Origin of the sequence: Paraburkholderia xenovorans LB400, from assembly GCF_000013645.1 — a bacterium.
Taxonomy (GTDB): Bacteria; Pseudomonadota; Gammaproteobacteria; order Burkholderiales; family Burkholderiaceae; genus Paraburkholderia; species Paraburkholderia xenovorans.
The window spans coordinates 2,298,090-2,355,430 of sequence record NC_007952.1 but is presented as its reverse complement, the minus strand read 5'-3'; the positions used below and the strand labels follow the sequence as shown (position 1 = coordinate 2,355,430).

General features: G+C 62.4%; 51 protein-coding genes (2 of these 51 cut by a window edge). 18 read left to right on the top strand and 33 right to left on the bottom strand.

All coding sequences use genetic code 11. The features are described from left to right. The 3 genes in view from benC to benA are tightly spaced (at most 24 nt apart) and all read right to left on the bottom strand, a layout consistent with a single transcriptional unit that may run on beyond the window. Positions 1–374 carry the 5' portion of a benzoate 1,2-dioxygenase electron transfer component BenC gene (gene benC, locus BXE_RS32395; protein ID WP_011492344.1) on the bottom strand. Its footprint begins 646 nt before the window's first position, so the window shows 374 of its 1,020 coding nt (coding positions 1–374); its start codon is at positions 372–374; its stop codon lies off the left edge, out of view. A gap of 24 nt (positions 375–398) precedes the next feature. Next, on the bottom strand, positions 399–890 hold the full coding sequence (benB, locus tag BXE_RS32390) for a benzoate 1,2-dioxygenase small subunit (RefSeq protein WP_011492343.1): 492 nt from the start codon (positions 888–890) through the stop codon (positions 399–401). Further along, a complete protein-coding gene (gene benA, locus BXE_RS32385) occupies positions 887–2,278 on the bottom strand; it encodes a benzoate 1,2-dioxygenase large subunit (protein WP_011492342.1) in 1,392 nt (463 codons plus the stop codon). The genes benB and benA overlap by 4 nt, the downstream gene beginning before the upstream one ends. Before the next feature lie 179 nt (positions 2,279–2,457). On the opposite strand from benA, the gene BXE_RS32380 reads away from it, so the two are divergent. Further along, positions 2,458–3,375, top strand: coding sequence for a LysR family transcriptional regulator (locus tag BXE_RS32380; protein WP_011492341.1), 918 nt, complete (start codon positions 2,458–2,460; stop codon positions 3,373–3,375). Between the two features lie 21 nt (positions 3,376–3,396). Here the strand turns inward: BXE_RS32380 and BXE_RS32375 are convergent, their stop codons facing one another. Then, positions 3,397–3,999 carry a molybdopterin-dependent oxidoreductase gene (locus BXE_RS32375; RefSeq protein WP_011492340.1) on the bottom strand — a complete coding sequence of 201 codons (603 nt, stop codon included), beginning with the start codon at positions 3,997–3,999 and terminating at the stop codon, positions 3,397–3,399. A 232-nt stretch (positions 4,000–4,231) separates the two neighbouring features. Between BXE_RS32375 and BXE_RS32370 the strand changes: the two genes are divergently transcribed. The 3 genes from BXE_RS32370 to BXE_RS32360 all read left to right on the top strand — a co-directional run bounded on the left by BXE_RS32370 (position 4,232) and on the right by BXE_RS32360 (position 7,589). After that, entirely contained in the window at positions 4,232–4,780 is a 549-nt protein-coding gene (locus BXE_RS32370) for a carboxymuconolactone decarboxylase family protein (protein ID WP_011492339.1), read from the top strand. A 108-nt stretch (positions 4,781–4,888) separates the two neighbouring features. Continuing rightward, positions 4,889–5,749, top strand: a complete 861-nt coding sequence (locus BXE_RS32365) for a helix-turn-helix domain-containing protein (RefSeq protein ID WP_040124543.1) — start codon at positions 4,889–4,891, stop codon at positions 5,747–5,749. A 376-nt stretch (positions 5,750–6,125) separates the two neighbouring features. Continuing rightward, the gene (locus tag BXE_RS32360; protein ID WP_011492337.1) at positions 6,126–7,589 is read left to right on the top strand and encodes an MFS transporter; all 1,464 of its coding nucleotides are present in this window, start codon (positions 6,126–6,128) and stop codon (positions 7,587–7,589) included. A gap of 91 nt (positions 7,590–7,680) precedes the next feature. Here the strand turns inward: BXE_RS32360 and BXE_RS32355 are convergent, their stop codons facing one another. Next, the gene (locus tag BXE_RS32355; RefSeq protein WP_011492336.1) at positions 7,681–8,079 is read right to left on the bottom strand and encodes a DUF934 domain-containing protein; all 399 of its coding nucleotides are present in this window, start codon (positions 8,077–8,079) and stop codon (positions 7,681–7,683) included. Beyond that, positions 8,076–9,863 carry a nitrite/sulfite reductase gene (locus BXE_RS32350; protein WP_011492335.1) on the bottom strand — a complete coding sequence of 596 codons (1,788 nt, stop codon included), beginning with the start codon at positions 9,861–9,863 and terminating at the stop codon, positions 8,076–8,078. Before BXE_RS32350 ends, BXE_RS32355 begins: the two co-directional genes overlap by 4 nt. A 418-nt stretch (positions 9,864–10,281) precedes the next feature. Between BXE_RS32350 and BXE_RS32345 the strand changes: the two genes are divergently transcribed. Further along, a complete protein-coding gene (locus tag BXE_RS32345; RefSeq protein ID WP_011492334.1) occupies positions 10,282–10,470 on the top strand; it encodes a DUF2970 domain-containing protein in 189 nt (62 codons plus the stop codon). Positions 10,471–10,492: 22 nt separating this feature from the next. On the opposite strand, the gene BXE_RS32340 is transcribed toward BXE_RS32345, so the two are convergent. After that, a complete protein-coding gene (locus tag BXE_RS32340; protein ID WP_011492333.1) occupies positions 10,493–11,908 on the bottom strand; it encodes a PLP-dependent aminotransferase family protein in 1,416 nt (471 codons plus the stop codon). A gap of 323 nt (positions 11,909–12,231) precedes the next feature. On the opposite strand from BXE_RS32340, the gene BXE_RS32335 reads away from it, so the two are divergent. The 3 genes from BXE_RS32335 (at position 12,232) to BXE_RS32325 (ending at position 16,068) form a co-directional block, all read left to right on the top strand. Further along, positions 12,232–12,843 carry a glutathione S-transferase family protein gene (locus BXE_RS32335; protein WP_011492332.1) on the top strand — a complete coding sequence of 204 codons (612 nt, stop codon included), beginning with the start codon at positions 12,232–12,234 and terminating at the stop codon, positions 12,841–12,843. A 125-nt stretch (positions 12,844–12,968) separates the two neighbouring features. Then, positions 12,969–15,044: a pyridoxamine 5'-phosphate oxidase family protein gene (locus BXE_RS32330; protein WP_011492331.1), complete on the top strand. Its 2,076-nt coding sequence runs from the start codon at positions 12,969–12,971 to the stop codon at positions 15,042–15,044. A 127-nt stretch (positions 15,045–15,171) separates the two neighbouring features. Continuing rightward, positions 15,172–16,068 carry a LysR family transcriptional regulator gene (locus BXE_RS32325; RefSeq protein ID WP_011492330.1) on the top strand — a complete coding sequence of 299 codons (897 nt, stop codon included), beginning with the start codon at positions 15,172–15,174 and terminating at the stop codon, positions 16,066–16,068. Positions 16,069–16,197: 129 nt separating this feature from the next. Here the strand turns inward: BXE_RS32325 and BXE_RS32320 are convergent, their stop codons facing one another. Together BXE_RS32320 and BXE_RS32315 are read right to left on the bottom strand one after the other, a co-directional pair. Continuing rightward, a complete protein-coding gene (locus tag BXE_RS32320) occupies positions 16,198–17,175 on the bottom strand; it encodes an LLM class oxidoreductase (RefSeq protein WP_011492329.1) in 978 nt (325 codons plus the stop codon). A 46-nt stretch (positions 17,176–17,221) separates the two neighbouring features. Beyond that, positions 17,222–19,597: a DNA polymerase II gene (locus BXE_RS32315; protein WP_040124546.1), complete on the bottom strand. Its 2,376-nt coding sequence runs from the start codon at positions 19,595–19,597 to the stop codon at positions 17,222–17,224. 229 nt (positions 19,598–19,826) lie between these two features. Between BXE_RS32315 and BXE_RS32310 the strand changes: the two genes are divergently transcribed. Then, positions 19,827–20,252 carry a PRC-barrel domain-containing protein gene (locus BXE_RS32310; RefSeq protein WP_011492327.1) on the top strand — a complete coding sequence of 142 codons (426 nt, stop codon included), beginning with the start codon at positions 19,827–19,829 and terminating at the stop codon, positions 20,250–20,252. Positions 20,253–20,449: 197 nt separating this feature from the next. Here the strand turns inward: BXE_RS32310 and BXE_RS32305 are convergent, their stop codons facing one another. The 14 genes from BXE_RS32305 to BXE_RS48280 form a co-directional block, all read right to left on the bottom strand. Further along, complete coding sequence (locus tag BXE_RS32305) at positions 20,450–21,460, bottom strand: DUF2891 domain-containing protein (protein WP_011492326.1); 1,011 nt, start codon at positions 21,458–21,460, stop codon at positions 20,450–20,452. 10 nt (positions 21,461–21,470) lie between these two features. Further along, positions 21,471–22,421, bottom strand: a complete 951-nt coding sequence (locus BXE_RS32300) for a DUF979 domain-containing protein (protein ID WP_040124549.1) — start codon at positions 22,419–22,421, stop codon at positions 21,471–21,473. Beyond that, complete coding sequence (locus BXE_RS32295) at positions 22,421–23,110, bottom strand: DUF969 domain-containing protein (RefSeq protein ID WP_011492324.1); 690 nt, start codon at positions 23,108–23,110, stop codon at positions 22,421–22,423. The genes BXE_RS32300 and BXE_RS32295 overlap by 1 nt, the downstream gene beginning before the upstream one ends. 346 nt (positions 23,111–23,456) lie before the next feature. Beyond that, positions 23,457–24,779: an NAD(P)/FAD-dependent oxidoreductase gene (locus BXE_RS32290; RefSeq protein ID WP_011492323.1), complete on the bottom strand. Its 1,323-nt coding sequence runs from the start codon at positions 24,777–24,779 to the stop codon at positions 23,457–23,459. Next, complete coding sequence (locus tag BXE_RS32285; protein WP_011492322.1) at positions 24,779–26,071, bottom strand: NAD(P)/FAD-dependent oxidoreductase; 1,293 nt, start codon at positions 26,069–26,071, stop codon at positions 24,779–24,781. The genes BXE_RS32290 and BXE_RS32285 overlap by 1 nt, the downstream gene beginning before the upstream one ends. Before the next feature lie 71 nt (positions 26,072–26,142). Beyond that, positions 26,143–27,711 (bottom strand): DUF3138 family protein, encoded by a 1,569-nt coding sequence (locus BXE_RS32280; RefSeq protein ID WP_011492321.1) that lies wholly within the window; start codon positions 27,709–27,711, stop codon positions 26,143–26,145. 38 nt (positions 27,712–27,749) lie between these two features. Continuing rightward, positions 27,750–28,661, bottom strand: coding sequence for an ABC transporter permease subunit (locus BXE_RS32275; RefSeq protein ID WP_011492320.1), 912 nt, complete (start codon positions 28,659–28,661; stop codon positions 27,750–27,752). Further along, complete coding sequence (locus tag BXE_RS32270) at positions 28,658–29,632, bottom strand: ABC transporter permease subunit (RefSeq protein ID WP_011492319.1); 975 nt, start codon at positions 29,630–29,632, stop codon at positions 28,658–28,660. Before BXE_RS32270 ends, BXE_RS32275 begins: the two co-directional genes overlap by 4 nt. Then, the gene (locus BXE_RS32265; RefSeq protein WP_011492318.1) at positions 29,629–30,792 is read right to left on the bottom strand and encodes an ABC transporter ATP-binding protein; all 1,164 of its coding nucleotides are present in this window, start codon (positions 30,790–30,792) and stop codon (positions 29,629–29,631) included. Before BXE_RS32265 ends, BXE_RS32270 begins: the two co-directional genes overlap by 4 nt. Before the next feature lie 215 nt (positions 30,793–31,007). Further along, positions 31,008–32,129, bottom strand: a complete 1,122-nt coding sequence (locus tag BXE_RS32260) for a polyamine ABC transporter substrate-binding protein (protein ID WP_011492317.1) — start codon at positions 32,127–32,129, stop codon at positions 31,008–31,010. A gap of 73 nt (positions 32,130–32,202) precedes the next feature. Beyond that, entirely contained in the window at positions 32,203–33,648 is a 1,446-nt protein-coding gene (locus tag BXE_RS32255) for an aspartate aminotransferase family protein (RefSeq protein ID WP_011492316.1), read from the bottom strand. Positions 33,649–33,675: 27 nt separating this feature from the next. After that, positions 33,676–35,010 (bottom strand): glutamine synthetase family protein, encoded by a 1,335-nt coding sequence (locus tag BXE_RS32250; RefSeq protein WP_007177776.1) that lies wholly within the window; start codon positions 35,008–35,010, stop codon positions 33,676–33,678. 32 nt (positions 35,011–35,042) lie between these two features. Then, complete coding sequence (locus tag BXE_RS32245) at positions 35,043–35,837, bottom strand: gamma-glutamyl-gamma-aminobutyrate hydrolase family protein (protein WP_011492315.1); 795 nt, start codon at positions 35,835–35,837, stop codon at positions 35,043–35,045. A 304-nt stretch (positions 35,838–36,141) separates the two neighbouring features. Further along, a complete protein-coding gene (locus tag BXE_RS48280) occupies positions 36,142–36,363 on the bottom strand; it encodes a hypothetical protein (protein WP_171983793.1) in 222 nt (73 codons plus the stop codon). 431 nt (positions 36,364–36,794) lie between these two features. On the opposite strand from BXE_RS48280, the gene BXE_RS32240 reads away from it, so the two are divergent. The 3 genes from BXE_RS32240 (at position 36,795) to speB (ending at position 40,053) form a co-directional block, all read left to right on the top strand. Next, positions 36,795–37,346: a cupin domain-containing protein gene (locus tag BXE_RS32240; RefSeq protein ID WP_007177774.1), complete on the top strand. Its 552-nt coding sequence runs from the start codon at positions 36,795–36,797 to the stop codon at positions 37,344–37,346. 109 nt (positions 37,347–37,455) lie between these two features. Beyond that, positions 37,456–38,949: an aldehyde dehydrogenase gene (locus BXE_RS32235; RefSeq protein ID WP_011492313.1), complete on the top strand. Its 1,494-nt coding sequence runs from the start codon at positions 37,456–37,458 to the stop codon at positions 38,947–38,949. A 135-nt stretch (positions 38,950–39,084) separates the two neighbouring features. Next, complete coding sequence (gene speB / locus BXE_RS32230) at positions 39,085–40,053, top strand: agmatinase (protein WP_011492312.1); 969 nt, start codon at positions 39,085–39,087, stop codon at positions 40,051–40,053. A gap of 35 nt (positions 40,054–40,088) precedes the next feature. On the opposite strand, the gene BXE_RS32225 is transcribed toward speB, so the two are convergent. The 3 genes from BXE_RS32225 to BXE_RS32215 form a co-directional block, all read right to left on the bottom strand. Next, complete coding sequence (locus BXE_RS32225; protein WP_040124552.1) at positions 40,089–41,285, bottom strand: MFS transporter; 1,197 nt, start codon at positions 41,283–41,285, stop codon at positions 40,089–40,091. Continuing rightward, entirely contained in the window at positions 41,282–41,815 is a 534-nt protein-coding gene (locus BXE_RS32220) for a MarR family winged helix-turn-helix transcriptional regulator (protein WP_011492310.1), read from the bottom strand. Before BXE_RS32220 ends, BXE_RS32225 begins: the two co-directional genes overlap by 4 nt. Before the next feature lie 110 nt (positions 41,816–41,925). Continuing rightward, on the bottom strand, positions 41,926–42,945 hold the full coding sequence (locus BXE_RS32215) for a VTT domain-containing protein (RefSeq protein WP_040124554.1): 1,020 nt from the start codon (positions 42,943–42,945) through the stop codon (positions 41,926–41,928). A 313-nt stretch (positions 42,946–43,258) separates the two neighbouring features. Here BXE_RS32215 and BXE_RS32210 point away from each other — a divergent pair, with 313 nt between their 5' ends. Continuing rightward, on the top strand, positions 43,259–43,867 hold the full coding sequence (locus BXE_RS32210; RefSeq protein WP_011492308.1) for a peroxidase-related enzyme: 609 nt from the start codon (positions 43,259–43,261) through the stop codon (positions 43,865–43,867). Between the two features lie 80 nt (positions 43,868–43,947). Here the strand turns inward: BXE_RS32210 and BXE_RS32205 are convergent, their stop codons facing one another. Continuing rightward, positions 43,948–45,198: an MFS transporter gene (locus tag BXE_RS32205; RefSeq protein ID WP_011492307.1), complete on the bottom strand. Its 1,251-nt coding sequence runs from the start codon at positions 45,196–45,198 to the stop codon at positions 43,948–43,950. A 107-nt stretch (positions 45,199–45,305) separates the two neighbouring features. Beyond that, a complete protein-coding gene (locus tag BXE_RS32200; RefSeq protein WP_011492306.1) occupies positions 45,306–46,244 on the bottom strand; it encodes a LysR substrate-binding domain-containing protein in 939 nt (312 codons plus the stop codon). Positions 46,245–46,482: 238 nt separating this feature from the next. On the opposite strand from BXE_RS32200, the gene BXE_RS32195 reads away from it, so the two are divergent. Next, positions 46,483–47,211 (top strand): DUF899 domain-containing protein, encoded by a 729-nt coding sequence (locus BXE_RS32195; RefSeq protein WP_011492305.1) that lies wholly within the window; start codon positions 46,483–46,485, stop codon positions 47,209–47,211. 121 nt (positions 47,212–47,332) lie between these two features. Here the strand turns inward: BXE_RS32195 and BXE_RS32190 are convergent, their stop codons facing one another. Further along, positions 47,333–49,306 (bottom strand): putative bifunctional diguanylate cyclase/phosphodiesterase, encoded by a 1,974-nt coding sequence (locus tag BXE_RS32190; RefSeq protein WP_011492304.1) that lies wholly within the window; start codon positions 49,304–49,306, stop codon positions 47,333–47,335. A 182-nt stretch (positions 49,307–49,488) separates the two neighbouring features. Then, positions 49,489–49,872, bottom strand: a complete 384-nt coding sequence (locus tag BXE_RS32185) for a hypothetical protein (RefSeq protein WP_171914114.1) — start codon at positions 49,870–49,872, stop codon at positions 49,489–49,491. 350 nt (positions 49,873–50,222) lie between these two features. On the opposite strand from BXE_RS32185, the gene BXE_RS32180 reads away from it, so the two are divergent. Then, positions 50,223–50,501, top strand: a complete 279-nt coding sequence (locus tag BXE_RS32180) for an HU family DNA-binding protein (RefSeq protein ID WP_006049832.1) — start codon at positions 50,223–50,225, stop codon at positions 50,499–50,501. Between the two features lie 209 nt (positions 50,502–50,710). Here the strand turns inward: BXE_RS32180 and BXE_RS32175 are convergent, their stop codons facing one another. The 3 genes from BXE_RS32175 to BXE_RS32165 all read right to left on the bottom strand — a co-directional run bounded on the left by BXE_RS32175 (position 50,711) and on the right by BXE_RS32165 (position 53,643). Then, entirely contained in the window at positions 50,711–51,829 is a 1,119-nt protein-coding gene (locus tag BXE_RS32175; RefSeq protein WP_011492302.1) for a 3-deoxy-7-phosphoheptulonate synthase, read from the bottom strand. A 128-nt stretch (positions 51,830–51,957) separates the two neighbouring features. Beyond that, positions 51,958–52,797, bottom strand: a complete 840-nt coding sequence (locus BXE_RS32170; RefSeq protein WP_011492301.1) for a DUF72 domain-containing protein — start codon at positions 52,795–52,797, stop codon at positions 51,958–51,960. A gap of 99 nt (positions 52,798–52,896) precedes the next feature. Next, entirely contained in the window at positions 52,897–53,643 is a 747-nt protein-coding gene (locus tag BXE_RS32165) for a TetR/AcrR family transcriptional regulator (protein ID WP_011492300.1), read from the bottom strand. A 297-nt stretch (positions 53,644–53,940) separates the two neighbouring features. Here BXE_RS32165 and BXE_RS32160 point away from each other — a divergent pair, with 297 nt between their 5' ends. The 3 genes in view from BXE_RS32160 to BXE_RS32150 are tightly spaced (at most 49 nt apart) and all read left to right on the top strand, a layout consistent with a single transcriptional unit that may run on beyond the window. Then, positions 53,941–55,122, top strand: coding sequence for an isovaleryl-CoA dehydrogenase (locus BXE_RS32160; protein WP_011492299.1), 1,182 nt, complete (start codon positions 53,941–53,943; stop codon positions 55,120–55,122). A gap of 49 nt (positions 55,123–55,171) precedes the next feature. Continuing rightward, complete coding sequence (locus tag BXE_RS32155) at positions 55,172–56,779, top strand: carboxyl transferase domain-containing protein (RefSeq protein WP_011492298.1); 1,608 nt, start codon at positions 55,172–55,174, stop codon at positions 56,777–56,779. A gap of 31 nt (positions 56,780–56,810) precedes the next feature. Further along, positions 56,811–57,341, top strand: the 5' portion of a protein-coding gene (locus tag BXE_RS32150; RefSeq protein WP_011492297.1) for an enoyl-CoA hydratase/isomerase family protein. The gene runs 255 nt beyond the window's last position; the window shows 531 of its 786 coding nt (coding positions 1–531); the start codon lies at positions 56,811–56,813; its stop codon lies beyond the right edge, outside the window.

Sequence of the window (57,341 nt, the reverse complement as noted above, 5' to 3'; positions counted from 1 at the left end):
AAATGGATTGTCGAGTCGGTGAGTCTGTCGATCGCCGCCAGCTTGCCCGCATGCTTCGATACGCCGGTCTTGCACGCCGCCGAAGAAGCCGGCACGCGGATCACGCAGTCCGAGCGCGGCCGCGTCTGACACGCGAGCACGTAGCCTTGGGCGGCTTCGTCCGCGGTGAGCGCGTCTTCGATATAGCTCGACGCGGGCAGATCGTACTGGCCGGATTCGCAGAAACCGCGACACGTGCCGCACGCGCCGTCGCGGCAGTCGAGCGGAATGTTGACCTTCTGGCGATATGCCGCGTCCGACAGCGTTTCGTTGTCGCGGCAGGTGATGAAGCGGGTCACGCCGTCTTCGAATTGAAGTGCAATGCTATGTTCCATGGGCTGCTCCCGAACCACGTCTACTCAGATGTGGTAAATGTCGATGACCTGATTGATGTAGTCGTTCTTCAGCACGACGTACTTGTTCAGAATCCGCGGCTCATCGCCCGACAGGTCGATCACGTAGCGCGACATGCCGAAGTAGCTGTAATTCGTCTTGTACCGGTGGCTCAGCGTGTGCCAGTTGAAGCGCACGGTGCACACGCCGTCCTGTTCGCTCTCCAGTTCCACGTTGCTGATGTTGTGACTGGTCCGTGTGTCCGGCATCGTCGCGCTCGAGCGCTCGGTCTTGATGCGGAACACGCGGTCTTCGAGCCCCTGGCGATTCGGGTAATAGATCAGCGAGATTTCCGTCTGCGGATCGGTGACGAGCTTGTCCTCGTCGTCCCACGATGGCATCCAGAGCACCGCGTCGGGGTGATAGCACTGGAGCCAGTCGTCCCACTGCTCGTCGTCGAGCAGGCGTGCTTCGCGATAGAGAAACGCTTCGAGAGCGGTGATGGTGGGCGGCTTCATGCATCGACTCCTGCGGCGGATTCGGCGCGCGCCGCTGGCGGCTGCAAAGCCTGTTTCATTGTCTGGACCCAATAGCGATGCTGCACGGTGTAAAGGCCTTCGTCCTCGGTTTTGACGCCGCTCATCAACGGCTTCAGGCCGATCCGGCTCGCTGCCTCGTCCGGACCTTCGATCCAGTGGCGCGCGCCACGGCACATGTCGTTCCATTCGAGCGCACGGCCGGCATAGCCTTGCTGACATGCGCGAAACTCTTCGAGATCGTCGGGCGTGGCCATGCCGCTCACGTTGAAGAAGTCTTCGTATTGGCGAATTCGGCGGGCACGCGCCTCGGCCGATTCGCCCTTGGGCGCGATGCAATAGATCGTCACTTCCGTTCTGTCGACGGAGAGGGGACGCAGCAGGCGGATCTGCGAGCCGAACTGGTCCATCAGATACACGTTTGGATAGAGGCACAGGTTGCGCGAGTTCTGGATCATCCAGTCGGCGGTTTCGCTGCCGCAACGCGCGGCGAACGCGTCACGCTGGCTGTAATTCGGACGGTCTTCCGGATTGGCCCAGCGCGACCACAGCAGCATGTGGCCATGTTCGAACGCGTAGAAGCCGCCGCCTTGCCGGCCCCAGTTGCCCGCGTCCATTGCGCGGACCTGATCGACCCGTGCGTTTTCTTCCTTGCGGTGGCTGGTCGTCGCGGCATAGTTCCAGTGAACCGCGGAGACGTGATAGCCGTCCGCGCCGTTTTCGGTTTGCAGCTTCCAGTTGCCTTCATACGTATACGTCGACGCGCCGCGCAGCACTTCGAGTCCGTCTTCCGACTGGTCGACGATCATGTCGATGATGCGCGCGGCCTCGCCGAGAAATGCTTCCAGCGGCAACACGTCGGCATTCAGGCTGCCGAACAGAAAGCCGCGATAGCTCTGGAAGCGCGCGATCTTCTTCAGGTCGTGCGAGCCTTCCTTGTTGAAGCAGTCGGGATAGCCTGCATCTTCCGGATCTTTCACCTTCAGCAGCTTGCCGCTATTGTTGAAAGTCCAGCCGTGAAACGGGCAGGTGTAGGTGGCTTTGTTGCCGCGCTTGTGGCGGCACAGCATCGCGCCGCGATGCGTGCACGCATTGATGAATGCGTTCAGCTCACCTTGCCGGTTGCGCGCGATCACGACCGGCTGGCGTCCCATGTGAGTGGTGTAGTAGTCGTTGTTGTTCGGAATCTGGCTTTCGTGCGCCAGATAGATCCAGTTGCCCTCGAAGATGTGGCGCATTTCGAGTTCGAACAGAGCAGGGTCGGTGAACGCGCTGCGATGCAGGCGATAGTCGCCGCGTCCGGCGTCTTCGACCAGAAAGTCGTCGATACGGGTGACGCCCGGCGGATGATCGGGGTAAATCGGAATCATGGTTGTCTCCTGACAATAGTGCGCTTTTCGAACGGCGCCGCGAAACGCTGTCGCTGTCGCCATGCAATGCCTGAAAGGTATAATTTGCGGGGCTTCAGGTGTAGGTGCAGGATAGTTGGCGGCCGTTTGGCGCGTCCAACACCGTTTTAGTATCAGGTTCATATCCAAAAGGTATGGTCATGGAATTGCGCCATTTACGCTATTTCGTCGCGGTTGCCGAGGAACGCAATTTCACGCGCGCCGCCGAACGTCTGCACATTGCACAGCCGCCGCTCAGCCGCCAGATCCAGCAACTGGAAGAGTCGCTCGGCGTACTGCTGTTCGAGCGCGGCTCCCGCCCGCTCAATCTCAGCGACACGGGGCGCTTCTTTTATTCGCATGCGGTGCAGTTGCTGGCGCAAACTGCCGAACTGGAATCGATGACAAGGCGCGTGGGCAAGATCGAGCGCAGCCTGTCGGTCGGTTTCGTCGGCTCGACGCTGTACGGCATGCTGCCGAAAATCATCCGGCGCTTTCGCGACGAAAACAGCGCGGTGGAGTTGAGCCTCCACGAGCTGTCGACCATGGATCAGATCAAGGCGTTGAAAGAAGGGCGTATCGATGTCGGCTTCGGCCGCATCCGTCACGAAGATCCGAGCGTGCGCCGGGTCGTGCTGCGCGAGGAGCGCATGATCGTGGCGCTGCCGTTGGGGCATCCGCTCACTGTGTCGAAGGCGGAACTGTCGCTGCACGATCTGCTCGGCGAGACGCTGATCATTTTTCCCAAGGCGCCGCGCCCGAGTTTTGCGGACCAGGTGCTCGCGGCGTTCCACGACCGCTCGCTCAAACCGCATCGGCTGTACGAAACGCGTGAGCTACAGATCGCACTCGGCCTCGTGGCCGCCGGCGAAGGCGTCGCGATCGTGCCGAGCAGCGTGTACGGGCTGAAGCGCGATGACGTGAGCTACATGAATCTGGACGACCCGAACCTCGTTTCGCCCATCATCATGAGTATGCGCATGCTCGACGAATCGGAAGACATCAACGCGATGCTGAAGCTGATCTACGCGTTGTATGTCGAAGAGCAGATGGAGTTTTTGCCGCCGGGCAAGCGTTGAACTGGAGCCGGCGGCGCGCCGTCACGCTTCGCTAACCCGCAGGTGATAGAGCCCCCAGGGCGACAGCTCGAAGCGGTCTTTGAGCGGTTTGCCCGACAACTCGGGGATAGTGTCCGCGTCGTAGGTTGCCCATAATGGGCCGACGCCGCCGAGCGGTAGCGGCTTGCCGTCCATGTGTGTCGCCACGATGAATTGATAGGCGCGCACTTTATCGAGTGTCGTCGCGACGGCATAACCGTCTACGGCGTGCATGACGATTTGCGTGCTGCCCGCGGTCGGCGCGCCGACATGTTCCAGCACGTTGATGAGCAGGGGGCCGCTCAAGCTGTGCGGGCGGGCATCGTATTCCGTGGTGGGCTTGATCGTTACGGCCGGCATGCCGGCGATCAATGGGAAGTCGAGGCCGTATGCTTCGGAAAACTTCACCTGGTGCCTGGCGAGCAACTGGTCGAAGGCGGGATCGAGCGCGCCGCGATTGTGACGCCTGATCGCGCCGCTGATCGTAAGAACGACGGGAGATGCCGCGCAGGCCTGCCTGTGGACGGGCTGGCCGCCGAATGCAGGCGCAGCCGCCGCGCTTGCGCCGAGTAGAGCCGCGCTGCTCAAGAATTTTCGTTTGTTCATTGGCGTGGTCTCTGGGGAGTTAAAGGGGCAACGTGTTCCGGGCGGATCGTCGCGGTCTCCATTGTCGGGCAATTGGCGGCGACTGTGTCGCGTGGCCGACTCATTGGCGGACTCGCAGTCCCGTTCGGCCCTTTCTATTACATGCGAGGTAATTGGCGAGCCTCCGGTCCGCGCCTAATCTTCGGTTCTCGCGCAGTTCACTTCGAACCGCGTCCACTATCGAGGACATATCATGTCGACGTTTCGGCTTTACACCATCGACTCCGCACCGGAGCAATCCCGGCCGGTCTTGCAGCAACTCCAGCAGACGTTCGGCTTCGTCCCCAACATTGCGGGAATCATGGCCGAATCGCCTGTGCTGATCGGCGCTTTTGTGAACCTGTTCCAGAAGGTCCACGCGGGCACGTTCACGGAAGCGCAGATCCAGACGCTGTTGTTGACGAATGCCGTGACCAACGCCTGTACGTGGGCGGTCGCGTTTCACACGGCATTGGCGCTGAACGAGGGGCTTACCTCCGCAGATGTCGAAGCGATTCGCGAAGGCCGGCAGCCTGCGGACCGCCGGCATGCCGCGTTGTCGGCGTTGACGAAGACCGCGATCGAGAAGCGCGGACATCTCGACGAACACGATGTGAGCGCGTTCATCGCAGCCGGTTTCCGTCGCGATCAGGTGCTTGAAGTGCTCGCCGTGGCGGCAGCGTCGACGATTACGAACTACGTGGGCAGCATCGCGCAGCCGCCGCTGGAAGCGCAGTTCCAGGTTCACGCCTGGAAGGCTTAAGCTTCGTGAGGGAAAAGGCGGTTGAGCGATGACGCAACTGCGGGCGCCGGCGCATAGCGAATGCCGGCGCCTGCGAACCCGCCATCAAGACTTGCGGACGAGAGAGCGATGAACCCTGAGAATCCAGCCAGAAATACAACCTCGAACGATCTCGGCGTGCTGTTGCGTCACTGGCGAGACCTGCGCGCCGTCAGCCAGCTCGACCTGTCGTTCAGGGCCGGCGTCTCGCAGCGTCATATCAGCTTTATCGAAAGCGGGCGCAGCGTGCCGAGCCGTCAGATGCTGCTGGACATCGCGCAGACCCTCGACATACCGCTGCGCGAACGCAACACGCTACTACTGGCTGCCGGCTACGCGCCGATCTATGCCGACACTGCGTGGAATGCGCAGGAGATGCAAAGCGTCACGAATGCGCTCGGACGCATGCTGCGGCAGCATGAACCGTTTCCGGCGCTGGTCATGGACCGATACTGGAATGTGTTGATGACCAACGACGCCGCGCCGCGTTTTTTCAATTGCTTCACCGATATGGCGGCGCGTGCCGGGCCGCGCAATATGCTGCATCTGATCTTCGATCCGCAAGGCTTGCGCCCGTTCGTGGTCGACTGGCAGACCGTCGCGGATAGCCTGATCCAGCGGGTTCGCCGCGAGGCGGTGGGGCGCGTAATCGACGATCGGACCCGGCAACTGCTTGACGAACTGCTTGCCTATCCGGCCGAAGCCGCGCAAGCGGGCGTGGAGCGACGCGCTCCGTCGATCGCGGATGCCTCTGCGGCCATGCCGGTGATACCCATTGGTTTCGTCAAGAACGGCCACGTCATGAAGTATTTCTCGATGGTCGCGAGCGTGGGCACGCCGCAAACCGTCGCGGCGCAGGAACTGCGGCTCGAGTGCATGTTCCCCGCGGACGAAGAAACAGAAGCGCGTCATCTGGAGATGCTCGCCGCTGCACCGCAGCCGGAGCGTTAGTCGACTCGCGGTTGGCCGGCGCAGCCGCGTCGAGCACGGAAGGCGTTTGCCTCATAGGCAATCGATGTGTGTCATGCGAGTCGGTGTACGGTGGCGGTTAGCGAGCTGGCCGGGAAAATCGCGACCCTCGAACAATTGAAGCGCGCACGCGGCTAGAATGCTGGCCACGGGCCGGGATAGGCGCTAAAGCGTCGACTCTGGCGGACCGCAGTGGCTTGCATGGAGTCGGAGTAGGCGCTAAAGCACCAACTCCGACCGACCGCACTTGCATGGGGTCGGAGTAAGCGCTAAAGCGCCAACTCCGACCGACCGCACTTGCATGGGGTCGGAGTAAGCGCTAAAGCACCAACTCCGACCGACACAGGAGACAGACAGGATGGCATCCCCAGATCATGCCGGCTCCGTCGCGAACAGTAGCGGCGCGGTATATTCGGATACGGCGGCGACTAGTGCGCGCGCGGCCACGCCGCTCGACGCCGGCAGCATCTCCGCCCGCCTCGACCGGCTGCCCGCCACGCGCTCCATCTGGAAACTGGTGGTACTGCTGAGCCTCGGCTTCTTCTTCGAACTCTACGATCTGCTGTACTCGGGCTATGTCGCGCCCGGCCTCGTCAAAAGCGGTTTGCTGACCGCGACCACGCATGGCCTGTTCGGCTCGACCGGCGTCGCGAGTTTCATTGCCGCGCTGTTCAGCGGCCTCTTTATCGGCACGATCGCGTGCGGCTTTCTGGCGGATCGCTTCGGACGCCGTGCGGTGTTCACCTACTCGCTGCTCTGGTACACCGCGGCCAACATCGTGATGGCGTTTCAGGAAACGGCTACCGGGCTGAACTTCTGGCGCTTCCTGGCCGGGATCGGCATTGGCGTCGAACTGGTGACGATCGGCACGTACATTTCGGAGCTGGTGCCCAAGCAGATTCGCGGCCGCGCATTCGCGTGCGAACAGGCAGTCGGTTTTACGGCGGTGCCGGTGGTGGCATTTCTCTCGTATCTATTGGTGCCGCGTACGCTGCTCGGCCTCGACGGCTGGCGCTGGGTCGTGCTGATCGGCGCACACGGTGCGCTGTTCGTGTGGTGGATTCGCCGCGCATTGCCGGAAAGCCCGCGTTGGCTCGCACAACAAGGACGTCTTGCCGAAGCCGATCGGGTGATGACCGAACTCGAAGCAAAGGTGCGCCGCGAGTACGGCCGCGAACTGCCGCCGCCCGCGCCGCCGGTGCCGGTCGCGCCGCGCGGCAGCTTCCGCGATATGTGGGTGCCGCCATACCGCAGCCGCACGCTGATGATGACGATCTTCAATATCTTCCAGACGGTGGGCTTCTACGGCTTTGCGAATTGGGTGCCCACGCTTCTGATCAAGCAGGGCATTACGATCACCACGAGCCTGATGTATTCGAGCGTGATCGCGCTGGCTGCACCGCTCGGTCCGGTGATCGGGCTTTTTATCGGCGACCGCTTCGAGCGCAAGACGGTGATCGTGGTGATGGCGGGTGTGAATATCGTCTGCGGGCTGTGGTTCAGTCAGGCGGCGGGTGCTGTGTTGCTGGTGAGTCTCGGCGTGGGTCTGACGCTCGCGGGCAACATCATTTCGTACAGCTTTCACGCGTATCAGGCCGAGCTTTTTCCGACCAGCATTCGTGCACGCGCAGTGGGCTTCGTTTATTCGTGGAGCCGGTTTTCCGCGATTTTTACCGCTTTTCTGATCGCCGCCGTGTTGAAGCACTTTGGCACTGGCGGCGTGTTCGTGTTCATCGCCGGTGCGATGTTGATCGTGATGCTCGCGATTGGTTTGATGGGGCCACGCACCAACGGAATCGAACTGGAGAAGATTTCGAAGTAGCCAGTTCGTGCCTGGGACGATTGGGCCGGCGCTATTTCAAACGTTCGATGCGTGCGTCAACGACGGCTGGTTATCCGCACCGGGTTTGATATCACGTCGGCTCGGGCTTTTCGTTGGTTTTTTCAGCGTCGGCCTGATAGTAACCGGGGAATCGCTCGAACTGGCGTTTCGCGTCGGCCGGATCGACACCGTCCTTGAGTACCGCGCTGGAAAATCCCGTTCTCTGCATCTGGACGAGCTGATCTATCAAAACGTCTCCGGTGGCGCGTAAGTCACCTTTGAATCCGAGCCTGCGGCGTAGGAGATAGGCCTGGCTGTATGCGCGTCCATCCGTGAAGTCCGGGAAGTGAAGATCGATGCGTGCGATCGTTTCAATCCGGTCTGCAAGCGTAGTCGGGTCTGCGTCATTGGGAAGCAGAGTCGCGTTCTCGACTTCGTCCGCCAGATGTTCGGACGTCGACAGGATTTTCAGCCGAGTGCCATTTGTCACAGTGAAACCTCTGTTTTGCAGCGGGCGCCGTTGGCGGCAAGCTTGAACGGTTCGAGACCGACGCGCCTGACCGTCTGGATAAACGTCTCCCGCGTCCCATCTGCGCTTCGTACATCGCGGTAAGTGGAGAGTATCGCTTCTACGACGTCCGGTATTTCATGTGCGGAGAAAGACGGCCCGATGACTTTTCCCGGCTGCGCGACACCGCTCGAATTCTCCCCATCCGCTCCGCCCAGCGTAACCTGATACCACTCCTGTCCGTCCTTGTCGACGCCGAGAATACCGATGTGGCCGCTATGGTGATGACCGCATGAGTTGATGCAGCCGCTGATATGCAAATCGATCTCGCCGATATCGTCGAGTTCGTCGAGATCCTGATAACGCTCGGCAATCGCCTGTGCAACCGGAATGGAACGCGCATTGGCAAGGGCGCAAAAATCGCCGCCCGGGCACGCGATCATGTCTGTGAGAAGGTGCACGTTCGCACTGGCCAGGTCCGCATCGGAGGCGGCTTGCCAGAGCGGGAAAAGGTCGTCCACATGAACCCACGGCAGCACCACATTCTGCGTATGGGTGACGCGTGCTTCACCGGCCGAATATCGCGCGGCCAGTTCGGCGACGGTATCGAGCTGATCGGCCGATGCGTCACCGGGCGCCTGAAGCAGGCGTTTGAATGACAAGGTCACGACACGCATTTGCGGGTCCTTGTGCAGCGCCACGTTGCGCTCCAACCATTTCCCGAAGCGCGGATGGATTTCCGCCTGGGCGTGCAGATCCGGGCGGACACCGCCGACGTTCGCAGGTGTTCGCTTATGCAAGGCTGGCGGCACGAACGAAGCGCTGACGCGGTCGAGTTCGGCCTGTGCAATGGTATGCGGTCCGCCATCGAATTCGACGATCTGGCGAAATTCCTCGTTCACGTCGTCGACATAGCGCTGCCCCTCGGCCTTGACCAGGATTTTTATGCGCGCCTTGTACTTGTTATCGCGCCGACCGTAGCGGTTATAGACGCGTACAACCGCCTCGATATAGTTCATGATCTGCTGCCACGGCAAAAACTCACGCAGCACTGCGCCGATCATGGGTGTGCGACCCATTCCGCCGCCGACTGTCACCCGAAAGCCAAGTTCGCCGGCTTCGTTCCTGATGAGCCGCAAACCCACATCGTGCCACTCCGTCGCGGCCCGATCTTCGGCCGCGCCGGTGATTGCAATCTTGAACTTGCGCGGAAGAAAGGCAAACTCGGGATGCAACGTCGTCCATTGCCGCATGATTTCAGCGAACGGCCTCGGGTCGGCGATCTCGTCCGGAGCGACGCCGGCACGTTCGTCGCAGGAAATGTTGCGGATGCAGTTGCCGCTGGTCTGAATCCCATGCATGTCGACGCTGGCGAGCAGGTCCATCACGTCCGCCGCTTTCGAGAGCGGAATCCAGTTGAACTGGACATTGGTGCGCGTTGTGAAGTGCGCATAGTGGGTGGGCAGGCGGAGTGTGCCGAGTTTGCGCTGTGCTTCGCAAGCAAGCCGATAGACCTCGGCCTCCGGCTCGTCATACTCGCGCGCAATCCGGGCGAGCACACGCAACTGCGAGCTCGACAACTCTCCATACGGCACGGCGACGCGCAGCATTGGAGCATGCCGCTGCACATACCATCCGTTTTGAAGACGTAGCGGACGAAAGTCGTTCTCGCTGAGCTTACCGGATTGCCATCGCTCGACCTGGTCGCGAAACTGTGCCGCGCGGCTGCGTACGAAGGATTTATCAAACTCAGTGTATTGGTACATGGTTCGGTGTGTCTGCGGCTGCACGTGGCGCGGCTCGTCCAGGCGTTGGGTCGGGAAGGAGACGGGTCGCGGCCGTGGTGATGCTTGCCGTACCTCGTCGGCCTGGCGGTGCCTGGCAAAGAGTCTTGCCCAAAGACTTTTTTGCCACTTTTCGCCCTGTGCCTCGAAAATTGCTGGAGCGGTAAACGCGGGTTCCGTTACCCGCAAACGATAGTGGGAAGGGCAAGCGCTGAAAAGTAGCAGATGCAGCACAAATCGCGGTAGCAGATCCGGACGCAGGTCTCAGACAGGCCGCTGTACGGTCGCACGAAGGAAGACTGCTACGTTCGAATAGTTCACAACTGCTACTTCTTTGGCAGATCTGTCCGGCCCATAGTGTCACGGGAGATCAAACAATGCTGCATGGAGAGGTGAGGTCATGAACCTGTTGAAGATGACGCGAATCGTGCTGTGGAGTTTTCTGGGCGTTCGTCGCGGCGCCTCGCATCAAGCGGATATCACGGGAGTCAAGCTGCCGCTGTTGCCTTTCGTTGCCGTGCTTCTTGCCACCGGGTTCGGCGCGATTCTCTTTGCCTTGGCGAAGCTCGCAATCACCGTCGCGCACTGACAGGCGAGAAGGTGTCCGTTGTTTACTGGCTGGACAGTTTGATCAGCGAGCACAGGGTTTTAACAGCCAGCTCGGTTCTCTCGTCCCACGGATGACCGAAATTCAAACGGATGTGGTCGCGGAATGCGTGCTGCGCGGAAAAAATGGGGCCCGGCGCAATGCTGATTCCATTTTCTATCGCAAGGCGATGCAATTGCATCGCGTCGACATGGTGGGGCAGCCGGACCCAGACGAAATAGCCACCGGACGGTCGCGTCCAGTGCGAATCAGCAGGCATCCAGCGGTGCAGTGCGGCATCCATCGTATCCAGCTGATTGCGCAACGCGCCACGTAGTTTCCGGAGATGCCTGTCGTAGCCGCCGTGCTGCAGATAGTCGGCTATGCCGGCCTGCGCGGGAATGCTGGCCGATAAGGTGGTCATCAACTTCAGACGTTGGACCTTCCCGGCGAAACGGCCCGCCGCTACCCAGCCAATGCGATAGCCCGGTGCAAGTGTCTTTGAGAATGAACTGCAGTGCATGACGAGTCCCTTCTGGTCAAAGACCCTCGCCGGTAGCGGGTTGGCGGCTCCGTGATGTAGCTCACCATACACATCGTCTTCAATGAGCGGCACGTCGTGCCGGGCCAGAAGCTCGACCAGCGCTTTCTTCTTCTCCTGCGACATCGTAGTGCCTGTCGGGTTCTGAAAGTTCGTCATGAACCAGCATGCCCGAATGGGCTGCGTCTCGAACGCATGGGCCAGAGCCTCCAGATCAAGACCCGAAACGGGATCGACCGGGATTTCCACCGCCCGCAAGTCGAGGCGTTCGAGTGCCTGCAGCGCCGCATAGAATCCGGGCGACTCGATCGCCACCACGTCTCCCGGCCGCGTCACCGCCATCAGACAAAGATTGAGCGCCTCCAGTGCGCCATTCGTGACAACAAGCTCTTCCATGGGTTGCGCGATGCCCATCGCCATATACCGCAGCGAAATCTCGCGACGCAGTTGCTCATTGCCTGGCGGAAGGTCGACGACAGTGCTCCACGGACTGATCAAACGGGTCGAGTGCGCGAGCGATCTGGCAAGGCGCTGAAGGGGAAAAAGCTTGGGAGACGGAAATGCGGAGCCGAACGGAACCACGTTGGGATGCTTCGCTGCCTCGAGCACCGAGAAGACGAGGTCGCTGATCTCGACCCTGGCGGATGCCAAAGCGGGAGGAGGGTTCGAAGCCAGCGGCTGCTTAAGCGCGGCACCCGGCGCTACATAGTATCCGGAGCGTTCGCGTGCTCGAATCAGCCCCCATTCTTCGAGAAGATAGTACGCGCGGAATACCGTTGACTGACTCACGCCGTGTTGCGTTGTGATCTGACGCAGGGAAGGCATCCGGGAGCCAACGAGGCGCCGGCCGGAGCGAATCTCGTCGGCCATTGTGTTGGCCAGCAATTCGAAGCGTTTCATTTAATGGCCGTGGTTCGCCTGAGTTTTTCCGGTAAGCGTCTGTAGCCGGTCGGTTTGGGAAATCCGGTTCATCGAGCAAGCGATGTTGCCTCGAATGCGCTGACAGGGCAAGTCGGCGCATGCCATTGATAGAGCCCTTGACCCGTGCAGCGTTACCGGGTCGAGACGAACGGGGGCTCAACTCAATCAGGGTGCCGGCACTGTTCTCGTTACGAGAACATTGATTTGACCGTGCGACGTATTCTGGAAAACGGACGACGTCCCTAGACTTGGCTCCAGTGGTTCGGATTTACCAGCCACACCGCCAACCAGGGAAGATCGTCATGAAACTCTATTACCACCCGCTCTCCGGCCACTCGCACCGCGCCCACCTGTTCCTGTCGCTGCTCGGTGTCGAGCATGAACTCGTTGAAGTCGACCTGATGAAGGCCGAGCACAAGTCAGCGGAATTCCTCGCGCTGAACCGCTTCGGCCAGGTGCCCGTGCTGGTCGACGGCGACACGGTGGTGGCGGATTCGAACGCGATCCTCGTGTACCTCGCCCGCAAGCTGAACCGGACGGACTGGCTGCCGCAGACGCCGGCCGGCGAAGCGGCGGTCCAGCGCTGGCTTTCGGTCGCCGCGGGGGAAATCGCTTGCGGGCCGGCGGCGGCGCGGCTAATCACAGTGTTTGGTGCGGCACGCAATGCGGAAGAAGTGATCGGCCGCGCTCACGCGACGCTCAGGGTCATCGATCAGGAACTGGCCGGTCGCGAGTTTATCGTCGGAGCCCATCCGAGCATTGCGGACGTCGCGCTGTACAGCTACATCGCGCGTGCGCCGGAAGGCAATGTCGATCTCTCCGGCTACCCGAACGTCAATGACTGGCTGCGGCGCATCGAAGCGCTACCTGGCTTCGTCGAGTTCAGGAAGACACCTGTTGGCCTCGCGGCGTAGTGATGACCTCAGGGCTGCGCCCGGGCGATCCCGGAGCGATCCTGAGGCTGATTCGGGCGCCGCCTGACGCGCGCCAGCCATTTCCCGATTCCCCGCTTATGCCTCATCCGGACAGGAGTGCCGTCGTGAGCGCAAATTCGACAGACAACGCGGTTTCGCCCTGGCATGCGGGCGAATTGAAGCTTCAACGCGCAGTGGGCGTGGCCGAGCGGATGCAGGAAGTCGGGCGGCGGGTCATTCGCCGCCTCATGCCCGACCAGCATCGCGCGTTCTTCCCCCAACTGCCGTTTGTCGCGCTTGGCGCGGTGGATCACGAGGGCGACGTGTGGGCCACGCTGGTTGCCGGTAAGCCGGGATTTCTGCACGCGCCTACCGCGCGCACGCTGCGAGTCGACCTGGTGCGCGACCCGCACGACCCGGCCTCCGCTGGTCTGGACGATGGCGAGGCAGTGGGTTTGCTGGGCATCGAACTGCATACCCGCCGGCGCAATCGCCTGAATGGTACGGTGAGCCATAGTGCCGGCGCGGGTTTCAATGTCGACGTGACGCAGAGTTTCGGCAACTGTCCGCAATACATCCAGATGCGCGATGCCGAATTCGTTCGTGACCCGGCGAGCCCGCCGCCCGTCGAGGCCGTGCAACTCGAACACCTGTCCGAACGGGCGCGCACGATGATCGATACGGCCGATACGTTCTTCGTCGCGTCTTATGTCGATGACCCCGCCGGCCGCCAGGTCGACGTCTCGCATCGCGGCGGCAAGGCGGGGTTCGTGCGCCTGAGCGAGGACGGCGTGCTGACGATTCCCGACTTTGCAGGCAACCTGTTTTTCGCCACGCTCGGCAACTTCGTCATCAATCCCCGTGCGGGGCTAGTCTTCGCCGATTTCGAAAGCGGCGATCTGTTGCAGCTCACGGGAGAGGCGCAAGTCGATCTCGACTCCCCGGAAATTGCAGCATTTCAGGGCGCAGAGCGTCTGTGGCGTTTCAAGCCGCGCCGCATCGTTTATCGCGCAGGCGCGTTGCCGCTGCGCTGGAAATTACAGGCGAACGGCTGGTCGCCGAACTCGCTGATGACGGGCAGCTGGGACGAGGTGGCGAGCCGCGTGAAAGCGCAGGCGCTGGCTGACGCGTGGCGTCCCTTCAAGGTCACTCAGGTCGTCGACGAAAGCTCGGTGATCCGTTCGTTCTACCTTGAACCGCTCGATGGCGCCGGCCTCATTCCGCACGCGGCGGCCCAGCATCTGCCGATCCGCGTCACGCTGCCCGGTTGCACCAAACCGGTAATCCGGACCTATACGCTGTCCACAGCGCCAGCGGACGGTTCGTACCGGATCAGCGTCAAGCGGCAAGGACTCGTTTCCGCACATCTGCACGATACGTTGCGGGTGGGCAGTGTCATCGAGGCGCGCGCGCCGGCCGGCCAGTTCACCATCGACGCCGCCGCACGCCGGTCTGCCGTGCTGCTCGCAGCGGGTGTCGGCGTGACGCCCATGCTCGCGATGTTGCGGCACATCGTATATGAAGGTTTGCGTACACGCCGCGTGCGGCCAACGTGGTTTTTTCATTCGGCACGCACGTTGGCCGAGCGCGCCTTCACGAAGGAAATCGATCAACTGGCGGCGAGTGCCGGTGGTGCGGTGCGCGTGGTGCGTACGCTGACCGATACCGAGGGCGCGCAGATGGGCAAGGACTTCGATGCTTCAGGCCGGCTCGATGTCGAACTCCTGCGCGCGACACTCCCATTCAACGACTACGATTTTTACCTGTGCGGACCGGCGGGGTTCATGCAGTCGCTGTACGACGGGCTGCGCGAGCTGAATGTCGCCGATAACCGGATTCACGCCGAGGCGTTCGGGCCGGCGGGGTTGCATCGTCGGGCAGACGCCGGCGCAGACGCGGGCCTCGCGCATTTGCCGGCGGATAAACCGGTGCCGGTCGCGTTCGTCAAATCCGGCAAGGAAGCACGCTGGAACCCGGACAGTGGTTCGTTGCTGGATCTCGCCGAGTCGCGGGGCTTGTCGCCGGAATTCGGCTGCCGCGGCGGCAGTTGCGGGACTTGCCGCACGCGGGTCCTCGAAGGAGCGGTTGCGTATCCTGTCGCGCCCGAGTTCAAGGTGGCGAGCGACGAGGCCCTGATCTGCTGCGCTGTGCCGGCGCAAGCCGGGACCAGTGGCGCCGAACGCCTGCTACTGGACCTTTGACGTGACCTCGTTGATGTCTGAAGCCGCGCGGCGCGCCTGCTATGCTTGGCGAATCCGCGCCGCTGATCGAAGTCTGCTGCTGATCGGCGAGCGTGCATCGATCGCTCACTCGCACATCCAGACAGATATGGACCGACTTCAGGCAATGACGACGTTTGTGACGGTCGTCGAAACGGAGGGTTTTGCTTCGGCGGCGCGCAAGCTGAACGTGTCGCCCTCAGTGGTGAGCCGGATGGTGACCGAGCTCGAAGAGCGGCTCGGCGTCAGGCTGCTGACGCGTACCACGCGCATCGTCAGGCTGACGGATGCCGGCGCCACGTATTTCGAAGACTGCCGCCGCATACTCGGCGAAATCGACGCAGCGGAAGTCACGGCGACCGGCATGCACGCGGCGCCGCGAGGCCAGTTGACCGTGACCGCGCCGATGCTGTTCGGGAAGATGCATCTCATGCCGGTCGTGCTCGACTATCTGACGCGCTATCCGGAGGTCAACGTCAATTGCTGGTTTCTCGACCGCGTGGTGAATATGGTCGACGAAGGTGCGGACGTCGCGGTGCGTATCGGCGAGTTGCCGAGTTCTTCGCTGCAGGCGATCGCGGTGGGCGGGGTTCGGCGCGTCCTGTGCGCGGCGCCCGCTTATCTCGATCGATACGGTGTACCAGAGCGCCCCGAGGATCTGGCAGGCCACACTACCATTCAGGCAAGCGGTGTCTCGCCTGCGCCCGAATGGCGCTTCACTGCCGACCAGCAGTCGCTCGTTGTCCCGATTCAACCACGCATGATCACAACCACCAACGACTCCGCTATCGCGGCGGCCGTCGCAGGACTGGGGGTGACGCGGCTGCTGTCGTATCAGGTGGCGCGCGAACTCGAAGCGGGCGCGCTGAAGATCGTGCTGGCCGACTATGAGCCGGCCGCGTTGCCTGTGCACGTCGTCCACCGTGAAGGGCGGCACGCAAACCAGAAGGTCCGGTCATTTCTGGATCTTGCCATTGAAACGTTGCGGACAAAGCGCTGGATGTGACGGGCTTTCATGGTGCAGCGTTTAGCAGGTTTCCTGCTGCAGCGTGGCGTGCATCTGGCGCGAGGCGGCAGCTTCTCACGCGATCTGTGCGTTCGCACCGCTTGGGAAAGTCCGCTTCGCCAGGGAAAATCACTCCCGGTGAAACTGCGGCAATACTTCGTCAGCCAGTTCATTGACGACCTCGGCGACCGGCCGCGCCGACGAAAGATTGAACGTCACATGATGCGTGCCGCCCGCGCGCATTGCCTTCAGTATGTCGATCAACGCATGCCGGCCGGTCCGGTAGCCAAGTGAAACGGCCTCGGCCGGCTCGTGCGGATCACTGCTGAGTTCCAGCCGCATGGCGACACCGAATGCGCGAAACGCTTCAGGTGCCGCGCGGTCCACGGCAGCGCGCCACATGCTGTAGCGGGCCCGCTGCGCGTCGGGTTCGCGGTGGTAGGTCATCCACCCCAGCGAATGGCGTGCAATCCAGTCGACGCTCTGGCCGCCCGAACCCACCGCGAGCAGCGGCACTTCATGAGAACTCTCGGGCAGCAGACGGAAAGTCGGTGCGCCTTCAGGCGTGCGATCGGGAATGACGCGCGACGGCTCGCCGAGCGCGGCAGCAACCGTTTCCCAGTGACGGCGATACAGCTCGCGGCGCTCATCGGAATCCCGGCCGAACGCGGCATATTCCGGCGGACGGTCGCCCGATCCCAGACCTAAAATGAAGCGCCCGTGGCTGAGTGAGCCGACCGATACCGCCGCCTTGGCGATATGCAGCGGATGGCGCAGCGTGAGCACGATGGCGCCGCTCGCCAGCGCGATTCGCCGCGTATTCACGGCGAGCGCGCCGAGCAGCACCCACGGGTCGAGATGGCCGACCGGGTCCGGGTAATCCGCGCTGTTCAGCGGAACGTCGCGTATCCACAGTGCGCGAAAGCCGCGTTCGTCGGCAACGCGTGCGAGTGCCAGTTGCTCGTCGAAATCAGCGACGACGGTGCCGGCGCGCAGCATCGGCAAGGTGAGTCCGATACTGAGCGCCCCGTTTGAAAACACGCGATCCGCAGCGGTTTGCGCGTCGTCTTTCAACTCGCCTGCCGTGTTCAGGTTCGACTCCTGCATGCGTGACCTTTGCTTTGGGTTTGATCCGACCGATGCTAGCACTGCTTCAGAACAACGGTTTCTGACCCGACATCAAGGCGGTGAAATCATCGCGCAGCAGCGGCAGGATCGCGTCGGCGACGGGCTGCAATTGCCGCGTCAGATAGTGTTCGTAATCGATTGCCGAGCGCAGCGTTTCCAGCGGCTCGGGTCCGGCAACCGTCATCACATAGCTGATCCAGCCACCGTTCTGATATTGCAGCGGGCGCCCTTGCCGCCGATTGAACTCGTCCGCCACCCGCGCCGCGCGCACGTGAGGCGGCACGTTGCGCTCGTATTCGCCGAGTGGCCGGCGCACGCGCTTGCGATACACGAGCTGATCGTCGAGCTTGCCTTCGAGCGTATCGCGTACATAGTCGCGTACGTAATCCTGGTACGGTTGCCGCGTGAAAATGCGCCGGTACAGTTCCTGCTGAAACTGCTGCGCGAGCGGTGTCCAGTCCGTTCGTACCGTTTCGAGTCCTTTGTAAACAATGTCCTCGCGGCCGTCCGGCAGAACCGTGAGGCCTGCGTAGCGTTTCTTGCTGCCTTCTTCGGCGCCGCGAACGGTCGGCATGAAGAAGCGCCGATAGTGCCGCTCGAATTGCAGTTCGAGCGCGCTGTCGAGCCCGAATCTCTCGCGCAGATTCTGCCGCCACCATGCGTTGATATGTTCGACCAGCGCGTGGCCGATGCGGCTCGCGTCTTCCTCGCCATGTGCATGCCTGAGCCACACGAAGGTGGAATCCGTGTCGCCGTAAATGACCTCGTAGCCTTCGCCCTGAATCAGTTCGCGCGTGGCATGCATGATTTCGTGGCCACGCATGGTGATCGACGAGGCGAGACGCGGGTCGAAGAACCGGCAGCCGGTCGATCCCAGCACGCCGTAAAAGGCGTTCATGATGATCTTCAATGCCTGCGAAAGTGGCTTGTTGTTCTCGCGTTTGGCCGTTTCGCGCCCTTGCCAGACCTGCCCGACGATCGACGGCAAACAATGGCGGGTGCGCGAGAAACGCGCGCCGAGAAAACCCGGCACGGATTGATCGTCGGCGGGATTCAGCATGCCTTCCACCAGGCCGGCAGGGTCGATCAGAAAGGTGCGGATTATGGACGGATAGAGGCTCTTGTAGTCCAGCACCAGCACGGAATCGTAGAGGCCGGGACGCGAATCCATCACGAAGCCGCCGGGGCTCGCGGCGCCGGCCACGTCGCCGAGATTGGGCGCGACATAGCCTTGCCGATGCATGCGCGGCATGTACAGATGCGTGAACGCGGCCACTGATCCGCCGCTGCGATCGGCCGGCAGCCCGGTGACGCTCGCGCGTTCCAGCAGGAACGGCAGCAAGTCCGTTTTTGCAAAAATGCGCGTGACCAGCTCGCAGTCCTTGAGGTTATATTGCGCGAGCGCGGGCTTGTCCTCGTCGAAGCGGCGCTGGATTTCGTCCATGCGCTGATATGGATTGTCGATCGACTTGCCTTCGCCCAGCACGGAACGCGCGACGTGTTCGAGACTGAACGAAGGGAAACTCCACGTTGCGGAGCGCAGTGCCTCGATGCCGTCGATAATCAGCCGCCCCGCGGCGCCCGCGAAGAAGTGATTCTGTTTGAGCCCGTGCTCGCGCCATTCCATCACCGCGCCACCGCGGCCGAGCCGCAGCGGTATGCGATATTGTTCGGCGTGCTGCTGCAGCACACGCAGATCGAACTGCACCAGATTCCAGCCGATGATCGCATCGGGATCATGCCGCTCCAGCCACGCGTTCAGTTTTTCCAGCAACTGTGCGCGGGTTTCGCAGTATTCGAGGTCGAAGTCGAGCGCGCCCGCATTGCCATTGGGTGGGCCCAGCATATACACCTGGCGCTGTCCGCAACCTTCCAGCGCGATCGAATACAACTCGGCGTGGGCACTCGTTTCGATATCGAGCGAAACCAGCTTCAAAGGCGGGCGATAGCCGGTGGCCGGTTTGAGTTCGCCGTTCAGGAGCGGACCGTTGTGGCCGTTGCTCTGCGCGTCCGCGCTGAACCACACCGGCGCCGTGATGAAACGCTCCATCATGTAGCGCTCCGGCGGGAAGATGTCGGCTTCGTAGACATCGACGCCGCCTTGCTTCAGGCGTTTCTCGAACCCCGTCAATTGCCGGTACTGAGGGCAATAAAGTCCCATGACCGGACGATGCTGAAAATCGCGGAGATCGAGCGGGCGCAGATCGAGCGGTGTTTCGCGGCGCAGGATCGTTTCGGCCCGCTCACGGTGCTCGACGGGAATGAACGCCACCGAAGGCTGAGGGCGCAGACGGATGTGACGGGGCCCGCTGTCCGTTGCCAGCCAGAAATCGACTTCCGTGCCGGCGGGTGTGTCCCGCCAATGCCGGGTCAGGATGAAACCCTGTTCAAGCTCAGTCAAACTTCCACCTCTAATGCAGGCGTGGTCGCCTTGCGCGATTTTACCGCCACGAGCTTCGAGCCGTGATGCCGGCATCGGGCATTGTCGCGATTACCCTTTGCGTGGTTCGCATGCGGCTTCCCGCCACGCCGGATGCAGTCGCGCGGCGCAATCTGTATGATCGTGCTGCAGCGATTCCTTTCGGCGCGTGCCATGCGCCGGCCAAGTCTTTAAACACGGAGTGAACGATATGACTTTGAGCAAACTTGTTGTCGTCGTCGCAGTAGCTGCAACCAGCCTGGGTGCGCAGGCGCAAGTCGCCGGCACGCAGCCGCTGAGCATCACCGTCGAGCAGTCGAATGCGCTGTTGAGCGGCTGGAGTGTCAAGAAGAGCATTCTTGGCAAGGGGGTGTACAACGACCAGAACGAGAAGATCGGTACGGTCCGCGATCTGGTGGTTGCGCCCGATGGCTCGCTGTCCGCCGCAATCGTCTCCGCCGGTGGTTTCCTCGGCGTGGCCTCGCACGACGTTGCGGTGCCCATCGCCGCGCTGGATATCCGCCAGGGGAATTTCTATCTGGCCGGCGCCACCAAAGACGCCTTGAAGGCGACACCCGCGTTCCAGTACAACAAGGTTCAGGCGCCGCCGAAGCCCAAGAAGCTGACGGGGCAGTAATGCATGAAGCCGGCATGGTCGCCGGCTGAGCCGCGAGAAGCGGCTCCAGATTGAGACCAGGGTGGAAAAGCGGCGCTCGCGGTGCGAACCGGTTGGGGGAAACCGGTTGGCCGGCAGCGCCGCTTTCACGTTTCTAGCGCATTGACGGACCAGCCCGTCATTGAAAATTCGGATCGGTGCCTTGAATCAAGGCTTATTCAGGCTTCCAGTGCAAGCGTAGCAAACGTGCCCAGCCAGTGCTCGCCCATATAGTCGCCGGCCACGTGCGGTAGTGCGCTTTGCAGATGCCGCTCGGCGGCATCGAACAGGACGGTCCGGCGAATGTCGCCTGCGGGCAATGCGCGCGCCAGCGAACGTTGGCACCACGCACGGCTCAGATTCAAACCGTCGAGGTGAGCGATCTTGCCGTCGGTACGATCCGTCACGGTGACGGGCTCGAACAGCGTGGCGGGCTTTTTCGCGCCGAGGTTCGGCAGAAAGCGGCCGAACCAGTCGACGAACTGCGCGGGCGGCAACACGCGGCGCATGAGCTCCGCTTCCATGAGTGAAGGCGAGAGGAATTCGTCGCCGGCAGGCTCCCACGCCTGACACGCCACGTCGTCCACGAACCAGCGTTCCGCGGTATTGACGATCAGTGCCTCCAGCGATTCACGCGACGTTTGCCGCGCGAAATCCAGCGTCAGCGCCAATGCGAAGGCCATGTTGAAATGCGTGCCCACACGCAGCGGGTAAGTCGCTTTCGGCAGAAATGCCTCGAACTGTTCGACAAAAAACCGGGTGAGCGGTGCAAAGGTTTTCGACCAGCGCGCGGCCTCCGAGAGCTTCAGCGAATCGAGTTGCGCGCTGAGCGCAAGCAGCCAGGCCCAACCATACGGCCGCTCGAAACCGCGGTTGTGCGGCAGATCGAGATACGCAAGCTCGCCGGCCACGTTCGCCGCGGTGAAATGCTCGTCGACCACCGCGACAATGCGCGCCGCTTCGGGCAGATCGGGAAAGCGCTCCAATAGATGCAGAATCAACCAGTAGCCGTGCACGCACGAATGCCAGTCGTAGCTGCCGTAAAAAATCGGATGCAGTGCGCGCGGGCCCTGTACGTCTTGCGGTCCGGCGAGCGAGTGCGTCAGCTTGTTCGGGTATTCGCGCGTGAGATGGGCGAGTGCGAGATTGGCGAATTTCGATGCGAATTCGCGAGTGAGTTGGGTAGTCATTGGCGCCTCCTCAAAAGCGGAATACGAACAGATATAACAGTATGGTGTTGACGATCAACAATAGCAAAGCGGTCGGCCATTGCGCCTTGATCACGCCATTCTGATCTTTCAGCTCCAGCAGCGCGGCCGGCACGATATTGAAGTTGGCCGCCATTGGGGTCATCAAAGTGCCGCAAAAGCCGCACAGCATGCCGATCGCGCCCAGAATGGCGGGGTTGCCGTGGAATTGATGCACGATCAACGGCAAGCCGATACCCGCTGTCATGACGGGAAACGCGGCGAATGCGTTGCCCATGATCATCGTGAAAATGGCCATGCCGAACGTATAGGCCGCGACCACCGCGAAGGCGGAGTCGAGTGGAATCCACGTTTTCACCAGATCCGACACCACGTGGCCCACGCCCGCCACGGCGAACAGCGCACCGAGCGCGGCCAGCATCTGCGGAAGAATGGCGGCCCAGCCTACGGTGTCCATAGTGTGCCGCGCGTCTTTCAGTGCGTGCACCGGCGAGTCGCGCAGCATGAAAAGCGCCGCGCCGAACGCGACCAGCGTGCCTAATACGAGGGAAATCAGTGTGACGCTCTTCGCTTCGACGAAGGGTGCGTATTTCAGCGTCAAGGTGCCGAGCAACGTGATGAACGGAATCAGCAGCGCCGGGATGAACAGCCTGTTGCCGAAGCGTTGCGCATTCGCTTCGCGGCGCGCGGCGGCCGCTTCGGTGCTGCTGTCCGCTCTGCCTTTGCCGAGCTTGCCGGAACCGGCGATCACGGCGAGTGCAATGGCGAGGCAGCCTGTTACGAAGTGCGGCAGTTCTCCGCCGAACATGAAGGTGACCGCATAGACACCCCAGAAGAGAAAGTTGGCGACGCGGCGCGGATTCGAACGGTCCCGCAGACTGAAGAGGGCGAAGGCGGCAAACATCAAACCGGCCAGCACGTAGAGCGATTCGAGCTTGATCATCATCGTGCGATACCCCGGCCGTACGCGGTCATCTTGTGTGAGAGATTGCGGTCCAGCAGCATTAGCCGCACCATATGAATCACGAGTGCGGCCACGGCGGTGGGAATTGCCCACACCGACACCTGCAGCGGTTCGACAATGACACCGTTCTGTTCGAGAAAGCCCTTGATCAGCAGGATCGACTGGATCGCAATGAAAATGTCTTCGCCGAAGAACACGGCAATGTTGTCGACCGCCGAAGCATTCGCGCGGATCTGCTGACGCACTGCATCGGGTAATTCGCCGTAGCGATTCGCGGCGGCCGCTTCGGCCATCGGCGCGATCAGCGGACGCACCATTTGCGCGTGGCCGCCGAGCGACGTCAGACCGAGTGCGGCGGTGATCTGGCGGATCACGAAGTACAGCATCAGCACGCGGCCGGTGGTGGCGGCGTGCAGGCGCGAAATCAGGTGCCTGGCCTGTTCTTTCAGACCGTTGCGCTCCAGCAGCGCGATTACCGGCAGCGTCAGCCAGATCAGGCCCATGTAGCGGTTATCCGCGAACGCCTTGCCGAATGCGCTGACGATCTCGACCGGCTGCAAGCCGCCCGCGACGCCCGTGGCGATCCCCGCGATCGTCACGACCAGTAGCGAGTTAAAGCGCAATGCGAAGCCGAGTACCACGATCGGCACGCCGATCAAAACCCACATGATGTTCTCCTTGCTGCGTCGCTGAGGTGTCGTTGTTGTGTGTTGCCGGTGCGTTGCTTCAGTGCCGCGAACGCGGGTTGCACGTAGGCGCAGACTGGTTGCGCCAGGTTGCGGCGGGTTGCGATAGCCGGCAGGCGAGGGAATCTAACACGAGAATTTATCGATAAATAGTCGACAAATTGGGTATTGCGGGTAAACGCTTAGGAGAGTGTGGGTGTTCGAGGTGAGGGGGCGAGGGAAAGGCGAGGCCAGTGACGCGCGTCACGGATGGCGAAGGCGTGAATCAGTGAAAAGCAGCACGGCTACCGCGCTTGCGCCGTGCTGTTGCCGCAGGATGCGATGACGACTAGAACAATTCGAGTATCCGGTGATACATCATCCCAAGCTCGAGCGCCGGCCCGCGCAACGCCGGACCGCCTGGAAAGCGGGCATGACGCAGCCGCGCGAACAGATCGAAGGCCGCCGTCTCGCCCGCCATTGCCTGGGCGACCACGCGACCGGCAATACCGGTCAACGCAACGCCGTGCCCGGAAAACCCCTGCACGTAGAAGTAATTCGGATCGATCGAACCGAAATCGGGCGCGCGATTGCGCGTCACGTCGACAAAACCGCCCCACGCATAGTCGATTTTCACATCGGCGAGTTGCGGGAACACGGCGATCATGCGCTGGCGTATCTCTTCGCTGAGTTGTGCCGGCGACGCCCCGGTCGAACTCGCCCGTCCGCCGAACAGCACGCGATGGTCCGCCGACAAACGGAAATAGTCGAGAAAGAAGTTGTTGTCGCAAATCGCCTCGCGCCCTTTGATCAATGCATCCGCGCGTTCCTTGCCGAGCGGTTCGGTAGCGACGATATACGACGCGATCGGTGCAATGCGCGCGGCGACCGGCGCCGGCAGCACGTCGCCGATGGTGGCGTTGCCGCATGCCGCGACGAAACGGCAGCGCACTTCGCCGCGAGCGGTACGCACCACGGGCCGCGCACCACGCTCCACCTCGACGACCGGCGAATGCGCGAACAATTGCACGCCTTCGCGGCGCGCCGCATCGGCGAGACCGAGGCAGTACTTCAACGGATGCAGATGGCCGGAAAACGGATCGTACACGCCGGCCAGATAGCGTCGCGATGCAACCCGTGAACGTATTTCGTCGGTATCGAGCCACGAGAGTTTCGTATAACCCCAGCGTTGCGAAGCCGATTCCATCCACGAACGCAGATCGGGCACGCGTTTCGGTCTGGTCGCGACCGTCAGATAACCGGCCGTGAAATCGCAGTCGATGCCATAGCGCCCGATGCGCTCGCGCACCAGCGCCACGCCTTCCACCGACATCGCCCACGCAGCGCACGCGCCTTCGAGACCGAGCTGGCGCTCCATCACCTCGTCTTTCGCGAAACCGACCAGCGTCTGCCCGCCGTTGCGTCCCGACGCGCCCCAGCCCGGACGATACGCATCGAGCACGACCACCGAGAGGCCGCGCGCCCGGCACTCCAGCGCGACCGACAAACCGGCAAAGCCCGCGCCGATCACGCACACGTCGGCTTCGAGCGCGCCTTCCAGCGCGGGGTCGTCGGTAAGCGGACGGGCGGCGCTCGCTTCATAGTAGGAGTTGGCGATCAGCGCATCGGCGCGGCGCTCGAGTGGGTTGAAGCCAGGCGTCGGAGCATTCATCAAAGCAGGTCCTTCATTCGATACCAGGCCATCGCGAGTACGAGGGCAGGGGTGCGCAGTGTAGCGCCGCCAGGAAAATCGCGGTGACGGATCTTGCCGAACAGATCGAAGCGCGATGCCTGGCCGTCGATCGCCTCGGCAATCAGCTTACCCGCGAGTCCGGTGGTGTTCACGCCGTGCCCGGAGAAGCCTTGCGCGAAATACACGGTTGGCGAGAGCCGGCCGAAATGCGGCGCCCGGTTCATCGTGATGTCGACGAAACCGCCCCACGCGTAGTCGATTTTGACATCGTCGAGTTGCGGGAAGGTTTTGAGCATATCGCGGCGCATCGCTTCGCCTAGGTTGCGCGGCGCGAATGTCGAATAACTCACCTTGCCGCCCCACAGCAGGCGGTTATCCGGCGCGGGACGGAAGTAGTCGAGCACGAAGCGGCTGTCGCACACGGCGGCTTTGGCGGGCATCAGCGCTTCGGCGCGATCGGGGTCGAGCGGTTCCGTGGCGATCACGTAGGTGCCGACCGGCATGATCTTGCTTGCCACTTCCGGCGCCAGCTTGCCGAGATAGGTGTTGCAGGCGAGCACGATGAATCGCGACCGCACCTCGCCGCGCGCGGTTTGCGCGACATGGCGGCCGTTTTCTTCACGCAGGGCCGTGACGCAGCTGTCTTCGAAAATCCGCACGCCGGCCTCGCGTGCCGCGCGCGCCAGACCCAGCGTGTAATTCAGCGGATGCAGATGGCCGCTGTCCGCGTCGAACAGTCCGCCGAGATAGCGTTCCGACTGAACGTAGTTGCTCACGCCGTCGGCGTCGACGTAGCTGAAGCGGTCATAGCCGAAGCGCCGCTGCGCTTCGTCGCGCCATTTCTGCAGCGCGTCGGTATCGCGCGGCTTGTTGGCGGCGGTCAGATAACCGATGGTCAGATCGCAATCGATCTGATGTTTGGCGACGCGTTCCTTGACGATGTCGAGGGTTTCGATCCCCATGTCCCAAACGCGCTTCACGTCGTCCGCGGGCAGGTACTTCGCGAACGTATCGATATCGCACGCGAAGCCGCCGATCAACTGGCCGCCATTGCGGCCGCTCGCCGCCCAGCCGACTTTCGACGCTTCGAGCACCGCGACCGAATGGCCGCGCTCGGCAAGATTGAGCGCAGTGGAAATGCCGGTGAGGCCGGCGCCGATCACGCAAACATCGACATTGACGGTTTCTTCGAGTGCGGGATGGCGGGTGGTGTCGTTGGCGGTGGCGGCGTAATACGAGGCGACGTGAGGCTGATTCGAGAATCGGAGCATAGGCATTGCATGCGGAATGAGCCGGTGCGCGTGGCCTCTTTTACAGCGAGGCCACGCGCCGGCGGTACGGATTAGAACGAGTAGATGAACTGTGTCGCGAGCAGGTCGTTGGACTTGCCATACGAACCGTCGTTCTTCAGGAACACCTGCTTGTTGGCCCAATCGTGGCGGTATTCCACCTTGACCGTGATCTGCTGGGTCGGATAGAACAGCAGGTCGAGCGAAACGTCCTGGCGGGTTGCGCCCTTGCATTCGAAACCAAGGCCGCCGTTCGCCTGCGAATTGGCAAGACAGTCCGCGCCGATACCGAAGCCGTTCGCCGTGTCCATGCCGTTGCCGTTCAACGCAATACCACCGCCGCCGCCGCCATTCTTGCTGTCGACCAGCAGGTCATAGCGCACGGTCGCGCCCATGCGGCCCACCACCGGCAGATTGAACTTGCGGTGCGCGAGCAGCGACAGGCCGTACCACTGTGCCTGGCCGCCGTTGTACGCGGCGTTCTGCTGCTGACCGTAGTCGAGCTCGGCGTTGTACTGCACGTCGGCGAGCGTGTAGGTCAGGTCGGCTTCGGTGAAGAAGAACGTGCCACCCGAGCTCGGTGCCTGGCCGCCTACGCCGTAGCTGACCGTACCGTTGTCAGCGATCGAGCTCGGCAAGGTCTGACGCCCGATATTGATCGAGCCGCCGATATCCAGCGCGCTCGACCATGTGTAATCGGTGCGAGCCGTGAACGTCGGAATCTTGTTGCTGGTCGTGATCGGATCGCCCAGCGCGTTCGTGCCCGTCTGCGTGACTGCGCCGAACGTGCGGTACTGTTCGTTGCCGAGGAAGAACTTCCACGCCCAGTTGCCGGCCGTGTAGTTCGCGCCGATCCCGATGTAGCTGCCCGGATCCGAGAAGTCGTACAGCAGGTTGTGCGTGAGCGTGAGCATCTGATTCGACTGCTGCAGTTCATAGCCGCCGAAGCTCGGAATCAAACCGGCCACGAGTGTCGTGGTCGCCGTGAGCGGCACGTTCACCACCGCCGTGTTCAGGATGTTGTTGCCGATATCGCCGTGCGAGTTCTGCAGCAGCGTAATGCCGTTGCCACGATTCGGCATCAACGTGATTTCGGCCGACGGCGCCATCGGGCCGACACCGAAGGTCTTCTTGATGTCGAGGTACAGGTCGCCGAACGTGCTGTTGAAGTAGTTGTAGCTGCTTTCGTGGTTAGCGAACAGGAACGACGAACTGCTCTGCGCACGGTTATAAATGTAGGTCGGGTCGATATAACCCGTCACCGACAGACCGGCGATCGGCCCGGTCTGCGCGGCATCTTCGAGCGAGTCGACCTTCAGTTGCTGATTGGCGATCTGTTGCTTCATCGCCGTCACGTCGTCGTTGGTCAGCGTCGCCTGAGCCTTGCCGTAATCAGGCGACGAGATATCCACCGGTGCGGCCACCACCGCCGGGGCCGGGGCCACGGTGACGGCAGCGGCTGCCTTCGGTTTGGTGGCGACTTCCGCGCGCAGCTGCTTGACCTCCTTTTGCAGCGCGTTGAGTTGGGCCTGCAGCGCCTTGATCTGGTCGCTGGTGGCATCTGCCGCGGCTATGCCAGGCAGACTCCCCGTCACCAACAGACAGATGAGTTTCTTTCTCATTCAAATTCTCCTTATTGGTCGTATTGCAAACGGACTTCTTATGCACGTGCCGTATCGAGCGACTTCCGTACGGCGGCTTGTTGTGGAGCGGAGGGCAAGGGATCTGCGGCTTCGGCAAGCGCAAAAGCCATCTGCATGTCGCGGTTGCGTTTGCGCTCGCGCAACTGCATCCAGCGGTTCACGGCAATCACGCCGATCGTCACCGTGGTGATGAAGATCGTGGCGAGTGCATTCATTTCCGGATTCAGGCCGAGGCGCACACGCGAGAACACGACGAGCGGCAGCGTGGTCGAGCCCGGCCCGGACAGGAATGCGGAGAGTACGAGGTCGTCGAAAGAAAGCGTGAACGACAGCAGCCAGCCGGACATCAGCGCCTGCGAGATCAGCGGCAGGGTGATCAGGAAGAACACCTTGAATGGCGTGGCGCCGAGATCGAGCGCGGCTTCTTCGAGCGACTTGTTCAGCTCTTTCACACGCGATTGCACGACGATCGCCACATACGACACGCACAGCATCACGTGGCCGATCCAGATCGTGAAGAGACCGCGCCCCTTCGGCCAGCCGAGCATCTGTTCGAGTGCGACGAACAGCAGCAGCAGCGAGATACCCTGAATCACTTCAGGAATCACGAGCGGCGCGTTGATCATGCCGGCGAACAGCGTGAAGCCGCGAAAGCGTCCGAAGCGCGCGAGCACGAAACCGGCCCACGTGCCGATCACAACGGAGGCGCACGCGGTCAGCAGACCGATCTTCAACGAAAGCCATGCCGCGTTCAGCAGTTCGCCGTCGTGCAACAGCGCGCCGTACCATTTGAGGGAAAAGCCGGACCATACCGTGACGAGCTTCGATTCGTTGAACGAGTACACCACGAGGCTGATGATCGGAATGTAGAGAAACAGGAATCCGAACGTCAGCACGCTATTGGAAAGCGTCTTGTTAGGCTTGATCATTTCGCGCCCTCCAGTTCCTTGACCTGGTAGTACTGGAACACGGCCATCGGCACGAGCAGCAGCAGCACCATCGCGACCGTCACGGCGGATGCCATCGGCCAGTCCATATCGTTGAAGAATTCATCCCACATCACGCGGCCGATCATCAGCGTGTCGGCGCCGCCGAGCAGTTCCGGAATCACGTATTCGCCCACCGCCGGAATGAACACCAGCAAACTGCCGGCGATAATGCCGTTCTTCGAAAGCGGCAACGTGATGCGTGTGAATGCCGTCCACGGCTTGCAACCGAGGTCGTAGGCCGCTTCGAGCAGCGTCAGATCCATTTTCACGAGGTGCGCATAGAGCGGCATCACCATGAAGGGCAGGTACGAATAGACCATGCCGATATAGACGCCGATATCCGTGTGGTAGAGGCGCAACGGCGAATGAATCATGCCGATCGCCATCAGCGTGTGATTGAGCAGGCCGTCGTCCTTCAGGATGCCGATCCATGCGTAGACGCGAATCAGGAACGACGTCCAGAACGGCAGCATCACGCCCATCATCAGCAGGTTGCGTCTGGTGGGTTCCGAGCGGGCGATGTAGTACGCAATCGGATAGCCGATCAGCAGGCAGAAGAAGGTGGAGACCGCGGCCATCTTCAGCGAACTGAGATACGTGGCAACGTACAGATCGTCCTGCAGCAGAAACGCGTAGTGGCTGAGCTGCATGGCGAAATGCACCATGCCGTCCTTGACCGTCACGAGATCCGTGTACGGTGGAATGCCCAGACGCAGATCCGCGAAACTGATCTTCAGCACCAGTACGAACGGCAACGCGAAGAACACCGTGAGCCACAGGAACGGCACGCCGATCACGGTGGTGCGGCCCGAAGGCACCAGCATGGCCAGGCGTTTTTTCAGCGAGCCGGCCAAACGGCTGCCGGACGGCGCGCCGAGCGCCGCGGGGGAGGAGGTAGTGGGATTGCTCATTGCGTCAGCACCACGCCGCTAGCCGGCGACCAGTAGACGAACACGTCGTCGTTATAGGAAGGCGCACCTTCGGCCATCAGATGCGAGCTGGAGAGATTCGACACGACGGTCTTGCCGCTCGGCAGACGCACGTGATACAGCGAATAGCTGCCCATGTACGCGACATCCGAGACCACGCCGCGCGCCCAGTTGTGCGGCGTCGACGGCTTGTCGAGCGAGACCTTGATGCGCTCCGGACGCACCGAGATGCCAACCGGCATGCCGAGCGGCCCGGTAACGCCGTGGCTCACGTAGATGCGCGATTCGAGGTCTTCGCTTTCAACGAAGATGTGGTCCGGTTCATCCGCGACCACCGTGCCTTCGAACAGGTTGGTGGAGCCGATGAATTCAGCGGAGAAGCGGCTATTCGGAAACTCATAGACCTGGCTCGGCGAGCCGATCTGCACGATGCGGCCTTCGCTCATCACGGCGAGGCGGCCGGCCATCGTCATGGCTTCTTCCTGATCGTGCGTGACCATTACGCAGGTCACATCCACTTTCTCGATGATGTTCACCAGTTCGAGCTGGGTTTTCTGGCGGATCTTTTTATCGAGCGCCGACATCGGCTCGTCGAGCAGCAGCAGCTTGGGGCGCTTGACCAGCGAGCGGGCGAGCGCCACACGCTGCTGCTGGCCGCCTGACAGTTGATGCGGCTTGCGCTGCGCGTACTTGCTCATCTGCACGAGATTGAGCGCATCGGCTACGCGTTCCCTGATTTCATTTTTCGGCGTGCCTTCCTGCTTCAGACCGAAGGCGATGTTCGCCTCCACGCTCATATGCGGGAAGAGCGCGTACGACTGGAACATCATGTTGACCGGCCGCTTGTACGGCGGCATCGCGGCGAGATCTTCGCCGTCGACGAAAATGCGCCCGGACGTCACCGTCTCGAGCCCCGCGAGCATGCGCAGGAGCGTGGACTTGCCGCAGCCGGAACTGCCGAGCAGCGCGAACAGTTCGTTCTTCGCGATGCTCAGGTTGACGTTGTCGACAGCGGTGCTGTCGCCGAATTTCTTCACGACATTTTCGATGCGAACGAATTCGTCCGGTTTCGCTTTTGCCGTCACCGCGGGGCGGCCCATCTGGGTAGCGCCGGCGGCGCTTTTTGAGGTCGTCGAGTTCATGATGTAACCATTCCTTGCGGATCGCGGGCGCAAGTGTCTCCATACGAGGCGCGGAAAGCGCTTCGCAACGTGCACTGCGATCGGAAAACATGGGACTGCGCGCAGGTGGGACTGTTAAAACAAACGCGCAGGCTGACTGCCGTAACTGCTATTCATGCGCTCAGGGTTCGAGCGATCCCTGAGCGCGGGATCAATGCTTTATGACGTCGGCCTGATTAATGGCCGGTTTTGAGCTGCGCCCAAAGGCGGTTTTCAAGGCGCAGAATGTCGGTCGGCATCGGCTTCATCAGCGTCATCCTGCTCAACACTTCATCGCCCGGATAAACGGTCTTGTCCTGTGCGACAGCCGGTGTGACGAACTGGCGCGCGGCCTTGTTCGCGGTCGGGTAGAACACTTCGTTGGTGATCGCGGCGTTGACCTTCGGGTCCGAGATGTAGTTGATCCATTTCAGCGCGGCTTCGGGATGCGGCGCGTCTTTCGGGATCACCATCACGTCGAACCACAGCAGGCCGCCTTCCTTCACGTTCGAGAACTTGATCTGATACGAACGCTTGGCTTCTTCGGTACGGCGGCTCGCGATACCGACGTCGCCGGACCAGCCCAGCACCACGCACACGTCGTTGTTGGCGAGGTCGTTGATGTAGCCCGACGAATTGAACTGGGTGATATACGGACGAATCTTCTTCAGCACTTCGAATGCGGCCTGGTAGTCGGCGGGATTCGTACTGTTCGGATCCTTGTGCATGTATTGCAGCGTGGCGGCGAAGACGTCGACGGCCTGGTCGAGGATCGAGACGCCGCAGCCTTTCAGCTTGGAGAGATTGGCCGGATCGAAGATCAGTGCCCAGCTATCCACCGGCGCATTGGCGCCGAGCGCTTTCTGCACCGCCTGCACGTTATAGCCGATGCCGTCCGTACCGTATGCCCAAGGCACCCCGTACTGGTTGCCCGGGTCCGCGTCGGCGATCATCTTCATGAGCACGGGGTCGAGATTGGCGAGATTCGGCAACTTCGATTTGTCGAGCTTCTGGTACACGCCGGCCTGAATCTGCTTGGCCATGTAATTAGACGTGGGCACCACGATGTCGTAGCCGGAGCTGCCCGCCAGCAGTTTGGCCTGCAACGTGTCGTCGCTATCGTAGTTGTCGTATTTGACCTTGATGCCGTCCTGCTTCTCGAAGTTCGGAATCGTATCTTTCGCGATGTAGTCCGACCAGTTGTACACATTCAGTTCCGTGTCGGCCGCAAGGGCCGGCGTGACCGACAGCGCCGCAAAGCCGGTGAAGGCGAGAAGCGCGGCCCCCGCGACCGCATGACGAAGATGACTAACGCTCATGGTTTTTTCCCTTGATGTGAAGAACCGGCATGAGCGTGACGTGTGGGTGTGCCCATGCCGGTACAGACTGCCGTTACGAAATACCGAGTTGTTGTGCCGTCGCGTCGATGGCTTTTTTGGCCTTCGAAACGATTTCGTCGATTTCCAGCTTGTTGATGACCAGCGGCGGCGACAGCAGCATCCGGTCGCCGGTGGCGCGCATGATGAGATTGCCGTTGAAGCAGAAGTCGCGGCAGATCGTGCCGACATCACCGCCATTGGCGAAACGCTTGCGTGTTTTCGGGTCTTGCGCGAGTTGCAGGCCGGCCACCAGACCCGCGCCGGAGATCTCGCCGATGATCGGGTGATTGCCGAGCGTGTCGCGCAGCTTCTTCTGGAAGTACGGACCCGTATCGGTCTTGACGCGCTCGACGATCTTTTCGTCGCGCAGCAGCTTGAGGTTCGCGACCGCAACGGCGGCGGCGACCGGATGCCCCGAATACGTGAGCCCGTGGTTGAAGTCGCCGTTTTCGATGATCGCTTTGGCGACGCGGTCATGCAGGCCGACCGCGCCCATCGGTATGTAACCGCTCGTCAGGCCCTTGGCCAGCGTGATCAGATCCGGTTCGAATCCGAAGTACTGGTGTGCGAACCATTCACCGGTGCGGCCGAAACCGCCGATCACTTCGTCCGCGACGAGCAGAATGTCGTACTTGCGGCAAATGCGCTGGATTTCCGGCCAATACGTCGAAGCGGGGAAGATCACGCCGCCCGCTCCCTGGAAAGGCTCACCAATGAATGCGGCGACATTGTCCGCGCCGATTTCGAGAATCTTCGCTTCCAGCTGCTGCGCGCGCGCCAGTGCGAACTCTTCCGGCGTCAGGTTGCCTTGTGCCTCGCCGAAGAAATACGGCTGGTCGATATGGACGATGTTCTCGACTTTCGAGGGCATCTGTTCATGCATGTAGCCCATGCCGCCGAGCGTGCCGCCCGCGATCGTCGAACCGTGATAGCCGTTCTTGCGCGAGATGACGAATTTCTTCGCGTGCTTGCCCTGCGTTGCCCAGTAATGGTGGACGATACGCAGCACCGTGTCGTTGCCTTCCGAACCGCTGTTGCAGTAGAAGAAGTGATTGAACGGTTCGGGCGCGAGCTCCGCGAGCAAGGCCGACAGTTCGATCACCGGCGGGTGCGTGGTCTTGAAGAAGGTGTTGTAGTAGGGCAGCTCCATCATCTGCCTGTACGCGGCGTCGGCCAGTTCCTTGCGGCCATACCCGACGTTCACGCACCACAGGCCGGCCATGCCGTCGATCACCTTGTTGCCGTCCGAGTCCCACAGGTACACGCCTTGTGCCTTGACGATCACGCGGCTGCCGGTGCGATTGAGCGCGCCCATATCCGAAAACGGGTGGATGTGGTGCGCGGCGTCCAGCGCGCGATATTCGGCGGTGCTGCGTTGTTGCGTGGCTTGCGCAGCCTGGGCGCTTGCGGCCGGTTGCGCCGGTTGAACGTAAGCGACTTCTTCGGTTCTGTAGCTCATACTTCCTCCAGATTTTTTGCGTTTGCCTTACACGTGCAGCAGCAAATGCCTGCGTTCCCACGAACTGATCACGCGGAAGAACGCTTCGTATTCGGTTTCCTTCAGGGCGAGGTACGCCTTGACGAATTTTTCGCCGAGTACTTCGGCGATAGGTTCACAGGCGCCCATCAACGTCAGGCCCTCTTCGAGATTGCGCGGCAACTGGTACGGCAATTCGTAACCGTCGCTGAGCAGCGGCTCGGTGGCTTCGAGGTTCTGCGTCATGCCGAGATAGCCGGCGGCGAGCGTCGCTGCAATGGCGAGGTACGGGTTGCAGTCCACGCCCGGAATGCGGTTTTCGATGCGGCGCGCGGCCGGGCCCGAATGCGGAATCCGGAAACCCACTGTGCGGTTGTCGTAACCCCAGGCCACGTTGATCGGCGCGGCCATGAAGCGCGACAGGCGGCGATACGAGTTGATATACGGCGCGAAAATCGGCATCAGCGCGGGCGTGTACTTCTGCAAACCGGCGATATAGCTCGTGAACAACGTGGTCGGCTTGCCGTCCGCGCCGGTGAAGAGGTTGTGGCCGGTTTCTTCGTCGACCAGACTTTGATGCATGTGCATCGCCGAGCCCGGTTCGCCTTCCATCGGCTTGGCCATGAAAGTGGCGTACATCTTGTGGCGCAACGCGGCTTCACGCACCGTGCGCTTGAACAGGAACACGCTGTCGGCGAGCTTGAGCGGATCGCCGTGCATGAAGTTGATTTCCATCTGCGCGGCGCCGACTTCGTGAATCAGCGTGTCGACTTCCAGTTCCTGCACCTCGCAGTACTCGTAGATGTCTTCGAAGAGCGGATCGAATTCGTTGACCGCTTCGATCGAATACGCCTGACGGCCGGTTTCCGGACGCCCGGTACGGCCGATAGGCGGTTGCAGCGGCAGGTCCGGGTCCTTGTTCATGTCCACCAGATAGAACTCGAGTTCGGGCGCGATGACCGGCTTCCAGCCCTTGGCCTTATAGAGTTCGAGCACGCGGCGCAGGACGCGGCGCGGCGAGATCGCGACCGGCGTGCCGTCGAAGTGAACGCAATCGTGGATCACCTGGGCGGTCGGATCGACGGCCCACGGAATCATGCGGATCGTGCTGGGGTCGGGCACGCAGACCATGTCCGGATCGGTGACGCCGGTGAGCGTGCCGTCTTCCGGATAGTCCCCTGTGACGGTCTGGATCATCACCGCCTGCGGCAAGCGCATGGACTCGCCGGATTCGAATTTGCTGCGCGGAATGATCTTGCCGCGCGCGATTCCGGCCATATCCGGAATGATCGCTTCGATTTCGGTGACACGGTTCTTCTTCAGAAAATCGTCGATGTCATGCATGTTTGTTCTCTCAGTTTTGGTGCGCGACCGGCTCAGGCATGCGTGGCAGCGGCGGATGCCGCGCCATAGCCGGCCTTGGTGCGCATTCGATCGCGGCAGGCGTCGCCGAACGCGCGAAAGATCGCGGTGGACAGCGCGTCGCTGGCATGCTTCCACTCCGGGTGCCACTGCACACCCAGCGCGAAGGCACGCGCATCTTTCACGCTTACCGCTTCAATCAGGCCGTCCGGCGCGGTGGCTTCGGCCGTGAGGCCCACGCCCAGCCGCTCGACGCCCTGACCGTGCAAAGAATTCACACGCGCTTCATTCGTGCCGCCCGCGAGGCGCTGCAACAAGCCGCCCTGCGTCAGCGTGATCGAATGCGACGGTGCGTATTGCACGTCGAGGTCGTCTTCCTTGTTCTCGCGATGGTCGTTCAGACCGTCCACCGCGTGAACGCTTTGATGCAGCGTCCCGCCAAAAACCACGTTCATTTCCTGGAAGCCCCGGCATACGGCCAGCACCGGCACACCGGCTTCGATCGCCGCACGCATGAGCGGCAGCGTGGTCGCATCGCGTGCGGCGTCGTGCAGCGTGCCCGGCGTGCTGGGCTGGCCGCCGTAGCGGTGCGGCTCGACGTTCGAATAGCTGCCGGTAAACAGCAGGCCGTCGACTGTCGCCAGCACGTCCGCCGCGGACTGACGCTCGCCGAGCGCCGGCAGCAGCATGGCGAGCGCCTGCGAGCCGTCCACGATCGCGGCGATGTACTTCTCGCCAACCACGTGCGACGGGTGGACTCCCATCATCGTTCTGTCGGCGCTGATGCCGACGAGAGGTTTGTTTCGCATAACGAATAGACGTGTGTGTTCCCCGCGGGACGCGGCATGAACAACGTTAAACACAGCGCGGCACGATTCCGCAGCCGTGCGCGAAGCGCAAAGCCACCGGGTGGTGCAGGCGGTCGTCGTCGACAGAAACGCGCCGCGCGTGGTTATCGGATGGGCTGTTCGATTCGATCCGCTGCGGTGCGCAACTGATCCGATGGGCGTGAAATGCACAGGCGGCAGACGGCACCGCACCTGCAGGAACGCACGGCTCGAAAGAGCGCGCTCACGCAAACGGATGAATCGAACGGCGAAAAGGGGAGAGGCGCTACGGCAGCAGCGAGGCGACTTCGTCCGTGCGCACGGCAATGAAGGCGCGCGCGGAGATAGAGTTGTGACGTCGAACTGAACGGCGGGACAGGATCGTGAAGACGGACAGAAAGCGGCGGAACGCAAGGCTGCCGTTGCTGCCGTCGGCGATGGCGCCGTCAGCGCGAGGACAACTCGCCTGACTACGATTCCATCTCACCAAAGGGCCTCGGACTCTCACGATTACACTCGACTAGCGACGTTGAAAGTATTGAACGGCCTGCTCGAAATCCGCACGGGGCGTTTAAAGAAACAGGACGCTGGGATGATCGCCTTGAACCGATGCGAACTGAATTCGCTGCGCCGCAAAACACACGCTGGTGCTTCCCGGAGTCGGCATGACGACCGCCTGTGAATCAGCATATACGAGCCAATAAAGCCGTCAAATCCTTTTTGATAAAAGATTTATCAGGGCTTTCCCGAGGGTGCGGCTAGAATCCCGCCCGGTGGGAACGTTCGTTGCGTTGTTCATATTTCGGAAACCTTTCAGGGTTTTCCCCAGCGGCGCAACGATTAAAGTGATTAGAATATTCAACACTCGCGGGCACCTCGTTGCCTGAGTCACGTGGTCCTTCAGCGGCCCGATCGTCTTCCATGTCAGAGAACCTAGCAATGTCCATCGAAGTAGCGACCCGTCTGCAATACATCCGCAAGAAGCATGGCTTGTCCCAGCGTGAACTGGCGAAACGGGCGGGAGTGACGAACGGCACGATCTCGTTGATCGAGCAGAATCGCGTGAGCCCCTCGGTTGGCTCGCTGAAGAAACTGCTCGAATGCATACCCATGAGTCTCGCCGAATTCTTCACCTTCGAAGTAGAGGTGGAGCGCTCGGTCGTGTCGCGCCGGGCCGATATGCCGAACCTCGGCAATGAATCGATTGAGTTCTATCTGGCGGGTTCGAGCGTGAAAGACCGCAACATGGGGATTTTGCGCGAAGTCTATCAACCGTTGTCGGACACGGGACCGGAAATGCTGGAGCACGAAGGGCACGAGGGCGGGGTGGTGGTGAGCGGTCAGATCGAACTGACGGTGGACGGCACCACGTGGCTGCTCGACCCCGGTGACAGCTACTACTTCGAAAGCCGTCTTCCGCACCGTTTTCGCAATCCCAGCGCGGAGCATCTCTGCGAGATCGTGTCGGCCAATTCGCCGCCCACTTTCTGAGGACTCCGCGCCAACGCGCCTCGACTCAACTCAATTCAGTGCCGCAGTTCAGCGCCGCATGAAGTCGATGCAGATTTGCGTCGAGCGCACAACACATTGAGGCATCCTGATGGACAAGAAATCTCTCGCCTTCTGGCAAGACAAAGCCGCTACGCTTTCTATTGAAGGCCGCGCGTTTATCGACGGTGAATACCGTGACGCGGAAGGCGGCCGCACGTTCGACTGCCTGAGTCCGATCGACGGCAAGCTGCTCGCCAAAGTGGCCGACAGCGGCGCGGCCGACGTCGACGCTGCGGTGTCGGCGGCGCGCCGTGCATTCGACTCCGGCGTGTGGTCGGGCCTCAATCCGCGCCAGCGCAAAGCCATTCTGCTGCGTTGGGCCGCGTCGATCCGCGAGCATATGGACGAGCTCGCGCTGCTCGAAACCCTCGACGCGGGCAAGCCGATCGCCGACACCACCAGCGTGGACGTGCCGGGCGCGGCGTATTGCGTCGAGTGGTTTGCCGAAGCGATCGACAAGGTGGGCGGCGAAGTCGCGCCGGCCGATCATCATCTGGTCGGACTCGTCACGCGCGAGCCGATCGGCGTGGTGGCTGCGGTCGTGCCGTGGAATTTCCCGATCCTGATGGCGTCGTGGAAATTCGGCCCGGCCCTGGCCGCTGGCAATAGCGTGGTGCTCAAACCTTCGGAGAAGTCGCCGCTCACCGCGATCCGTCTCGCGCAACTCGCACTCGACGCAGGCATTCCCGCCGGCGTATTCAACGTCGTGCCGGGCGCGGGCGAGCCGGGCAAGCTGCTGGCATTGCATCAGGACGTGGACTGCCTCGCTTTCACGGGCTCGACCAACGTCGGCAAGCTGATCATGCAGTACGCCGGCCAGTCGAATCTGAAACGCGTATGGCTCGAACTCGGCGGCAAGTCGCCGAACATCGTGATGCCGGATTGCCCTGATATGGACCGCGCGGCGAACGCGGCGGCCGGCGCGATCTTCTACAACATGGGCGAGATGTGCACGGCGGGTTCGCGTCTGCTCGTGCATCGCGACATCAAAGACGTGTTCCTCGACAAGCTGATCGCCGCGGCACGCAGCTATACGCCGGGCAATCCGCTCGATCCGAACACGTCGATGGGCGCGATCGTCGACAAGGTTCAGCTCGAACGCGTGCTCGGCTATATCGAAGCCGGCCGCGCCGAGGCAAAGCTGTTGCTGGGCGGCGCACGCGTGAAAGAGGAAACGGGTGGCTTCTATATCGAGCCGACCATCTTCGAGATTCCGGCTTCAGGTGCAAAGGTCGCGCGCGAGGAAATCTTCGGGCCGGTGTTGTCGGTGATCACGTTCGACACGGTGGAAGAGGCGATCAGGATCGCTAACGACAGCGAGTACGGTCTCGCCGCCGCGGTCTGGACCTCGAACCTGACCATCGCGCACGAAGTGTCGCGCAAGCTCCGCGCGGGCACGGTATGGGTCAATTGCTACGACGAGGGCGGCGACATGAATTTCCCGTTCGGCGGCTACAAGCAATCGGGCAATGGCCGCGACAAGTCGCTGCACGCGCTGGAAAAATACACCGAGCTGAAGTCCACGCTCGTGCGGCTGCGCTAAAGGATTCGCGTAGCCGGCGCGGCGGCGTGCGTGAGGCGCGCCGCCGCGTTCCCAATGAATCCGATGCCGGCGTTGCGCGTGTCTTCCTGAAGCTTTGCACGCGCCGCCGGACTGTCTATAGGTATCAGGTCACCCATGACTGAACTCGTCTATGGCGACGGCGCGATCCGCCGCGCGTCACTCTATGGCTCGTCGATCGAAAACACCTACGCGGGCGTGCTGTCGTTCATGCGCCGCAAGTACACGCGTGAACTCGACGGCGTCGACGTCGTGGTCTCGGGCGTGCCGCTCGATCTGGCCACCACGTTTCGCTCCGGAGCGCGCCTCGGACCCGCGGCGGTGCGTGCGGCCAGCGTGCAGCTGTCGGAACTGCATCCGTATCCGTGGGGTTTCAATCCGTTCGACGACCTCGCCGTGACCGATTATGGCGACTGCTGGTTCGACGCGCACAATCCGCTCACGATCAAGGCGTCCATCGTCGAGCATGCGCGCACGATTCTGCGCTCGGGCGCAAAGATGCTGACACTCGGCGGCGATCACTACATGACCTATCCGCTGTTGATCGCGCATGCGGAGAAGTACGGCAGACCGGTCTCGCTGATTCATTTCGACGCCCATTGCGATACCTGGGCCGACGACAGTCCCGACAGCCTGAATCACGGTTCGATGTTCTACAAGGCGGTGAAGGACGGCCTGATCGATCCGGAGACCTCGGTGCAGATCGGCATTCGCACGTGGAATGACGATTTCATGGGCATCAATATTCTCGACGCCGCCTGGGTGCACGAGCATGGCACGCGAGCGACGGTGGAGCGGATTGCGTCGATCGTGGGGGAACGTCCCGCCTATTTGACGTTCGATATCGACTGTCTCGATCCGGCGTTCGCGCCGGGCACGGGCACGCCGGTGGCGGGTGGCTTGTCGTCGGCGCAGGGACTGGCGATCGTGCGCGCGCTCGGTGCCTTGAATCTGGTGGGCGCGGACGTCGTGGAAGTCGCACCCGCTTATGACCAGAGCGAGATCACGGCGATTGCCGCTGCGCATATCGCGTGCGATCTGTTGTGCCTGTGGCGTCAACGCAAGGTTGCGCAACGCGGCGCTTAAGCGCTCGACGCCCATCTCCGTTCAAACCGACCGGCTCAGCCCAACGACGACGAACGTTCGGGCTGACGCCGGCCTTCGCGCAATCCGAGCGTATAGACCAGCAGCGCGCCGCTCATGAGGGCGAGTTGCCACATCAGCATGTCGCTGCCGCGCGCTTTCATCGCGAAGCCCGCGACAAGCGGTCCCACGATCGAACTCGCCGTGAAGGTGAGCGACACGAGGCGCATGTTGCGCGTGAGCGCGGCCTTGTCGCTGCAAGCCGCCGCGTACATGCCGAGCGTGATGAACGAACTGTTCATGCCGCCAAGCCATAGCGCGCTCGCGGCCGCGAGCCATGAAGCGGGCACGGCCAGCGCGAAACCGCAGATGGCGAGCGTGCTGAGCGCGGCGCAGACGATCACCGCGGCGGCGAGCCCCGAGCGGTCGGCCAGCCAGCCGACCGGAAATTGCAGCGCCATGCCGCCCACGCCGAACAGCGTCAGCAGCGTGGCGGTTTGCGTGGCGTCGAGGCCGTGCGCGTCAGCGAATAGCGGAAAGAGGCCGTATAGCGCGCCGTCGCCGAGACCGCCGGCCGCGACGACCACCATGCCGAGGCTTACCAGCGGAGCGACCGGCAAGCGCTGTGCGGCGGCTTTTCTTCGCGCGGGCGGTGGTTCCGCCAAGGCCGGCCGCTCGCCATCCGCTGCGGTCAACCACAGCGGCAGTGCGGCGGCGAACGTGAAGGCCGCGCCGGCCGCGAACGTGATGTGTCCGTCGACGTCGCACCACACCGCCAGCGCCGGGCCGATCACGCCCGCCGTGGCGATCAGCGCTTCGTGCACGCCCACCACGCGCCCGCCCGATTCAGCGGGCACCAGACTGTAGAGCCAGGTTTCGTTGGCGATCCAGCGCAGGCCGATACCCAGGCCCGTCAGCAGACCGGGCACGAGCCATAGTGGCCACGACAGCGCGCTCATGGTGGCGAACGCCGCGAGCGTGGCGAGCAGCCCCAGCGACACCGTGCGTTTCGCGCCGATGCGCGCCATCAGCCACGGCGCGATCAGCAAGCCGGCCAGCATGCCGGTCCATTGGGCGGCGGAGAAGAGGCCGGCGCGTGGCGCATCCAGACCGCGATGAGCGAGCCATACCGGCAGCACCATGAAGCCGATGCCGAACTGGCCGACCTGCGCCAGCGCCGACACCACGGTCAGCGCCGCGATTGCCCGCCAGCGCACCGGCGCGGCGGCTTTCACGAACGGCTCCGCGCGGGCATGGGCAGCCCCTGTTCGCGGCATTCGACCGGGCAGCCGGCCTTCAGGCACGGCCCGTCGTCGCACAGGCGGCACAGTTGCATGGCGTGTGCCGGGTCGCGGGTCTCGTTCCACAGAATCTTGATCAGCAGGCTTTCCAGCACCTCGCGCTCGCTGCCGTCGAGCCGGCCGACAATGCGTTGCAGCATCCTGTCGCGCGCCGTTTGCAGACGTTTGGCCTCGCGTTTGCCGGCGGCCGTCAATGCAAGGGCCACCGCACGTTTGTCCGCGCCCGATTTTTTCTCGACGAGGCCCGCTTCGACCAGGCCTGCCACAGCGCGCACGGCGGCCGGATGCGACAGATCGACTGCCTCGCGCAGCACTTCAATCGACGAATCGGGGTATTGGCCGACCGCGTTGAGCATGGCGCGGGCGGTGGGGCCGGCGAGCGCATCCACGGTGGGCTGCGCGTTCATTTCGTCGGTGACCAGCAGGGCGAGCACGCCCAGCAGATTTTCCGTGCGCTGCGTCATGGAGACACCTCAATGTGTGCAACGTGCATATATGCATGTTGCACACATTGAGTGTGAAGCGCAAGCGCTTTTTCGGCAGCGCGTGCAGCGCTGCTGGAAGGATGAAGGCCTTACTTCGCCAGCCGCGCCCGCACCGTGTATTCGCCTTCTTCGCCCTCGTCCTCCAGCATGTGGGCCTTCGCCGTGTGGAAGTCCGGCGGCAGCGGCTCGACCGGATAGCCGCGTTTTTCCCACGCGTCGAGGCCACCCTTGAGCGCGCGGATATGGTGAATATTCTTGCGGTGCAACTGGTTGACGATCCGCTTGGCCGTCGCCTCGTTCGGACATACGCAGTAGACGACGATCGGCCGCTTCAGCAACTCGGGATCGATCGGTTCGGGCGAATCGAGATCGAGCGGCCGCGCGCCGGCAATCCGGTGCGATTCCTTCTCACGCACGCTGCGCGGCCGCGCGTCGAAAATCAGCGGCGGTTCGTTCGACCTCATCAGCTCGTCGAGTTGCTCCGGAGAAATGCGCGTATGCGCGAGCCACCGGCGAAACTGCCAGCGGCGCACCCAGCGGTACAGCAAAACCGCCACGAAGATCACCGCGAACGCGTCGAAAATCGTGCCGCCGTTTTGGCGCACGAGAAGCAACAGTTGCACGATCTGGTCGTGCAGGGCGCCGCCGCCGATCACCCACACGCCGGCCCACAGCACGGCACCGATAAAATCCCACAGCAGAAACACGCCCACGCTGATGGCTGTCGTGCCGAGCAGCGGCGCGGAGATCAGCCCGAGTCCGGGCAGGAACTTGGCGACGGTGAGGATCGGCGCGCCGTACCGTTCATAGGTATTGCGCGCGACGCGGACGGTGGTGTCGAGCGAAAGGGAGAAGCGCACCAGCGAGTTCAGCAGGCGGCGGCCGTACGCACGTCCGGTGAAGAACCACAGCGAGTCGGCAATCAGCGTGGCGCCGACCGCGGCGCACACGACGCTCGCATAGGAGGTTTGCCCCATAGCGGCCATGGTTCCACCGAGGATCAGCATCGGCGCGGCCGGAATCGGCACGCCGAGCTGCGTGACGAGCACGCTCATGAACACGGCCCACACGCCCAGCGAGGGTGGAATAGCAACCGGAAAATGCCACACAACCGCGCTCCTCAGAATGCGATGAAGGGATTTGAAATGTCCGCGCCCGGATGGCGCGTTGGGAGCAGGCAGCGCATGTTTCGTTCCCGAACGACCGCGGGCGCGATGCCATGCCGGCGGACGGGCGCAATAGTACAAGAACAGTGTGAAAGGCGAATTTAAGCACAGGTGGCAAAAGGGCGCTCTGAAAGAGGCCGGCTGCCGAGCGGATTCATGCAGATCGACGGGCGGAAAACGAGTGGCATGAAGCGCTGCCGCGCGGTCCGTTGCTAGAATTGCCGTTGTGCACATTCAAATATGACGGAGACATCGCATGGCAAAGCTTCAGCCGATTAGCCGCTACCCGGTGCCTGAACCGGGCCAATGGCCGGACGACATTCGCGCCCGCATTCTCGAAGTGCAGGAGAAAGCCGGTTTCGTGCCGAACGTGTTTTTGACGCTGGCGCACCGCCCGGACGAGTTCCGCGCGTTCTTCGCCTATCACGACGCGCTGATGCTGAAGGAGGGCGGCCTCAGCAAAGGCGAGCGCGAGATGATCGTGGTCGCCACCAGTGCGATCAACCAGTGCCTGTATTGCGTGGTCGCGCATGGCGCGATTCTGCGCATCTACGAAAAAGCGCCGCTGGTCGCCGACCAGGTTGCCGTGAATCATCGCAAGGCGGACATTACGCCGCGCCAGAAGGCGATGCTCGATTTCGCGGTGAAAGTTTGCAGCGAGTCGGGCACCGTCGGCGACGCGGATTTTCAAACGCTGCGCGAGCACGGCTTTTCCGACGAAGACATCTGGGACATCGCGGCGATCACGGCGTTTTTCGGTTTGTCGAACCGTATGGCCAACGTCATTTCCATGCGTCCGAACGACGAGTTCTATCTGATGGGGCGTGTGCCGAAAGCCGCTGCTGCGGATACGCCGCGAAAATAGCGGCGGGCGCTTCCATTCTCGCCGCATTGCGGACTGATGCGAGTGTACGGTGGCTGCGTGCGCCGCCACCGTACGCACGTTCACGCCGCCGCCGGCTCGGCCCGAAGCGCGGGCGTGCTCACCGTGGTGTCGTCGATCGGGAAGTGCAGCATCGCGGCAACGAGCCCCGCCACCACGGTCGCTTCCCACAGCAGCGAATACGAGCCGGTGAGATCGAACACCAGGCCGCCCAGCCACGCGCCGAGAAAGGAGCCGATCTGATGGCTCAGAAAGCACAGCCCGAACAGGCTGCCGAGGTGGCGCGTGCCGAACACTTTGGCGACCAGTCCGCTCGTGAGCGGCACGGTGCCGAGCCAGGTCAGACCCATCACCGCCGCGAAGATCACGACCGAAGCAGGGGTTTTCGGCAGCAGGAAGAAGGCCCCGATCGTCGCGCTGCGGATCAGATAAAGCCAGCCGAGCACATGATGCTGCCGGTAACGGCCGCCGAGCCAGCCGCAGGCCCAGCTGCCCGCCATATTGAACAGGCCGATCAGCGCGAGGGCGGTGGCGCCGAGTCCGATCGGCATATGGCAAAGCGACAGATATTCCGGCAGATGCGTGGCAATGAACGCAAGCTGGAAACCGCAAGTGAAGAAGCCGAGTGTCAGCAGCAGGTAGCCGCGATGCCGGGCCGCCTGGCCGAGTACCTGGCGAAGCGGCGCGACCGGCGCTTCCTGACGCGGTGTACCGACCCGCGCGCGCCGGTCGAGCACCATGCCGAGCGGGGCGATCAGCAGCATCACGAACGCCAGCACGAAGAGCGACGTGGCGATGCCCGAGCTGAGCCGGACGCCTTGCACGAGCGGGACCATCAGTACCTGGCCCGCGGAGCCGCCGGCGCTGACCAGACCCATCGCCATGCTGCGGTTTTCCGGCGAGGCGATGCGGCCCACTGCCGGCAGCACCACGCCGAAGGTCGTGCAACTCACGCCGATGCCCACCAGCAGTCCCATGCCGACGATCAGCATGGCGCCGCTGGGCGCCACTGCCGCGAGGCCGAGCCCGGCCGCGAAAGTGGTCGCGCCGAACGCGACCACGGGCGCTGAACCATAGCGATCCGCAGCGGCGCCCGCGAACGGCTGGGCAAAACCCCACACCAGATTGTGCAGCGCGATCGCGAACGCGATCAGCGTGACCGGCAGACCGCGGTCGAATGAAAACGGGCCGATGAACAGGCCGAAGGTCTGCCGGATGCCCATCGCGGCGCTGAGAATGATCGCGCCGGCGAGGATCACCAGCGTCGTCTGGTTGAACGCGGGGGCGAAGCGTTTGCTGTTAGCGGTTGACATGGTTCTGATCTCCTTTGACACATGGTCGCAGCGAGCATCAGAAGCGGCAAAAGAAAAGATTTCGACGACAGGTGAGCGTGACTCACCTGTGCGGGCCGACTTGCGTTTCAACTGACGGCGGCGCGCACCGTTTGCCCAGAGGCGTCGGCGTGTGTCTCCAGGTGCTCGGCCTCGCTCACCAGCCAGCGCTTGAAGTCGGCGAGTTCCGGCCGGCGATCGCCGTTTTCGGCGCTCACCAGCCAGTAGGCCGTGGTGGAGGCAATCGTCGCCGGATCGGCCTCCACAAGCGCGCCCCTGTCGAGGTCCGGGTCCACCAGCGGCCTTCTGCCGAGCGCGACGCCGAGGCCCATGCCGGCGGCTTCGAAGGCGAGCTGGATCGTGTCGACGCGCAAGCCGCCCGTCGTGTCGAAGCCTTCAATGCCGGTCGCATCCAGCCATGCCTGCCAGTCTTCGCTGGCGGCGTTGACGTGAATGAGCGTCGCGCGGCGCAGGTCCGCGTTGCCGTGCCCGTCGCGCAGCGTCTCCAGATACGCGGGGCTGCACACGGGCACGAAGCGCTCGCCGAACAGTCGCGTCCACGCGGTACCGGCCACCGGTGCACGGCTCAGGCGGATCGCGAAGTCGAAACCGTCGACGGGAAAACCGACCTGACGGTGCGAGGTGTCGACGCTCACATTCACATTCGGCCAGCGCGCGCGAAAACCGGCGAGGCGCGGCAGCAGCCAGCGCGATGCGAAAGTCGGCGCGCAACTCAGCGCGATCGGGCGGTCCGCGCGATGATTGGGCAGGCGCTGCGTGCCGATGGCGATCAGCGAAAACGCTTCGGAGACGTACGATAAATAATCCGCGCCGCTTGCCGTGAGCGAAATGCCGCGCGGCTCGCGCACGAACAGTTCGACGCCGAGCGCCTGTTCCAGTCCGACAATGCCGTGGCTGATGGCGCTCGGCGTGACGTTCAGTTCCGCGGCGGCAAGTTTGAAACTCTGGTGTCTGCCGGCCGCTTCGAAAAAGCGAAGCGCCGGCAGCGGTGGCAGACGAAGCGGCATGGTGCATCCTCATGGACGGCGCGCCGGGCGCGCGTGCTGGTGCGCTCAAGGATACCTTGCCGGGCGTTTCTGGTCGTCCTCACGGCGGCGAGCTTGAGCGCCCCGCAGAAAAATTTCGCCGATGCTGTCGATTTGCCGCCGCGCGGTTCGTCGTGGCTATATGAGGACGGGAACGCGCCCGCTATCGCGGCGCACCGCTCGCGTTCGCTATCCTTTTTTCGCAAGAGGAGACTGGCTAATGACTGACGTACACGCATCCACCCAGGCGCTGAAGCCGGCGCGGCTGCTCGCGGATTCACCGAGCCGGTTTCCCGGCGAGAGCGCCGAATATCGTCGCGCGCGCAACGACCTGCTCGTCGAGGAAATCGAATTGCGCCGCCATATCGAACGCGTTGCCGCGCAGCGCCGCGCGTTGCCGGCCGGCGGCGTCGTGCCCGAGGATTATCGGTTCATGGGCGAAGCCGGCCCGGTAGCGCTATCCGAAATGTTCGGCGCGCATGACACGCTCGTCACCTACAATTGGATGTTCGGCCCGCAGCGCGTGCGGCCATGTCCGATGTGCACCTCGCTGCTGAGCGCGTACGACGGAGAAATGCCCGACATCCTGCAGCGCGTGGCGTTCGCCGTGATTGCCCGTGCGCCGATCGAGAGACTGGTTGCGTTCGGGAAAGAGCGCGGCTGGCGGCATTTGCGGCTGTATTCGTCGGGCGGCAACAGCTTCAATCGCGACTACGCGGCGGAAGATCCGGCCGGCGACGATCATCCCGCGTTCAATGTGTTTACGCGCTCGGGCGGCACGGTGCGGCACTTCTGGGCCGAGGAGATGGGACCGTCGACAGCGGACCCGGGGCAGGATCCGCGCGGCGCGCCCGACGTGATGCCGATCTGGACGGTGCTCGACATGACCCCTGGCGGACGCGGCACGGATTGGTATCCGAAGCTGGAATACGATACGGCGCCGGGTTAGGCCGCTATCGAGGCTGTTGGGTGGTTTCGATACGGCTGTTCGCCGGTGCCGGACGCATGGGCCGGCGGCTTCGCGCACCGCGTCGGCAATAGAGTGCAGATGCGATGCCGCCCGGCATCGACTACGACAGCGTTTGCACAGCGTAGTCCTGCCCGCGCGTCGTATGCAGATACTCGGCGACGGCGCTTGCCCGCATCGGCCGGCTGAACAGATAGCCCTGCATCGCGCGGGCGCCGAGCGCCTTGACGACCTCGACTTGCGATGCCGTCTCGAGTCCTTCCACCACGCATTCGAGTCCCAGATTGCGGCACAGGTCGAGCACCGACTTGACGATCTTTTTCGAAGCGCTGTTGGAGTCCACGTCCGTCATGAAGCTGCGATCGATCTTGATCGTATCGAAGGGCAGGCGATGCACGTAGCTAAGACTTGAATACCCGGTGCCGAAATCGTCGAGCGACACGCGGCAGCCCGCTTTCTTGATCACGGTGAGCGAACAGCGCGCCTGTTCGAAATCGCGCGTCACCGCCGTCTCGGTGATCTCGAACGACACACGATGCGGCGGCACGCCGCTTGCCATGACGATATCGATCAGGCGGCGGGCGCGTGCCGACGTACAGATATCGATCGCCGACAGATTGAACGACAGATAAAGCTCCGGCGGCCAGCGCGCCACTTCGTCGAGCGCTTTGTGCAGCAGCACTTCCGTGATGCGCAGAATCAGTTCGGTACGCTCTGCAATCCGAATGAACTCTTCCGGCCTGACCGCGCCGAGCCGCGCGTTGTGCCAGCGGCCAAGCGCTTCCAGACCGATGGTGCGCTGTGCGAGCACGTCGTGGATCGGCTGAAACTCCAGGAACAGTTCCGACTCGAGGTCCGCATGGCGAAGCTCCTGAGTCACGAGACTCGAACGGCGGATCCGTGTTTCATGTTCGGTCGAGAAGATGACCGGCGTGCCGCGCCGGCTTTCCTTGCCGACATACAACGCCGTGTCGGCGCGTTCGAACACCTGCGCCATCGTCGTGCCGGCCTCGGGGAACGCGGCCCAGCCGATGGTGCCCGACAATTCGGCGATATTGCCCGCTACCCGGTAGGGCTGACTGAGTACGCCGCAAATGCGCTCGCCCAATTCGACGAGCGTCTCGTTCGCCAGTTGGTGCTGTGCGAGCACGCCGAATTCATCGCCGCCGAGCCGCGCGAAGAAAATGCCGGGCTCCGCAAGCGACAGCAGGCGCGAGCCGACTTCCTGAAGAACGAGATCGCCGCTCGCGTGGCCGTAGATATCGTTGACCTGTTTGAATCCATCGAGATCGATCAGTCCCACATTGAAGCCGTTGCCGCTGCTGAGTGCCTGTTCGGACAGCGCGCGCAACGAGGCGAAGAAGCTGCGCCGGTTGGGCAGGTCGGTCAGACTGTCGATGCTCGCGAGCCGGAAGTTGTCGTCGCTCAGGCGCTGCGTTTTCTGCTGGCTTGCCTGCAACTCGCGCTGCGCGTGCACCACGTCGGCAAAAGTCCGGCAATACAGCTGAATGATGAAGGCGAGCGCGACGCCGACCAGAGTCATGTCGACGGCCATTGCGATGAAAACCGGATAGCCGGTGAAAACGAGGAAGGTCGAAAAGCTTAGGATGACGATCGACAGCAGCAACATGGCGGCCGCGCGCAGGTGCATCAGGCAGAACACGCAGCCGACAACCGTGGTCGCCATGTAAAACGCGACTTGCGTCTGTTCGTACGCGGTGCCGTACGGGAACAGCAACAGCGACCAGCTGCTGAATGCGATGGCGAAGAGGCCGGCAAGCCAGGTCAGCTTGCGCAGTTCGGGCACGGCCTGGTTGTCGGTCAGCACGCGGTGCCGGCATTGCCACCATCGTATGCAGCGGACGACGCACAGGGCGCACAGCGCGGCCGGAAAGTAGATCGACAGCCATGCCGGCGCGCAATTCACATGCATGATCGCGACGGCCGCCGTGTTGACCAGCAGGATGAAATAGAGAAGGGGAACCTGGTGGCCAAACGCTTCGAGCTGCGAACGCACGAGTTCGGGGTCGCGTTCCGCGACCGACAGTGCATCCCTCAATTTGGCTATCAGAACCATTCCCTTCCCTTTAAGCGTTCGCGCTGCACACGCAGCTATATATCGGCAGCACGGGAGGGATCTTGAGGAGGCCTTAAGCAGAAGTCGATTCGGCGCGCGCAGGCGGTAAGTACGACCGGCCAGCGCAGCCGTGTATGTCATTTATGCCGCGCCGGGGTGGCGCGAATCACGGGGTGGCCGTATCAAAGCGCCGGACATGAAAGCACGCGCTGAGGCTCCATGCTCGTGCCGGGTTGCCCGTTCGGTGCCGGTGTGCCTTGCGTTGGGCTGGAAACGAGGCGCACGGCATTCACGCCGGCATTCGCCAGCACGTATTTTTCGGGGCTGTCGTCAGGCTGCCAGTAAGCCCGGAAAACGCCGCTGTCGCCGAAAACCAGCAGTTTGCCGTGGATGGTTCGAGTGCCGCTAACCAGGTCGACGGGTTCGCCGTCGCGGACCTGAAAGCTCTGGGAAGGCGCTGAATGTGTCGTGCCGACCAGGGTGGCGCAGGCATTTTCGTCGGCTGCGAGAGCAGTGCAAGACATCGCGGCGAGCAACGCGCTTGTTGCAATATGGCGAAATTTCATTTTTTTATTCCTCCCGGGTTGCTGATTGCGGACGCCTCGGCCTGACAATTTCCGGAACTCTCCAATCCACCATAACATAGTAAAAAAGCCCGCCGGTCATGGTTTGCGCTGCGCTAAACCACTGAAATTGCAACGGATTGTGATAGCGCGAGAACACGTATCGAGCGGAAGAAACGCCTAAGCGCGCGATTCTTATGGCACTTTGCAGGAAAAAATCGTCAAATTCCCTGTGGGCGGGTGATACAAGCCTTACACCCAAGGTTTGCGTGAACCGGCGCCTATGCGTTAGTGTGTCGGTCCCGGCGCAACAGATGTGGCGCCGGTTCCATGATTACCATACGGGAAGTGCTATGAACAAACAGGAACTGATTGATGCAGTCGCCGCAGCGACGGGCGAAAGCAAAGCGGCCACCGGCCAAACCATCGACGCGATCGTCGAAGCGGTGACCAAGGCCGTGGTGGGTGGCGATACGGTGCAACTGGTCGGTTTCGGTTCTTTCTCGACCGGCGCGCGCGCAGCACGCGTGGGCCGCAATCCGTCGACGGGTGCCGAGATCCAGATCGCGGCTGCCAAGACGGTGAAGTTCACCGCCGGCAAGGCGTTCAAGGAAGCCGTCAACGCGTCGTAATGCAACGCGCTTCGCGCCGGAACATCCACGCGCGCTGCGTTGGCGCGCGGCGAGCGATGCTTCGGGCGTGAGGAATCACGCGCTGCCCAACGCCGGTAAGACGGATCCATCGGCGGCTGGTGCGGCGCGTGGGTTTTTTCGTGCTGCCTCCAACGGGACTTTCTTCCTGCAAGGCATGCTCGACGTAACGCCGGCCGCCTGGCGCGTGCTTAGCCCGCGCGGCGTTTGCGGGTGGCCTCGGCGAGTGTTTCGAGCACCGGCTCGGTCTGCGCCCAGCTGACGCAGGCATCCGTGATCGATACGCCGTGACGCAACGGCACACCAGGCTTCAGATCCTGGCGGCCTTCTTCCAGATGACTTTCCAGCATGACGCCGATAATGCGGCGCTCGCGCTGCGACAACTGCAGCGCGATATCCTGCACCACTTCGAGTTGACGCAAATGCGATTTGCCCGAGTTCGCATGCGAACAGTCGATCATGACCTGCTCGCGCAGTCCCGCTGATTTCAGCGCGACGCAAGTCGCGTCCACCGACGCGCTGTCGTAGTTAGGCCCTTTCTTGCCGCCGCGCAGGATCACGTGCGCGTCGTCGTTGCCGCGCGTTTCGAAGATCGCGGCCATGCCCATTTTCGTCATGCCCATGAACGCATGGCTCGCGCGCGCGGCGACGATCGCGTCCGCGGCGATCTGCACGCCGCCGTCCGTGCCGTTCTTGAAGCCGATCGGGCAGCTCAGTCCCGAAGCGAGTTGACGATGGCTCTGACTCTCCGTCGTGCGCGCGCCGATAGCGCCCCACGCGATCAGATCGGCGATGTACTGCGGGCTCAGCAGGTCGAGAAACTCGGTGGCGGTGGACAGGCCGAGACCGTTGATATCGAGCAGCAATTGCCGAGCGAGACGCAGACCTTCATTGATACGGAAACTGCCGTCGAGCCGCGGGTCGTTGATATAGCCTTTCCAGCCGACGGTAGTGCGCGGCTTCTCGAAGTAGACCCGCATTACGATCAGCAGGTCGTCCCTGTAAGTGTCGGCGGCGACTTTCAGCTTGCGCGCATAGTCGATCGCCTGGTCGTGGTCGTGAATCGAGCACGGTCCGACGATCATCACGAGCCGGTCGTCGCGGCCATGCAGAATGTCGGCGATTTCCGCGCGGGTCTTCTCGACCAGCGTCTGCACCGAAGGCGGTGTGGGCAACTCGTCCTGCAACAGCGCAGGGGAAATCAGCGGACGTACCGCGCCGATCCGAACGTCGTCGATGCGCGTGGTGTCCTGGGTGGCGTCGGCCGAGCCGACTTCCTGATCGTGCAAAGGATTGTCGATGGCGTTCAAAATATTCTCCCGGACCTTGGTGATGAAGCGGCCTCGCGGCCTGACTGCGTGAGTGTGGGTGCGTTGATCGTGGCTGTCTTCGCTGCCGGGATTATGACACTCGCGTGCTGCGGCCGGGATGGCGCAGGTCAGAGACGTTTGATCAGCGCCATCGCGGCGGCCGGATTGCGCTCCTTGAAGCCGCTGATCACGTACAGATAGACGTCGCGTGCGGCCGCTTTGGCGGGCGCTTGCGCGAAGGTTTCCAGATCGGACGGTGTCGTGCCTGCCGCCAGTTGCCGCGCGCGTTCGGCCCATGCGTCGAGCGCTTTGGTCGAATAGCCCTTGGCCTGTTTATCCGTAGTGCCCATGATGCGGGCATAGACGAAGGGCGCCGTGATATCCGCGATTTGCGGGTAGTCACTGTCGCCGGCCAGTACGACGGCGACTTTGTATTTGCGGGCGAGCGCGACGAATTCCGGCGTTTTGAAGGTGTCGTTGCGCACCTCGATTGCATGTCTGAGCTTCTGGCCTTCGATACTGGCCGGCAGCAATTTCAGAAAGGCTTCGAACTCTTCGCTATCGAATTTCTTCGTGGGCGCGAACTGCCAGTTGATCGGGCCGAGTTTCTGTTTGAGCAGCAGCACACCGCTTCCGAAGAAGCGTTCGATTGTTTCACCCGCGTCCGCGAGGACTTTTCTATTGGTCGCATAACGCGGCGCTTTCAGTGAGAAGACGAAATCGTCCGGGGTTTCCTGATACCACTTCTCGTAGCTCGCCGGTTTCTGCAAACCGTAAAACGTGCCGTTGATTTCAATCGATGTGAGGTTCCTGCTCGCGTATTCGAGTTCGCGGCTTTGCGTGAGGTCGGAGGGATAGAAGGTGCCGCGCCAGGGCGCATAGGTCCAGCCGCCGATACCGATGTGGATGTTCGTCGTTCCGGCGGCCTTCGTGGTTTTTGCGGTTTTTGCGGCGGGTTCTTTCGGCACTTGGGTTCTCCATCTGGCTTCGCAGGGAAGCTGTAGATTAGCCGTTTTTGCGCCGGACGGCCTAAACCTCGAAGAACCGGAAAAGCGCGCCTGTGCCTGTCATTCGCCGCCGCGAGGCGCACCTGCCGCGTGACGCGCGGCTTCTTCGAAGCGGCGGTTCGCCTCCGCCACTTCCACTCTGAACTGTTGCAGGGCGCTTACCGCCAGATCCGGCGGCGTGAGCGCGGCCCACAACACGTCGATGAGCCGATCCGCGGTCGCATCGATATCGATGTGCCGGTTCGCGAGCGTGGCATCCCACAGCACGTGCTCCATTGGCCCAAACACCATCGAGCGCAGCAGGCGCAGGGGCATGTCGCCGCGAATCTGCCCGCTCTCCTGGCCCTGTGCAAGCACGCGCATCAACGGGGCGGTATAGCGGCGCTGCAACTCCGTGAGCGCTTCGCTCAACTCGTGGTGGCGCGCCCGCCCTTCGGATAACACCAGTGCGCATAGATCGGTGCCGTTCACGAGCATCAGCCGCAAATGCGTGCGAACGATGAACGCGAACTGTTGCCGCACATTGCCGTCGCGCGGCAAGCCGGATTCGATCGCATCGATGATCTCGTCGTACCAGTCGCCGATCACCCGCGCGCACAACTCGCGTTTGCCGCGGAAATAGCTGAACACGGTCGCCTCGGAAATGCCGAGACGCTGCGCGATCTCGGCGGTCGTCGCGCGCTCGTAGCCCTTTTCGGAGAACACGTCGCGCCCCGCCTGGAGGATCTCCTTCACGCGTTGCTGCGACTTGCGCCCGGCCGGCTGGCGGCGCGAGGCGGGTAACTCGGCCTTCGTGGCAACCGTCATATGAGTCCAGTTCAGATTTGTTGGTCAGATTCGACATGAAAGCACGCCGAATGAACCCTTGATGACAATCCTATCACGCCGCAGCGGCTTTCTACACAGTTGGTCCAGTTTCTGAGTGATACTCAAAAATACCTATTGACGCTTACGTAAATCTGGCGTGAAATGCGGCTTGAACGTTGCGCCCCACGCGGGACGACAGAGGCGGGTCAACAGTTCCGCCGCCGTCCGCCGGGCCGCATTCGGACCAGTCGGCGCCTATATTCAGGCCGGCCGCCAACGAACTCTGGAGACACAGCAATGAGCAACCTGCCCGGTTTGCAATTCCCGCTCGGCGAAGAAATCGAAATGCTGCGCGACAGCATCGCGGGATTCGCTGCCAAAGAAATCGCTCCGCGCGCTGCGGAAATCGATCGCACGGATCAGTTTCCGATGGACCTGTGGCGCAAGTTCGGCGATCTGGGCGTGCTCGGCATGACGGTCTCGGAAGAATACGGCGGCGCGAACATGGGCTACACGGCGCACATGATCGCCATGGAAGAAATCTCGCGCGCGTCCGCCTCGGTCGGTCTCTCGTACGGCGCGCATTCGAATCTGTGCGTCAACCAGATTCATCGCAACGGCACGGAAGCGCAGAAGCAGAAGTACTTGCCCAAGCTGGTGTCGGGCGAACATGTCGGCGCGCTTGCCATGAGCGAGCCGAACGCGGGTTCGGACGTGGTCAGCATGAAGCTGCGCGCGGAGAAGAAGGGCGCTCACTATGTGCTGAACGGCACGAAGATGTGGATCACCAACGGCCCGGATTGCGACACGCTGGTCGTCTACGCCAAAACCGATCCCGAAGCGAATTCGCGCGGCATTACCGCGTTTATCGTCGAGAAGGGCATGAAGGGTTTCTCCGTTGCGCAGAAACTCGACAAGCTCGGCATGCGCGGCTCGCATACCGGCGAACTGGTGTTCCAGGACGTGGAAGTGCCGGAAGAAAATATTCTCGGCCAGTTGAACGGCGGTGCGAAGGTGCTGATGAGCGGCCTCGACTACGAACGCGCCGTGCTCGCGGGCGGGCCCACGGGCATCATGGTCGCGGTCATGGACGCGGTCGTGCCGTATATCCACGACCGCAAGCAGTTCGGCCAGCCTATCGGCGAGTTCCAGCTCATTCAGGGCAAGGTCGCCGATCTCTACACCACGTTGCAGGCATGCCGCGCGTATCTGTACGCGGTGGGCCGGCAACTCGATACGCTCGGCAAGGAACATGTGCGCCAGGTGCGCAAAGACTGCGCAGGGGTGATTCTCTACACGGCGGAAAAAGCCACGTGGATGGCGGGCGAGGCGATCCAGATTCTCGGCGGCAATGGCTATATCAACGAATATCCGGTCGGCCGCTTGTGGCGCGACGCGAAGCTCTATGAAATCGGCGCCGGCACGAGCGAAATCCGGCGCATGCTGATCGGCCGCGAATTGTTCGCCGAAACGGCATGAGCGCAACGGCCCGAAGCGAATAAGAAGCGGCGAACAGGAGAGCCACGTAATGCCGATCATCGAATCAAAGCTCAATCCGCGCTCGGACGACTTCCGCGCCAACGCGGCGGCGCTCGAAGCGCTGGTCGCCGATCTTCGCGCGAAGATCGAAAAGCTCGCGCTGGGCGGCGGCCAGGCGGCGCGCGACAAACACACGGGCCGCGGCAAACTGCTGCCGCGCGACCGGATCGCGCAACTGCTCGATCCGGGCACGCCGTTTCTCGAGTTCTCGCAACTCGCGGCCTACGGCATGTATCACAACGACGCGCCCGGCGCGGGCGTCATCACCGGGATTGGCCGGATCGCGGGGCAGGAGTGCGTGATCGTCTGCAACGATGCAACCGTCAAGGGCGGCACCTACTACCCGGTTACCGTGAAAAAGCACGTGCGGGCGCAGGAAATCGCCGCTGAAAATCACTTGCCGTGCGTGTATCTGGTCGACTCGGGCGGCGCGAATCTGCCGAACCAGGACGACGTGTTTCCCGACCGCGATCACTTCGGCCGCATCTTCTATAACCAGGCGAATCTGTCCGCCGCGGGCATTCCGCAGATCGCCGTCGTGATGGGTTCGTGTACCGCGGGCGGCGCGTATGTGCCGGCCATGAGCGACGAATCGATCATCGTCAGGAATCAGGGGACGATTTTTCTCGGCGGGCCGCCTTTGGTGAAAGCCGCGACCGGTGAAGTGGTGAGCGCGGAAGACCTCGGCGGCGGCGACGTGCATACGCGTTTGTCCGGCGTGGTCGATCATCTCGCGCAGAACGACGCGCATGCGCTGGGGATTGCACGCAGCATCGTCGGCAACCTGAATCGCCGCAAGCAGGTGCCGGTCGCGTTGCAGGAACCGAAGCCGCCGCGCTACGACGTGAAGAGCATGTACGGCGTGATTCCCGTGGATACCCGCAAGCCGTTCGATATCCGCGAGGTGATCGCGCGGATCGTCGACGACTCCGCGTTCGACGAGTTCAAGGCGCGCTACGGCACCACGCTCGTCACCGGCTTCGCGCATATCTGGGGGCATCCGGTTGGCATCATCGCCAACAACGGCATTCTGTTTTCGGAGTCCGCGCTCAAGGGCGCGCACTTTATCGAGCTGTGCTGCCAGCGCAAGATTCCGTTAGTGTTCCTGCAGAACATCACCGGCTTCATGGTGGGCCGCAAATACGAAAACGAAGGCATCGCGCGCAACGGCGCGAAGATGGTGACGGCGGTGGCCACGGCCAGGGTGCCGAAGTTCACGGTGATCATCGGCGGCTCGTTCGGCGCGGGCAATTACGGCATGTGCGGCCGCGCGTATTCGCCGCGCTTTCTGTGGATGTGGCCGAACGCGCGCATCTCGGTGATGGGCGGCGAGCAGGCGGCGTCGGTGCTGGCCACGGTCAAGCGCGACGGCATCGAAGGCAAGGGCGGTACGTGGAGCGCTGAAGAAGAAGAGGCGTTCAAGCAGCCGATCCGCGAACAATACGAACATCAGGGCCATCCGTACTATGCGAGCGCGCGGCTGTGGGACGACGGCGTGATCGATCCGGCGCAAACGCGCGACGTGCTCGGTCTCGGTTTGTCGGCCGCGATGAACGCGCCGATCGAAGACACGCGTTTCGGCGTGTTCAGAATGTGACGATGCGCGACGAAGCGCGGGAGCTGCGACGATGCAATACGAAACACTGACAGTCGAATTCGCCGGACAGATCGCCACGGTCACGTTGAATCGCCCGGACGTGCGCAACGCGTTCAACGAAACGATGATCGCCGAAGTGACCTCTGCCTTCACGGCGCTCAACGATCGCGACGACGTGCGCGCGGTAGTGCTTGCCGCGAATGGCAAGGCCTTCTGCGCAGGCGCCGATCTGAACTGGATGAAGAAGATGGCCGGCTACTCGGACGACGAGAACCGTGCCGACGCAATGCTGCTGGCGAACATGCTGTCGTCGATCTATCGCTGCAACAAGCCGGTGATCGCGCGCGTGAATGGCGACGCGTACGCGGGCGGCATGGGCTTGATCTCGGCGTGCGACATCGTGGTGGCCGTCGAAAGCGCGCGCTTCTGCCTTTCGGAGGCACGCCTCGGCCTGATTCCCGCCACCATCGCGCCTTATGTGATTCGTGCGCTGGGCGAGCAGGCGTCGCGCCGCTATTTCATCACCGCCGAGCAGTTCGACTGCGCGACGGCGCTGCGTCTC

Excerpts from the sequence above, each read along its gene's own strand:
- benB (WP_011492343.1), bottom strand. The coding sequence starts at position 890 with ATGAAGCCGCCCACCATCACCGCTCTCGAAGCGTTTCTCTATCGCGAA.
- benA (WP_011492342.1), bottom strand. The coding sequence starts at position 2,278 with ATGATTCCGATTTACCCCGATCATCCGCCGGGCGTCACCCGTATCGAC.
- BXE_RS32380 (WP_011492341.1), top strand. The coding sequence starts at position 2,458 with ATGGAATTGCGCCATTTACGCTATTTCGTCGCGGTTGCCGAGGAACGC.
- BXE_RS32375 (WP_011492340.1), bottom strand. The coding sequence starts at position 3,999 with ATGAACAAACGAAAATTCTTGAGCAGCGCGGCTCTACTCGGCGCAAGC.
- BXE_RS32370 (WP_011492339.1), top strand. The coding sequence starts at position 4,232 with ATGTCGACGTTTCGGCTTTACACCATCGACTCCGCACCGGAGCAATCC.
- BXE_RS32365 (WP_040124543.1), top strand. The coding sequence starts at position 4,889 with ATGAACCCTGAGAATCCAGCCAGAAATACAACCTCGAACGATCTCGGC.
- BXE_RS32360 (WP_011492337.1), top strand. The coding sequence starts at position 6,126 with ATGGCATCCCCAGATCATGCCGGCTCCGTCGCGAACAGTAGCGGCGCG.
- BXE_RS32350 (WP_011492335.1), bottom strand. The coding sequence starts at position 9,863 with ATGTACCAATACACTGAGTTTGATAAATCCTTCGTACGCAGCCGCGCG.
- BXE_RS32345 (WP_011492334.1), top strand. The coding sequence starts at position 10,282 with ATGAACCTGTTGAAGATGACGCGAATCGTGCTGTGGAGTTTTCTGGGC.
- BXE_RS32340 (WP_011492333.1), bottom strand. The coding sequence starts at position 11,908 with ATGAAACGCTTCGAATTGCTGGCCAACACAATGGCCGACGAGATTCGC.
- BXE_RS32335 (WP_011492332.1), top strand. The coding sequence starts at position 12,232 with ATGAAACTCTATTACCACCCGCTCTCCGGCCACTCGCACCGCGCCCAC.
- BXE_RS32325 (WP_011492330.1), top strand. The coding sequence starts at position 15,172 with ATGGACCGACTTCAGGCAATGACGACGTTTGTGACGGTCGTCGAAACG.
- BXE_RS32320 (WP_011492329.1), bottom strand. The coding sequence starts at position 17,175 with ATGCAGGAGTCGAACCTGAACACGGCAGGCGAGTTGAAAGACGACGCG.
- BXE_RS32310 (WP_011492327.1), top strand. The coding sequence starts at position 19,827 with ATGACTTTGAGCAAACTTGTTGTCGTCGTCGCAGTAGCTGCAACCAGC.
- BXE_RS32305 (WP_011492326.1), bottom strand. The coding sequence starts at position 21,460 with ATGACTACCCAACTCACTCGCGAATTCGCATCGAAATTCGCCAATCTC.
- BXE_RS32300 (WP_040124549.1), bottom strand. The coding sequence starts at position 22,421 with ATGATCAAGCTCGAATCGCTCTACGTGCTGGCCGGTTTGATGTTTGCC.
- BXE_RS32295 (WP_011492324.1), bottom strand. The coding sequence starts at position 23,110 with ATGTGGGTTTTGATCGGCGTGCCGATCGTGGTACTCGGCTTCGCATTG.
- BXE_RS32290 (WP_011492323.1), bottom strand. The coding sequence starts at position 24,779 with ATGAATGCTCCGACGCCTGGCTTCAACCCACTCGAGCGCCGCGCCGAT.
- BXE_RS32285 (WP_011492322.1), bottom strand. The coding sequence starts at position 26,071 with ATGCTCCGATTCTCGAATCAGCCTCACGTCGCCTCGTATTACGCCGCC.
- BXE_RS32280 (WP_011492321.1), bottom strand. The coding sequence starts at position 27,711 with ATGAGAAAGAAACTCATCTGTCTGTTGGTGACGGGGAGTCTGCCTGGC.
- BXE_RS32275 (WP_011492320.1), bottom strand. The coding sequence starts at position 28,661 with ATGATCAAGCCTAACAAGACGCTTTCCAATAGCGTGCTGACGTTCGGA.
- BXE_RS32270 (WP_011492319.1), bottom strand. The coding sequence starts at position 29,632 with ATGAGCAATCCCACTACCTCCTCCCCCGCGGCGCTCGGCGCGCCGTCC.
- BXE_RS32265 (WP_011492318.1), bottom strand. The coding sequence starts at position 30,792 with ATGAACTCGACGACCTCAAAAAGCGCCGCCGGCGCTACCCAGATGGGC.
- BXE_RS32260 (WP_011492317.1), bottom strand. The coding sequence starts at position 32,129 with ATGAGCGTTAGTCATCTTCGTCATGCGGTCGCGGGGGCCGCGCTTCTC.
- BXE_RS32255 (WP_011492316.1), bottom strand. The coding sequence starts at position 33,648 with ATGAGCTACAGAACCGAAGAAGTCGCTTACGTTCAACCGGCGCAACCG.
- BXE_RS32250 (WP_007177776.1), bottom strand. The coding sequence starts at position 35,010 with ATGCATGACATCGACGATTTTCTGAAGAAGAACCGTGTCACCGAAATC.
- BXE_RS32245 (WP_011492315.1), bottom strand. The coding sequence starts at position 35,837 with ATGCGAAACAAACCTCTCGTCGGCATCAGCGCCGACAGAACGATGATG.
- BXE_RS32240 (WP_007177774.1), top strand. The coding sequence starts at position 36,795 with ATGTCCATCGAAGTAGCGACCCGTCTGCAATACATCCGCAAGAAGCAT.
- BXE_RS32235 (WP_011492313.1), top strand. The coding sequence starts at position 37,456 with ATGGACAAGAAATCTCTCGCCTTCTGGCAAGACAAAGCCGCTACGCTT.
- speB (WP_011492312.1), top strand. The coding sequence starts at position 39,085 with ATGACTGAACTCGTCTATGGCGACGGCGCGATCCGCCGCGCGTCACTC.
- BXE_RS32220 (WP_011492310.1), bottom strand. The coding sequence starts at position 41,815 with ATGACGCAGCGCACGGAAAATCTGCTGGGCGTGCTCGCCCTGCTGGTC.
- BXE_RS32210 (WP_011492308.1), top strand. The coding sequence starts at position 43,259 with ATGGCAAAGCTTCAGCCGATTAGCCGCTACCCGGTGCCTGAACCGGGC.
- BXE_RS32205 (WP_011492307.1), bottom strand. The coding sequence starts at position 45,198 with ATGTCAACCGCTAACAGCAAACGCTTCGCCCCCGCGTTCAACCAGACG.
- BXE_RS32200 (WP_011492306.1), bottom strand. The coding sequence starts at position 46,244 with ATGCCGCTTCGTCTGCCACCGCTGCCGGCGCTTCGCTTTTTCGAAGCG.
- BXE_RS32195 (WP_011492305.1), top strand. The coding sequence starts at position 46,483 with ATGACTGACGTACACGCATCCACCCAGGCGCTGAAGCCGGCGCGGCTG.
- BXE_RS32190 (WP_011492304.1), bottom strand. The coding sequence starts at position 49,306 with ATGGTTCTGATAGCCAAATTGAGGGATGCACTGTCGGTCGCGGAACGC.
- BXE_RS32185 (WP_171914114.1), bottom strand. The coding sequence starts at position 49,872 with ATGAAATTTCGCCATATTGCAACAAGCGCGTTGCTCGCCGCGATGTCT.
- BXE_RS32180 (WP_006049832.1), top strand. The coding sequence starts at position 50,223 with ATGAACAAACAGGAACTGATTGATGCAGTCGCCGCAGCGACGGGCGAA.
- BXE_RS32165 (WP_011492300.1), bottom strand. The coding sequence starts at position 53,643 with ATGACGGTTGCCACGAAGGCCGAGTTACCCGCCTCGCGCCGCCAGCCG.
- BXE_RS32160 (WP_011492299.1), top strand. The coding sequence starts at position 53,941 with ATGAGCAACCTGCCCGGTTTGCAATTCCCGCTCGGCGAAGAAATCGAA.
- BXE_RS32155 (WP_011492298.1), top strand. The coding sequence starts at position 55,172 with ATGCCGATCATCGAATCAAAGCTCAATCCGCGCTCGGACGACTTCCGC.